Source organism: Paraflavitalea pollutisoli (assembly GCF_029360705.1).
Classification (GTDB): domain Bacteria; phylum Bacteroidota; class Bacteroidia; order Chitinophagales; family Chitinophagaceae; genus Paraflavitalea; species Paraflavitalea pollutisoli.
In genome coordinates this window covers 3,940,849-3,998,519 of the sequence record NZ_JARKMX010000008.1, presented here as the reverse complement: position 1 = coordinate 3,998,519, position 57,671 = coordinate 3,940,849, and the positions used below count along the sequence as shown (strand labels likewise).

The window sequence follows — 57,671 nt, the reverse complement described above, 5'->3', positions numbered from 1 at the left end:
CTGGTGAGGGTTTTGCTGGAAAAATTTACTACCTTTGCCGTCCTTAAAAGCGAAGTGAAAACCAACCCGGTACGTTACTTCGTCTGATCTGGCCAAAGCAATTTGGAGAACTTATCTGCAAATAAAAAAACCATAAAGCATATATGGCTAACGTAAAAGAGTATTCTGTTGAGGAAAAATTATCCTCATTGGTTACCCTCCAAAAGATCGAGTCGAAGATCGATGAGATCCAGATTTTAAAAGGTGAGCTGCCGATGGAAGTGAGCGATCTGGAAGATGAGATCCAGGGCTTACATGCCCGTCAGACACGTATTGAAGAGGAGATCAACGGCATTCAGGAGTTCATCAACACCAAGAAGAACCTGATCAAGGATGCAGAAGCTCTGATCAAGAAATACGAAAAGCAAAGCGAGAACGTAAAGAACAGCCGCGAGTTCGAAGCGATCAACAAAGAGATCGAAATGCAGCAACTGGAAATGAAGCTGGCTGAAAAACACATCCGCGATGCCAACGAAGAGATCGCCGAAAAAGTAGTGGTACTCGACAAAGCCAAAAAGAACATTGGCGGCAAAGAAGGTGTACTCGGTACCAAGAAAGGCGAACTCGAAAAGATCATCGCCGGTACGGAGAAAGAAGAGACACACTTCAATAAACTCTCTTCTGATGCACGCGAAAAAGTAGAAGAGCGCCTGCTGAATTCTTACGATCGTATTCGTAAGAACTACCGCAACGGTCTGTCTGTAGTACCTGTAGAGCGTGATGCTTGTGGTGGATGCTTCAACGCGATCCCTCCTCAACGTCAGAGCGAGATCCGTCAGCGTAAGAAGATCATCGTTTGCGAAAACTGTGGTCGTATCCTCGTAGACCGCGACCTGTTCGACAGCATCGAGATCAAGTAAGTGTCGACCGCAAGTCGGTATCATTTACCGGAACGTTATCCGATCCGGGCACAACAACTCAAATCGTAAAGATCATAAAGGGCCTTCAGCAATGAATGGCCCTTTTTTTGTTGTCTTCGCTGGCAGGTAACTGGTTGTTTACGGGCGTACCACGGCCCCGCTATTATTTAGTATTATATTGCAGCAGCTATGATCCACCGGTCGTGTAGTTATTTTTTATTGTTTCTGCTGGTTGCCGTGTTGCCCGTTGCAGCACAAAAAAACTTTGATTTCAATACTACCTGCCGGCAGGCTTACAAAGAGATCATACAGTTGCGGCTGGCCAATGGCCAGCGCCTGCTCGATGCCGAAAAGGCACAGCATCCCGATAACCTGATCCCGCAATTCCTGGAGAACTATATCGACTTCTTCACCATCTTCTTCAACGAAGATCCCGCCGAATACAAAGTACGCATTACCAAAGTAGCCGAACGGCTTGAGGCTATGGACGAAGGACCTAAGAACTCTCCTTTCTTCCTGTTTACGAAAATGGTCCTGCATTTTCAGGGAGCAGCCATGCGCGTCAAGTTTGGTGAACGCTGGGATGCCGGCTGGGAGTTTCGCCGGTCCTTCCTGCAGGCCAAAGAGAATTTGAAAAGCCATCCGGGCTTTTCGCCTACCCAGCTATATTATGGTTCTATGCAGATGGTGATCGCCACCATCCCCGACGGGTATAAATGGCTCAGCAATCTGATGGGCATGAAGGGAAGTATGAAGGGGGGCATGGAAAAAGTAAACCAGTTCCTGAATGGGAAGGATGAGTGGTGTCAGCTGTTCAGGGAGGAAGCCATCTTTTTTTACTGCTACCTGCAGTTCTACATGAACAACGATAAAAAAGAAGTGGCTGCCTTCATCGCCCGTCAGCAACTGGACGTTGTCAACAACAACCTGTTTGCCTACCTGGCGGCCAACCTCAGCCTCAATAGCCAACAGGCAGAAAAAGCCTTGCAGCTGCTCAAGGCCAGGAATAGCGGACCCGAATACCTGGCGTCGCCGGTCTGGGATATGGAAATGGGATTTGCCAAGCTATACCACCTCGAACCCGATGCCAACGTCTATTTTGAGAACTTCATTCGCAATTTCAAGGGTAAGTTCTATGTGAAAGAAGTGCTGTTGAAATTGAGCTATCATTATTACCTGCAAAAAGACCAGGCAAAGGCCGACTGGTACCGCAAAGAGATCGCGAAACGTGGCAATACAGAAACCGATGCCGATAAGCTGGCCCAAAAAGAAAGCAAATCGACCCGCTGGCCCAACCGCCTGCTGCTGCAGGCCAGGTTGCTCAACGACGGGGGCTATCACCGCGATGCGTTGCGATTGCTGCATGGGAAGACGGTGGGCGATTTTACCCTGCCCGAAGACCGGCTGGAGTTTTCTTACCGGGTGGGTCGTATCTACGACGATCTGGGGGCCGATACACAAGCCATTGCCTATTATAAAGAAGCGATCGCCCTGGGCGAGAACCGCAAAGAATATTTCGCTGCCCGGGCAGCCCTCCACATCGGCTATATCTGGGAGAATCGGGGTGATAAGCAAACGGCCATCACCTGGTTCGAAAAATGCATCAGCATGAAAGACCACGATTTCAAGAACTCCCTCGATCAACGCGCCAAAGCCGGCATCGGCCGGTGCAAAGAGTAAAGACCAGGATGGCCCGCGCTGTAACCATACGACACCTCTATGAAGATTTTCCCCATGAGGATAACAACTTTACTGAAATAGGACCGGATTAGCTAATTTGCCCCATCGTTGAATTCCTATGCTTAGAAAACTTTTTATTCAGAATTACGCCATCATCGACGAGATAGAGATCGACTTCTCGGGTAGGTTGAACATCATTACCGGTGAAACGGGCGCGGGTAAATCCATCCTGATGGGTGCGCTGTCGCTGATCCTGGGCGACCGGGCCGACTCTTCCGTGTTGCTCGACCGTACCAAGAAAAGCGTGGCGGAAGGCACTTTCGATACCCATGGTCAGAAAGCGATCAAATCTTTCCTCAAGGAAAATGACCTCGATGCCGAAGAGGAACTGGTGATCCGCCGTGAGATTGCCGCCAACGGCAAATCGAGGGCATTTGTGAACGATACCCCCGTCAACCTCGAGCAACTGCGTCAACTCAGTTCGCTGTTGGTCGACCTGCACCGCCAGTTCGATACACTCGACCTGGGCGCTGCCAACTTTCAACGCGATGTGCTCGATGCGCTGGCCGGTCATGCCAGCCTGCTGCAACAATACCGCACCGTATACACGCAGTGGCAACAGGCACGACACGAACTCGATAGCCTCCTCGGGCAGAAGAACCAGTTTACCAAAGAATACGACTATAATAAGTTCCAGTTTGCCGAGCTGGAAGAGGCCGGCCTCAAAGAAAATGAGCTGGAAGAAACCGACACTACGCTCAAGTTGCTGAGCAACTCGGAAGGGATCAAGACGGCCCTCACCAAGGTCAACTATGAGTTGAATGAAGGCGAACAGCCGATGGTGCAGCAGCTCAAATCCATGTGCAACCAGCTGTCGGGCTATACCGGCTTGCATGCGGACCTGCCTGCTCTGGTGCAACGCCTGTTGTCGGCGCAGATCGAACTGCAGGATATCGCCGATGAGGTAGAGCGCATCAATGATCATGTGCAATACGATCCCCAGCGTATAGAACAACTCAACGACCGCATGGCCGTTGGCTATAAATTGTTGAAGAAACATGGCGTGAAAACCACGGCAGAGTTACTTGCTATCAAAGCGACGCTGGAAGAAAAACTGCAAGCAGTATTGAATATCGACGAGGCCATCCTGAGCCAGGAGAAAAACGTGGCGAAGTTCCAGCAGGAAGCCCTGGCATTGGCCGGCACCCTGTCCGAAAACCGCGCTAAACAAATCAAACCCTTGCAAGATAAGGTCAACAAACTGCTGGCGCAGGTGGGGATGCCCAATGCACGCCTGCAGGTAGACCTGCAGAAAACCGATACATTGCAGGCGCATGGCCTCGATGCCATCGAGTTCCTGTTCGATGCCAACAAGAGCAATCGCTTCGAACCCATCCGCAAGGTGGCTTCGGGTGGTGAGTTGAGCCGCCTGATGTTGTGCATCAAATCACTGGTAGCCCAGTCGCTCGACCTGGGTACCCTGATCTTCGATGAGATCGATACCGGTATTTCGGGCGAGGCAGCGAAGCAGGTAGGGGTGATCATGAAAGACCTGGCCAAAAAACGGCAGGTGATCGCCATTACCCACCAGCCGCAAATTGCTGGCAAGGCCGATGCCCACTACTTCGTATACAAACAGATCAAGGGCGATACGATCAAAACCAGCATCCGCCTGTTGTCGCAGGAGGAGCGTATTACCGCCATCGCCAAGATGCTCAGTGGGGAGAAGCCTACTGCGGCCGCCTTGGAGAATGCACGGGAAATGGTGATGAACTAAGCCCATGCCTGCGATCTTCAACAATCCCTTGCTGTTGATCACCTGCCTGCTGTTGGGGTTGATACCGGCTGTTTACATGAATAAATACCTGTTAAAACTGACCCGCCCCCGCGAATCGGCGTGGCGGTTTCTGGCATATTGTATAATTTTCCTTGCCTTTACAGTCGTTTACACCACGTTGGTGGTATTCGTCCTCAAGTGGACGGTATTCAAAGTCGAGGCAGAATAAGCATGTTGCCCCTCCTCAAAATATTCCTGTTCCCCGTGCTTGGCGCAGCCGTCATACTGCTGGGTGTACACGTGTATCACTTCTTCAATGAAAAGATCATCGGTAGCCGCACCCTGGGTGCGCTGGTAGGTTATACCTTGTTGATGATCGCCGCCAATATCGGGCTGGTGGCCCTGGGCGTGCTGATGTTGATGAAGGTCTATGCGCTGCTGTCCTCAAATATTCCTATTTTTACGCCTTCACCAGCGTAAAAACAATAAACTATAAACCTGTTATGTCGTACAACCTGCTAAAAGGAAAAAAAGGGATCATTTTTGGTGCCCTGGATGAAAAGTCCATAGCCTGGAAAACCGCACTGCGCTGCCACGAGGAAGGCGCACAACTCGTATTGACCAATGCACCCGTAGCCATGCGTATGGGGGAGATCAATAAACTGGCCGAAACTACACAGGCTCCGGTAATCCCGGCCGATGTAACCAATATGGACGATCTGAAGAAGCTGTTCGAAGAGTCCATGAAGCATTTTGGTGGTGGCATCGACTTCGTGCTGCACTCAGTGGCCATGGGCATGAACGTGCGCAAGGGTAAACATTACACCGGTATCGACTACGGTTTCAATCAAAAGACACTCGATATTTCTTCTATGTCCCTGCACCGCGTATTGCGTACGGCCTGGGATATGGACGCACTCAATGAGCACGCCAGCGTAGTAGGGCTTACCTATATCGCTGCCCAGCGTGTGTTCCCCGATTACAATGAAATGGCCGATGCCAAGGCGCTGCTGGAAGCGGTTGCCCGCAACTTCGGATACCATTATGGTGTACGCAAAAAGGTACGCGTAAATACCGTGTCGCAATCTCCTGTAAGAACCACTGCGGGTAGTGGCGTAAAAGGATTCGACGGTTTCATCAGCTATGCGGAGAAGATGAGCCCGCTGGGCAATGCTACTGCCGATGATTGTGCCGATTATTGTGTGACCCTGTTCAGCGACCTCACCAAAATGGTGACCATGCAGAACCTTTTCCACGATGGTGGTTTCTCCTTCACCGGCGTAACCCAGGCCGTGATCGATCAAATGGAAAAATAACAAAGCTTCAGGTTGTGGAAAGATAACCACAGCCTGATGTGAAAGAATAAGAAAAAGATAAGGGCAGATGACCGGCAACGGTGATCTGCCCTTTGTCTTGGTGGCTACCCGCTGATGCTGCAATAGGGAGCATAAAAAAAGCGGGCTGCCAGAGCCCGCTCCTATCAAATAAAGTGGGAGGGTAAATCAATATTCGTCTTCGTTGAAGAAGAAGTCGTCCTGGCTGGGGTAATCGGGCCAGATATCTTCAATCCCTTCATAGATCTCACCTTCATCTTCGAGTTCCTGTAGGTTCTCTACTACTTCGATGGGGGCGCCGCTACGGATCGCGTAGTCAATCAATTCATCCTTGGTTGCAGGCCAGGGTGCGTCTTCAAGATATGATGCAAGTTCAAGTGTCCAAAACATGAGGTGCCTGTTTTAAATTTATCAGGAAAACCTGTTGTGTGTCCTGACAACAGGTAGCAAAAACTAACAATAATTTCCCGGATTGTGTTGTGCCATGCTGGATTTCTTTTTCCGGCTGGTAAAAACGATACCCGGCAATTTTCCGCAAAAGTAACTTTCTTAAGGAAAAAACCAAATCTATCTTTGAAATCCGGCAACAACTATTTCTTAAATCATGCGCTTTGCGCGAAGACCGGGCGCGAAGCCAATGGTTTGTAGTATCTTGACGCTTTGTTTCTTAATGCATATTTCATGTTAACGGCCACCAACATACAAAAATATTACGACCAGCTTTGGGTACTGAAAGGGGTGGATCTTACGATCCAGCAGGGAGAAATTGCCAGTATTGTGGGGCCTTCGGGATCGGGAAAAAGTACCTTGTTACACATTTTAGGGACACTCGATCACCCTTCCAAGGGCACGGTCGCCATCAATAACCAGGCTATTAATTTTCTCAACGATAAGCAGGTAGCGGCATTCCGCAACCGCCACATCGGGTTCGTATTCCAGTTTCACCACCTGTTGCCCGAATTCACGGCCCTGGAAAATGTCTGCATTCCGGGCTGGATGGCAGGTCACAAAAAAAAGGAGGTGGCCGACCGGGCCGTCGAGTTACTGAATATGCTGGGATTGGCGGGCCGGCTCGAAAACAAGCCGCAGGCCTTGTCGGGTGGCGAGCAGCAACGGGTAGCGGTAGCCCGGGCGCTGATCAATAACCCGGACATCGTCTTTGCCGACGAACCTACCGGCAACCTCGATTCGGCCAATGCGCGGGAACTGCACCAGCTATTCTTCGACCTGCGCAAGCAGTTCAATCAAACCTTCCTGATCGTTACCCACAACGAGGAACTCGCCCAAATGAGCGACAGGATCCTGCACATGAAAGATGGTTATCTGGTGGCTTAAACCCGGGGTTTCCAGGGAATTTCCGGCGTCTGCAGCTGCTGGCCTACAAAGCGGGCCAGTACGAAGAGGTAATCACTCAACCGGTTTACATATTGTAGAATAACAGGCTCCACCGACTGACCTTCCAGTTCCAATCTTACACAACAGCGTTCGGCACGGCGGCATACGCAGCGGGCTACATGCAGTTGCGATACGGTCGGATGTCCGCCCGGCAGGATAAAATACTTCATGGGCGGCAGGGCCTCCGTCATCCGGTCTATTTCTTTTTCGAGATATTGTATATCGGACTCCTTGAGGTCGGGGATGGCCATTTTCGTCTCCTTTTCCGGGTCGCAGGCAAGGGCTGCTCCTACCGTAAAAAGGCGGTCCTGCACTTCCTGCAATACGTCACGGCCATCCTTGTCAGTGATGAGGTCGCGGCACAGGCCGATAAAAGAATTCAGCTCATCGATGGTGCCATAGGCTTCGATGCGCAGGTGCGATTTCGGCACCTTGGTGCCGCCAATCAGCGAGGTAGTTCCTTTATCGCCGGTTTTGGTATAGATCCTGAATGCCATTATCAATAGTTGCTTGGATGAATGATCGGTAAGCCCGCCAAAGGCAGGGGCTGGGGTGAGGGCTTCGGGATGCATTAAACAGTTGCCAGCTGATCGGCGCGGCGCTTGTCGCTTTCGATCACCCCGTCGCGTAAGCGTACGATCCGGTGGGCATGGTTGGCAATATCTTCTTCGTGGGTAACAAGTACAACGGTGTTGCCGGCGGACTGGATCCTGCCAAAGATCTCCATGATCTCGATGGAGGTTTTGGTGTCCAGGTTACCGGTAGGCTCATCGGCGAGTATCAGCGAGGGGTTGTTGACCAGGGCACGGGCAATGGCCACACGCTGGTTTTGTCCACCCGACATTTCATTGGGTTTGTGGTGCATCCGCTCTTCAAGGCCTACCTGCCTGATCACCTCTACGGCCATTTCCGTACGCTGCTTCTTGGGCACGCCTGCATAGACCAGGGGCAGGGCCACATTCTCCAGTGCGGTAAGACGGGGCAGCAGGTTGAACTGCTGGAAAACGAAACCAATCTCTGAGCCACGCACGTCGGCCAGGGCGTCGTCGCCCATCTTGCTGACGTCTTGCCCGTTCAGTATATATTGACCCGCCGTAGGCGTATCGAGGCACCCGAGAATGTTCATCAGGGTACTTTTACCCGATCCGGAAGGACCCATCAGGGCCACATATTCGTTCTTCAGGATATCGAGGTCGATACCCTTCAGTACGCGGATCTCCTGTTTGCCCATAAAATAGCTCTTGCGGATCTGTTCAAGGTGGATGATAGACTTGCTCATGGTTTGGTTTCGTTTGGTTTACCGGACGGGGTGGAGTGATCCTCCCGACGGCTGGCTGATTCAGGCTTCCGTTTTACGGATTACTTTGGGCACCTTGAAGAATACGCCATCCGTTGCCGGAGCGTTCCTGACGCCTTCTTCCCGGCTGACCGAACCCTTGACGACATCTTCGCGCAACATATTGTCATTGTCGCTCATGTGCAGCAGGGGTTCTACGCCGGTGGTATCCAGTTCATTGAGTTTGTCGACGAAATGGATCATTCGTTGCAGGTCATGCTTGATAATTTCTTTTTCGCCCTCACTGAACTGCAGGCGTGCCAGGTTGGCCAGTTTTTCCACTAATACGTCATTGACTTCCATACCAAACAAAAATAGCTCAAAAAACATTGCAGGGGATGCTAAAATCGGCTGGAAAGACACAGGATTTCCGGTACGCGGATTCGGTAACTACCTTATCTTCGCGCCCTATGGAAAAGCGTGATCAGCAACAGATTGTTATGAGTGGCATACGCCCCACCGGCTATTTGCACCTGGGCAACTATTTCGGTGCGTTGAGGAATTTTGTGAAGATGCAGGAGGAGTTCACCTGTTATTTCATGGTGGCCGACCTGCACGCGCTGACTACCCATCCCGACACGAAAGAACTGAAGGCAAATATTCACCGCGTACTGGCCGAGCACATCGCCTGCGGCATCGATACCGATAAAGTGGCGCTCTATTGCCAGAGCCATGTATTCGAAACTTCCGAACTGTATCTCTACCTGAATATGCTGGCCTATATGGGTGAGCTCGAAAAGACGACCACCTTCAAAGACAAGGTGCGTTTGCAACCCGAGAACATCAATGCCGGTTTGTTGACCTATCCCGTACTGCAGGCGGCAGATATCATGCTGCACCGCGCAACCAAAGTACCCGTGGGCAAAGACCAGGAGCAACACCTGGAAATGGCGCGTACCTATGCCAACCGTTTCAACCACCGTTACGGCGAGGTATTTCCGGAACCCTTTGCCTTCAACTATGGACAGCAACTGGTGAAAGTACCCAGCCTCGATGGCGCCGGTAAGATGAGCAAAAGCGAAAACCAGAACGCGACCCTGTATCTTTCTGACAGTGATAAGCAGATCATGGACAAGGTTAAGAAAGCCAAGACCGACAGTGGTCCCACCGAGCCTAATACGCCCAAACCAGACTACATCGAGAATATATTCCTGCTGATGCAATTGGTGAGCAGTGAAGACGTCATCCAGAAGTTCAATGATGACTACAACAACTGCAACATCCGTTATGGCGATCTTAAGAAACAACTCGGAGAAGACATGGTGAAGTTCATTGCACCGATCCGGGAGAAAGCAGAAGCCATCCGCAATGATGAAACATACCTGAAGGCAGTTATGGAGAAAGGTGCCGATAAAGCACGTGCCAGCGCGAAGGCTACCATGGCCGAAGTGCGGCAAGCCATGGGACTTAATTATTATTAAAAACTCCGACCCGTTTAAACCGGAAACCAAAAAGAATTAATTACCTTAAATTTTTGGTCCATTTTTCCCGTGCCTATACCCCCGGGAAGCTGGGACATTCTATGAACTAATTACGATGGCAAAAAGTAAAAAACCCAAGCATATAGCTGTAGCAGGAAATATTGGTGCTGGAAAAACGACCCTTACAGAACTGCTGAGCAAACATTATCGTTGGATACCGCAGTTTGAAGATGTGGACCACAATCCTTACCTGTTCGATTTCTATGAGGATATGCCCCGCTGGAGCTTCAACCTGCAGATTTACTTTCTCAACAGCCGTCTCAATCAACTGCTCGATATACACCGGGGCACCGAAACGGTGATCCAGGACAGAACCATCTATGAAGATGCGCACATCTTTGCACCCAACCTGCACGAGATGGGCCTGATGAGCAAACGCGACTTCGACAACTACTTCCTCTTCTTCGAAACGCTGAAGTCGATGGTGCAGCCTCCCGATATGCTGATCTACCTCAAGGCTTCTGTACCTACCCTGGTAGCACAGATCCAAAAGCGCGGCCGTGAATACGAAGAAAATATCCGCCTCGACTACCTCAAGCGACTCAATGATTACTACAACAAATGGATCGATAGCTACAAAGAAGGTCCGTTGCTGGTGATCGATATCGATAAAAACAAATTCCCTGAAAACGATGAACACCTGGGCGATATCATCAGCAAGATCGATTCCCAGTTGTATGGACTGTTTTAATTCGCTCGCAACCCCATGGCACGTCTCAAAGCGCTACTGACTACCAACTGGCACTTCGTAGGAGTGGTGATCTTTTTCCTCGTGCATGGTTACAGCGAGCACCGTGGTTTGATTCCCTTTTCTGATGGACTGGTAACATGCGCGCAACTGACTGCGGTGGGCCTGTTGATCTTTGGGATCTCCCGGTGGGTATTGCGCGGGTCACAGAAGGCAGGACTCTTCACGTCCTTTGTATTGGTGCTGATCCTGTTTTTCGGGGCCTGGCAAGATGCGTTCGCCTCCCTGCATTTTCTGGCGGGCCTCAGCCGGCTGCAATATTTTGTGCCCCTGGTAGTGCTGACCATGGTGCTCTTTGGGCTATGGTTGAAACGAACCAACGCCAAACTAGATCGGACCATACGGTTCATCAACCTGCTGCTGATCATTTACCTGGCAATAGATCTTTTCTTTTTGATAGCTACCGCACCTCATAAAGACAAGGCGGATAGCAGTCTGGCCGCCTCTCACATCACCCCTTGCGATACGTGTGCGAAGCCTTCCGTATACCTGGTAGTACTCGATGCTTATTTCGGACGGGAGGGGATGAAGGAGTTCTTTCAATATGACAACACGGCCTTTGAAGATACACTGCGTCAAAAAGGATTTCATGTGGTGGGGCATTCGAGAAGCAATTATGCTGCCACCATCTATTCAATGGGGTCGATGCTCAATATGGATTACCTGAACCTGGATGGCCGGCCCGTCATCGATAATCATTTCGGTTATGCTGCCGGTATGGCCGCCATCCGTGACAACAGGGTGTGCCAATATTTTGGACAGCTGGGATATACCATAGTTAATCATTCCATTTTCGACTTCAGGCATGTTCCGGCGGGTTATGAAGAAGGGCTGCTGCCTGAAAATATACGGCTGATCACACAACAGACCATGTACAGCCGCATCAGCAAAAACCTGCCGGTATTCATGATCCGGCAGGGATGGGCACCAGGTTGGCAACGGGAGTTGGACGACAATTTCGTCAAGAACAACGAATCGATGATGGCACGTACCCTGGAAGTAAGTGCCAGAAAGCAGGAAAGGCCGGTGTTCACTTATTTGCACCTGATGATGCCGCACGAGCCCTTTGCCTTTGATAGTATGGGCGTGCGCCGCACGGCAACAACCCGCGATAAGAAAAACTATGCTAAGCAGCGGGATGCGGAGTTTTTGCAATACCAGGTATACGCCAACAAGCGGATCAATGCTTTCATTACCCAACTGCAAGCCAATACGCAGGGTAAGGCGGTGATCATACTGATGAGCGATCATGGTTATATCCAGGCTGCGGGTCCCTATCCGGATATGTCTTTCATCAACTTCAATTCGGTGTACCTGCCCAACGGGCAATATGAGGGCTGGCACGATAGTCTGTCGAACGTCAACCAGTTTCGCGTGCTGTTCAATACGCTCTATGGTCAGCAACTACCGCTGTTAAAAGATTCAATAGTTCGGTAACCCCCTCCCGCAGTATAACTTTAATAGGTTTCCGCCGTTTTATAGAATTACCCGTGTGTTGCCTCCCATCGGTAAATAACCACTTGCCGTATGATCACAATATGCCCCTGCTATTTATTTAATTAAGCGCGTGCTGTCTCCCATTGGTTCCCCTGCCGCATGACCGCAATTCGTTTCCGCTGTTTATGGAATTACCCGTGTGTTGCATCTCATCGGTAACCAACCACTCGCCGTATGACCACAATACGTTCCCTTTTTTCCTGCTTATTGATGACCTGTTTTACGATCACAGCCAGCGCCCAACTGGTAAAGAAGGCACCAAAAGAAGAAGAAGACTTCGTGAAGATCTTTACGAAGGTCGAGATCGAGTCGGGACCGGGCAAGGATTGGGATGCCTATCAGCGCAATGCAGCTGTGCTGCCCGATTCGGTAGCCAGGAATATTCCTCCGGCTACTTACAAAGCTCTGATCAGTTTTGAGGTGTCGAGTGTGGGGGTACTGGAGCGCCTGAAAATAGACCAGGACCCCGGGTATGGGTTAGGACAACGCGCGTTGGAGATCTTTAAACGCTATACCGGAAAATGGCGACCTGCCAACCAATGTGGCCGGTTTGTCAGGAGCTACAAGAAAGACGCGGTCGTGTTTGTGGTGCCAGCAGGGAATGGTGCCCGGCCAACAGGCTTGTAAGTGGCTATAGATGGCCACAGCTGGGATGGATTGATCACTGCATCAACTACGCGTTGTAGGAGTAATCCTGTTGGAGACATGATTGTGGGTTGCGATCAGACAAAGAACCTGCCTGGCATACGCGCGGGTGTGTTTTCTCCGTGAGGTTTACTTCTGGGTGGTCTTGGTACCGTAGCTGCCAAAGGCCTTGAGGTCTTGCAGGTTGTCGGAGATCTTCTTTTGCCAGATCAGCTGTTTGTCTTTTTTGCGGGAGAAATCAGTTTCTTTATCATATTCATTCTGGGCAGCGTGGTGGAGTACCATGACACTGTCGTAGATCCTGTTCACATCATCGCTCACCGTTTTGGCGTTGAAACGATAGCCTTTCAATGCCTGGTTGAGCTTGCGGGCATGCAATTCTGCAATATCGAAATGCCCCTGTTCATGCAAAAGAATATCATTGGTCTTGACCTTCACCCACGACTTTGTTTTATCGAAGCGGCAATTGATGGTGAAGGACAGCTCTTCATCGTCGTACCCAAACTCAACATTGATAGAACTGCTGGTGAGGGCAGCGTTGGTAGAGGCGGCGTCGGGGGCGGCCTTAAAATCTTCCCAGTTCAGCCTCCTGGCAGGTGACCAATCGATAAGACTGGCCTGTCCTACTCCGGTCAGGGCTGCCAATACGAAAGTAAAAATATGTGTGATCATATCGCTGGCTGTGTGATACGACGGCAAAGTTTGATGAAATTCTTCAAATCTCTCAAAGCCTGTCTGGATTTAACGAAATCTATGCAAAGCTACTTTCTTTTAGTCGAAAGAGACCCTGCCGAAGGTTGTCTGTTGGGCATAAAAAATAAAGCCCCCTTTCATAAACTACCTTAAAGGCATAGGGGGCAAACAAAGAAAAAGGGTGCATCGTATCTGATACACCCCTTACTATGGCAATTGAATCGTTTGAGGCCAGGCCGGTACCCGAAAGCGACCGGCTGAAAATAGACAAAGAAAGACAGCATTTATACTACAGGTGCTGCTTCTATTATTTCGGGCTGCACGCCGGCAGCGTATTTTTCAAAGTTTTTGATGAACTGCTGCGCCAGGTTACGGGCTGCGGCATCATAAGCTGCCTGATCGGCCCAGGTATTGCGTGGATTGAGCAGTTCAGCAGGTACTTCGGGGCAACTTTGTGGAATGGCCATCCCGAACACCGGATGATTGGCATATTCCACAAGATCCAGTTTGCCTTCCAGGGCTGCAGTGATCATAGCGCGGGTGTACGACAGCTTCATCCGGCTGCCGGTACCATAACCACCGCCCGACCAACCTGTGTTGATCATCCACACCTTCACGTTGTGTTTTCTCATCTTTTCGCCCAGCATAGCGGCATATTTGCCGGGATGCAGCGGGAGGAAAGGAGCGCCAAAACAAGCGCTGAACGTGGCTTTGGGCTCGGTAACACCTGCTTCGGTTCCAGCTACCTTGGCCGTATAGCCAGAAATGAACTGGTACATGGCCTGGGCCGGGGTAAGCCGGGAAATGGGGGGCAATACACCAGTGGCATCGCAGGTCAGGAAGAATATATTGGCAGGGGTATTACCGATCGAGGGTTCCTGGGCGTTGCTGATAAAATCGAGCGGGTAAGATACCCGCGTATTCTCCGTAATGGTCTTATCGGCGAAATTGATCTGGTTGGTACCGGGGTGAAAACGTGTGTTCTCTACCAGTGCTCCCGGACGGATCGCATGGAAGATCTCGGGTTCCTTTTCTTCACTCAGGTCGATGCACTTGGCGTAGCAACCACCTTCAAAGTTGAAGATGCCGTTGTTGGTCCAGCCATGCTCATCATCGCCGATCAGTTTACGTTGCGGATCGGCGCTGAGGGTCGTTTTGCCGGTACCACTCAGGCCAAAGAAGAGGGCTGTATCGCCTTTCTTACCCATATTGGCCGAGCAGTGCATGCTCAGTACACCTTTATCCTGCGGTAGTATATAATTAAGTACAGAGAAAATACCTTTCTTGGTTTCGCCGGTGTAGCCCGTACCGGCGATCAGGATGGTGCGGTGCTTAAAACTGATCACCGAGGCATTGTGCTGACGGGTACCACATTCCTGGGGGTCAAGCTTCAGACCCGGCGCCGACAGGATCAGCCAGTCTGCGGTGAAGTGTTCCAGCTGCTCTTCTGTTGGGCGCAGGAACATATTGTAGGCAAACAGGTTGATGGCGGGGTTTTCGTTCACCACACGGATGCCAATGCGGTAGCGCGGATCGGCACACGCAAAAGCATCACGTACCCACAATTCGTTGCGGCTGTTGAGGTAATCGGTGATCTTTTGGTGAATAATATGGAAGTACTTTTCGTCGAGGGCAATGTTGAAATCGTTCCAGTGAACGGTGTCGGCAGTCAGTTCGTCCTTGATGGTGAACTTGTCTTTGGGACTGCGGCCGGTAAACTCGCCCGTTTGGATAACGAGGGCACCGGTATCATTAAGGACTCCTTCGTTCAGGCGCAGCACGTCCTGCGCGAGTTCTTCGGGGGTTAACTGGTAATGCAGCGTATGGTCCTGTCGAAGCCCCATACGAGTTAGCTGATCCAGTGGAATAGCGATGGTTGGTACTGACATAACAAGCACATTATTGAGTTAGACGGTAAAGGTAGAATTAAATAAAATCTAATACAAAGCGCAAAAACGAGCTAAAATTGAATATCCTCCAATCTAAGTCACTGTTTTTTAATTATTATACCGCTAACAATTGTTAGTTTTCGTAAGCGTTCAACAATAAATGGCTTTCGCTGAATCATTCCTAAAAACAAGTTTTTTTCGTTAAAAATGATACAACGAAAAACTGTCAGGCGGGCTAAACGGGCGGATCCGGCAGTGGGTCGGGTAGCTGCCGGATTGGCGGATTGGCCTGGGGCTCAAAGGGACCAGGCTGGATGTTGGATTGGCGGAGGGGTCAAATTTACTGCCGAGCTGGTGCCGAGCTCATCCCGAGCTGCTGCCGAGCTACTGCCGAGGTCCAGATCCGGTTCACATAGGCTGGCGATAGTAGCTATATGTTCTAAATATTGCCTGAAACCTGTCAAGACACCCTCTAAACACCGCCCTTAGGAAATGGCCATTTAGGCAATAGGTAGAGAATCAATCGACCTACTGTAGGCTATGTGAATACAGTGTGCCGACCTGGTGCAGACAAGTATTGGTGATTGGTGGAAACCCAACCAGTGCCCCTGGGCAGCTTATCCCGGGCCGCCTAAGCCGTTAGCCACCCCGGTAGCCAAAAAAACGCTGAATTTCATCTGCTTAACTGTCCAAGCATTATTTTTACCGCATGAAATACCTGCCGCTTGATCCAAACATCTTCGTGCAAAACCGGAAACGCTTCACCGGCCGGATGGAAAAGAACAGCATTGCCATTTTCAACAGCAATGACGAATTGCCCACCAATGGCGACGCCACCCACCGCTTTAAACAAAATGCCGACCTATACTGGCTCTGCGGCATCGACCAGGAAGATACCATGGTTATCCTCTTTCCCAACAATCCCGACCCCCGTTTCCGGGAAGTGCTGGTGCTGGTACGTCCCAATGAAATGAAAGAGAAATGGGATGGTAAAAGATTGCGGGCTGAAGAGGCTCGTAAGATCTCGGGTATGCAAACCATTATCTGGCTCGACAGTCTCGAAGCGTTGCTGCAGCCCTGGATACACCTGGCCGACAACATCTACCTCAATACCAACGAAAACGACCGCAAGGCCAACCTCGTTCCCGTTCGCGATTACCGCTATGCAGCGGAGCTGCACGAACGCTATCCCTTGCACAACTATAGGCGCAGCGCCCGGATCATGAAGGGGCTGCGGGCCGTGAAAACACCGCAGGAAGTAGCCGTCATGCAACAGGCCATCGACATCACCCACAACACGTTTGTGCGTGTCATGAAATTCGTAAAACCCGGCGTGATGGAGTATGAGATCGAAGCAGAGATCCTCCACAGCTTTTTGACGCAGCGGGCTACCGGACCTGCTTACAACAGCATTGTGGCCAGCGGCGACCGCGCACGTACCCTGCACTATATAGAAAACAACCAGGCATGCAAGGATGGCGAGCTCATCCTGATGGACTTCGGCGCGGAATATGGTGGCTACTGTGCCGACCTGACCCGTACGATACCCGTGAACGGGAAGTTCAGCAAACGGCAGAAGGACGTTTATAACGGCTGCCTGCACCTGCACAATTATGCCAAAAGCATCCTGAAGCCGGGCATTACCCTGGCCACCTATACCGATAAAGTAGGGGCCGAGGCCAGCAAGGTGTTTGTAAAACTGGGGTTGCTCAACAAGCAGGACCTCAAAAATGAAGACAAGACCAATCCCGCCTACCGCAAATACCTGTACCATGGCATTTCTCATCACCTGGGTATCGATGTCCATGACCTGGGCAGCAGAACCGAGCCGGTAGAAGCGGGTATGGTATTTACCATCGAACCGGGCATTTATATCGAAGAAGAGCAGATAGGTATACGTATCGAAAACAATGTCTGGCTCACCAAAACCGGCAACAAAGACCTGATGGCCAAAATACCTATCACCGTAGAGGAAATAGAAGCTGCGATGAAACGTTAATAGTAAAGTGTAACCTGAAAGCCCAACTGATCAAATTGTACTATGAAGCAAATCCCTAACTTATTTACATTACTGAATCTTTTCTTCGGTTGCTGTGCGATCGTATACATTACACAGAATGGTATTGCCCATACATTCGACCAGGATGGTGAGTATTTTGTCACCTTCCCCGAGCGCCTGGCCATGGCTTCGTTGTTTATTGGTCTCAGTGCCGTGGTGGATTTTCTCGATGGTTTTGTAGCCCGCCTGTTCAAAGCCTCCTCGGAAATGGGTAAGCAACTCGATTCGCTGGCAGATGCGGTGAGCTTTGGTGTAGCGCCGGGCCTCATTCTCTACCAGTTCCTGCGCCTCAGTTTTGCCCAGCAACCCGATGGCCTCGATGTCAGCATGGCCTGGCTGCTGCCAGCCTTTATCTTTCCGTGTGCGGCCGCCTGGCGTCTGGCCAAGTTCAACATCGACAATACCCAGCAATATGGCTTTAAAGGCGTGCCCACCCCTGCGGCAGGACTGTTGATCGCCTCCTTACCGCTCATCTATTTCTACGGATCGCAAACAGCTGTCAACAACCTGCTGGTCAACCATTGGGTACTGTACGCCATCATTGCTATCGTCAGCTACCTGATGGTGAGCAACCTGCCCCTGCTGGCCCTTAAGTTCAAAGACTTCTCCCTGAAGAATAATTTGCCCAAGATCATCCTGCTGGTGGTAGCGGTGGCGAGTGCCCTGCTGCTCGGCTGGCTGGCTGTTCCGGTCGTCTTTATTCTCTATATCATTGTATCTTTGGCCTTCAAAAATAAAACGACCTGATGCGTATGGGCAGGGATCTTGTGTTGACATGGCCTGTGTCATCAGTTTTATAGTGCATGTTATACATTGTTCCCACACCTATCGGCAACCTGCAGGACATTACCCTTCGTGCGCTGGAGGTATTGAAAAAGGTTGACCTGATCCTCGCGGAAGACACGCGAACCACGATTAAATTACTGAACCATTACCAGGTGATCAGGCCCTTGTCGCCTTTTCACCAGCACAACGAGCACCAGGTGTTGCAACACCTGGTGAACCAGTTGCTGGAGGGCAAGACGATCGCGCTGGTTTCGGATGCTGGTACACCGGCTATTTCTGACCCAGGCTTTTTGCTGGTCCGGGAATGTATCAAAGTAGGGGTAAAAGTAGAATGCCTGCCGGGCGCTACGGCTTTTGTACCTGCCCTGGTCAATAGCGGCTTGCCGGCCAACCGGTTTGTGTTTGAAGGTTTCCTGCCCCAGAAGAAAGGCCGCCAAACCATGTTCAAAAAACTGGCAGATGAAGACCGTACCATGATCTTCTACGAATCGCCTCACCGGCTGGTGCGAACGCTGGAAGATATGATCCAGTATTTTGGCGCTGAACGTGCCTGTTGCGTAAGCCGTGAGCTCACGAAATTGTATGAAGAGAATGCGCGTGGTAGCTTGCAGGAAGTACGGGATCATTTCAAGAAAAAAGAAGTGAAAGGGGAGATTGTGCTGGTGGTCGCTGGTCGCGAGGGTAAACCGGGCCGGCAGGTGGAAGATAGACAGGAGGAAGGCGAAGAAGCGTAAAGGATTTAAGATTTCCTTTTAACGGATAGGTTTGATATTTGCATAGTCTGGAATTAAAATCAGCAGTATGAAAAGAATAATCCCCGCTTTGTTATTGGTATTGTCTTTGGCATTGACCAATAGCTTGTTAGCCCAGGTGCGCAGCGTGCCTGCCACCGTTACCGAAGCCTTCAAGGGCAAATATCCCAGTGCTTCGAATGTAGAATGGAAGGACAAACTTTCCGGTTTCGTTGCCGAATTTGACCACAATGGTGGCCACTATTCAGCCCGCTTTACCAATAAAGCCGTATGGCAATACACCGAGCAGGTGATCAGCGAATCTTCATTGCCTGCCGCCGTAAAAGACGGTCTGGCCAAGAGCAAATGGGCCGATTGGGGTAAAACCGAGACTGTTACCAAGATCGAATTGCCCGCTGAAAAAGAACAATACCGTCTGCACGTGGTAAAGAGCGATCTGCAGAAGAAAAATTTGTTGTTTAACAGCGAAGGACGCTTACTGAAAGACAATGTGACCCTGTAATGGGGTTAGGAGCAGATTAAAAAGTATCAGAAATAGGAAGCCCGGACAACTGCGATGATGCGTAGTTTCCGGGCTTCACTGTTTTTACCTACCTTCCGGCATCCGACTTGGGTACAACTGATCTACGAATAAAAACTCAGCATTTCAATGAGAAAACAGACGCTCTTACTGGCTGGCCTGTTTGCTGCAACAGCAGCGATGGCTCAGCCTGACAGATGGCAGCAACGGGTGAAGTATGCGATGGACATCAATATGGATGTGAACACCAATCGCTTCACCGGCAAGCAAAAACTCGAGTATACCAACAATTCACCCGACACCCTCAGCCGGGTATTCTATCACCTGTACTGGAATGCGTTTCAGCCCAACAGTATGATGGATGCCCGCAGCCAGGCATTGGGTCAGATCAAAGTGCAGAACCGCCCTGATTGGGACGGCCGTGTACGGGATCGTATTGCCAACCTGACGCCAGAAGAGATCGGTTATCAAAAGATACAGTCGTTGAAGATGAACGGCGTGGCGCAGCAATACAAGGTGCACGAAACCATTCTGGAAGTGGTGTTGAGCAAACCCATCCTGCCCAAGAGTACCGTGACTTTCGATATGGACTTCGAAGCGCAGGTACCTTTGCAGGTAAGACGTGCGGGCCGTGACAACCCGACTACCGGCGTGCGTTTATCGATGAGCCAGTGGTACCCCAAACTGTGTGAATACGATTATGAAGGCTGGCACCCGACCCCTTATATAGCCCGTGAGTTTTACGGTGTATGGGGTGATTTCGACGTGAAGATCACGATCGATAAGAGCTACCTGATCGGCGGTACCGGTTACCTGCAAAACCCACAGCAGATCGGTCATGGTTATGAGGCAGCTGGCAGCAAGGTAACAAGACCTGCCGGCGATAAACTCACCTGGCATTTTGTGGCGCCCAATGTACACGACTTCATGTGGGCAGCCGACCCGGAGTATGCACACATTACCCGTCAGGTGGCTGGCGGTCCTACGATCCACGTGATCTACAACCGCGATGCGGCGCAACAACAAAAGGCTTTCGATGCGATGAATGAAACGCAGAAGCGCCGGTATGATAACGATGCGCAGAAATACATGAAGAGCCTGGACGATCAGTGGACCCGTGTGGCGGATGCTGCTGTAACGGTGCTTCCCTTCATCGAGAAGAAATTTGGCGCCTATCCTTATAAGCAGTACACCTTTATCCATGGTGGTGATGGTGGTATGGAATATCCCATGGGTACCCTCATCGTAGGTCCCAGCCTGGGAACCGCTTTTCACGAGTGGATGCACACCTGGTACCAGATGCTGCTGGGCACCAATGAATCGGAATATGCGTGGATGGACGAAGGATTCACCAGCTATGCTGAAACACTGGTGACTGAATACTATCAGGCCGTGACAAAAAACCAGGTGACGAGCTCCGAAGTAGGAACTGGTCCCCGGAAGGTAACCGTTGTCGATTCGCTCACGAAGAGCAGCAGCTTTATTGGTAGAGCCAACCCACATGCCAGTGCTTATCAGGGTTATTTTGCACTGGTGAAGAGCGGGCTGGAAGAGCCGCTGACTACGCATGCCGATCACTTCGAAACTAACTTTGGATACAGCATTGCCGCTTATTCAAAAGGGGAGATATTCATGGAGCAACTGGGTTATATCGTGGGTGCCGATGTGCGCGATAGGATCCTGCTCGAGTACTACCGCCAGTGGAGATTCAAACATCCCAATGTCAATGACCTGGTCGTGATTGCGCAGAAAGTAAGTGGTATGCAACTGGATTGGTACCGCGAGTATTTTGTGAATACGACCAAGACGATCGATTATGGTATCGATAGCCTGTGGGAAGAAGCGGGCAAGACGAAGATCCGCATCAAGCGCATCGGTAAGTTCCCGATGCCTGTGGATATCCTGCTCGGCTACAAGGACGGTAGCAAAGAGATCGTAAACATTCCCCAGTACTTCATGTTTGGTGCGAAGAAAGCAGAAGATCCTACTATTCCTTTCTCTACCCGGGAGCCTTGGAGATGGACGCACCCCACGTATGTATTCGAAGTAAACCGCAAACTGGCCGACCTGAAGCTGATGGAGATCGATCCGTCGCAGCGAATGGCAGATGTGGAACGGTTGAACAATAAACTGGAGTTGCCGTAATGCAAACGGTAGCATCGTAGATATAAATGAGGGGCTAACCAGTTGGTTAGCCCCTTTGCTTTAAGGGTAAAGCCAAAAAGGGCCGCTCTGGAAAGACCGGCCCGGGATGCGTTGCCGCGCATCGACCATTTGCTCTTGGTGATTTCCACCTGTTCCTGTATTTGTCTGATAGTTTGATATTTGCCAGGCTGACGGATTAGTTGTAGCTTATTGAAATTTCTTGCCATGCCGAAAAATCAAAACAAGACCACAGCCACTTCCGACCCTGTTGCTACTTTCCTGAAAGCAGTAACCGATGATGCCAAACGTGCCGACGGAATTCAACTGGCCGAGATCATGGAGGAGGAAACGGGTTTCGCTCCAACCATGTGGGGGCCTTCGATCGTCGGTTTTGGCACTTACCATTATGTGTACGACAGCGGGCGCGAGGGTGATGCGCCGCTTGCCGGATACTCGCCCAGAAAAGATGCTATTTCCCTATACCTGATGTTGGACCCCGACAAGCGGGATGCCTGGCTGGAAAAGCTTGGCAAACACAAATCAGGTAAAGGCTGTATTTATGTCAAAAAGCTGTCGGACGTTGACCTGACGGTACTCCGGAAAATGATCCGGGAGTCGGTCAAATACCTGCGCAAACTGTATCCTTCCAAATAATACTGCTACTATTTACGGTCGTCGTCATCCTTTCCTTTCCGGGGCGCTTTGTAAAAGAGCGTGTCTGGATCGGAGCCTCCTGTATCGGAAGACATTTTCGCATACCGCACGAGTCGGGTCGTATTGGGGTTGAATTCCCGTGAAATGTCCAGCAGGTAACTGCCTTTGGGCGGCGGTGGCGCGGGAATGGCTACCTGCAACCGGAGCACCCCATCGGTGACCTTGCCGGTGGTGGTAAGGGTGGTATCGCGGGATGAGCCACCGGTACCGGTTCCTCCACCTCCCGATCCTGTCAGGGAGAGCTGTAATTCTACCTGTACTTCCTTGTTTTCCTGGCTTTGCTGGCAGGCGGCGGCACCCAGCAGGAAGGCGCCAAGCGCCAGTAACCGAAATCCTCTTTTTGCGTTGCTGTTGTACATATTGGGTTGTTTTTGATGCTGATGCCAATAGCTGGCCGCCTGATACAAAATTATCGCCTGCACCAGGGGGCAGCCAAAACGGATGTAGGAACAGACCTGAATAATACACGAATGTCACCCGGCTACGGCCGAAGGTTTCCGGACGGCTTTTACCGGCAGGCTAACCGTAAACAGGGCGCCCTGCCCATTAGCAGAGCTGACAGATAGTTGTCCTGCCAGTCGTTCGGTAAATTCCCGCGCCAGTTTCAGACCCAGGCCTGAGGAGTCACTGCGGATGCTGTTCCATTCAAAGATGTTCTGTTGATCGGCTACGCTGATCCCGGGACCGGTGTCGCTCACCAGGAGCCGGATCATCTGTCCTTCGCGGGTAGCCGACAGGGTAACGGTGCCAGAGGGTGGGGTGAATTTGATCGCATTACCTACCAGGTTGCGTAGGATGATCTTGACAAAATTGGGGTCGGTATAGAGTTGCGGCAGGGGATTGCCCTGCCGTTGAAGGGTGATCTGTTTATTGGCGGCAGCGGGGCCATGCAATTCGATGATCTCATCATACAACTCGGCTATATCCAGCATTTCCATCACCGGCTCAAACTGCTCCATTTGTGATTTGGACCAGATAAGCAGGTCTTCCATGGCTTCGAGCAGGTTCTCGGCCGAGTGACTGATCTTCCTGTCGAAGTTTTCCTGCTCTTGCACATTGGCATATCCGGCGCGAATCTTCTTGAGTTGCAGGAAATGGAACAGGCTGCTGACGGGGCCGCGCAGGTCGTGGCTGATGATGCTGAGCAGTTTTATCTTGGAACTGTTGGCCTCGGTAAGTTGCTGGTTGAGCAGGTTGAGCTGTGAGTTGGTTTTCTTGCGTGCCCGGTAGCCACGGTATACCAATACCGCTACGGCAAGTATGAGGGCGCTTGCGATGAGAAACAAGTATTTGCCGCGGCGTTGCGATTCTACTTCGATATTGGCAATTTTGTTATCGCGCTCCAGCAATTGTATCTGGGCCTGCTTTTTCTCCGTTTCGTAGCGCGTATTCATCTCGGCATAGGCTTTCTGGCTTTCTTCCTGGTATATGGTGTCTTTTAGGCTGGCGCCAAGTGCCTGGTATTCGAACGCTTTGCGGTAATCTCCCTGCTGGCTGTACAACCGCGCAAAATCATCGTAGAGGCTACGCAGCAGTTCACTGGTATTGATAGAGCGGGCGATCGCATAGCTGTCATCGTAGTATTTACGGGCCTGACGATATTCGCGACGCGCGAGCCAGGTATCACCGATATTATCCAGTATCAGGGCTATGCCGTATTGCTTATCCAGTTGACGCATCAGCTCAAGGCCGGCCTGGTAATATTCCAGTGCCTGCCGGTATTGATTCGCTCCGGCAGCGATAATGCCGAGGTTGTTGTATACATAGGCTTTGGTCTCCTTACTGACCTTGCCGCCATAAATGTTGATGACCTGTTCGAAGTAGCCCCGCGCGGTAAGGATACTATCCTGATCCATGTACACCAGACCAATATCGTTGAGCACGTTACCGATGCGGGTAGAGTCTTTTTGGGCGATCTGCGTGGCCAGGGCCTGTTGCAGGTATTCTGTGGCCTTGTCATAGTGCTTCAGTACACGGTATACATTGCCAATATTCTTGAGTGTGCCTCCTGTTTTGATGGGGTTGTGGATGTTGCGATAAATGGTGAGAGCGTGGAAGTAATAACGCAGGGCAGAGTCGAGGCTTCCCTGCTCGTCGTTCACGATGCCAATGCCGATGAGCGAGTTGCCCATGTGTAGTGAATCTTTGTCGGCCACTGCCCGCTGGTAACAATCCCGAAAGGCCGTGAGGGCGTTGGCATAATCTCCTTTGGTGCGGTATTCGTTGGCCTGTCGATACAATACCGTATCCCATTGAGCGCGCTGCGCAGCAACCTGTTGCAGGCAGGCTACTATCAGCAGCAAACTGTAAACGATATAGCGTACCGGATGCTTCATCCTATTTGTTCCTTGGCTCAACCGGCGCTTAGCCGTTTTCCTGTAACCTCCTCTTGACTTCCTGCCGGAAGGTTTTGCCCAGTGGCAGGCGCTGGCCGGCGATCAGCAGATCATTCTTGTCCATGCCTTCTATCTTATCGAGGGCCACGGCATAACTGCGGTGGATACGGATGAACCGGGTAGTGGGCAGGTAATCGAGAAAGTTCTTCAGGTTGTTGAGTGTAATGTATTTTCTTTTGGCGGTGATGACTTTGGTATAATTGGTCAAGGCTTCCAGGTATTCGATATCTCCGATGTTGACCTTGCTGATGCTGGTGCCTTCCTTGATCATCAGGTAATCGCTCTCGATAAAAAGACTGTATTGGATGGCCTTGGACCTGATCTCCAACAGTTCCAGTGTACGCTGTACCGCCCTGTCGAGGCGGTCTTCTTTGATGGGCTTCAGAATATAATCTACCGCCTGCACATCGAAAGCATCGGCAGCATACTCGGGGTGGGCGGTCACAAAAATACAATTGAGGGCGGGTTGCTGTACGGACTTCATGAAGTCGATGCCGTTGATGACCGGCATGTCTATATCCACAAAAAGGAGTTCGGTATTGGCTTGTTGTAGATGATCGAGGCTTTCTACAGGATTGGAAAAGCTGCCCGTTACGCGGATGAACGGGTATTTCGACAGATAAGCTTCCAGGAGGCTTCTATCCACTTCGTTGTCGTCGATGACCACACAATTCAGGATTTTCATATCTGGGTATATAGCAGCTAAGTGTTTGTGTAAGAAATATGTAACAGGCGATTGACTATAAGGTAGGATGGAGTTAAAGTTAAGCAATAATCGACACTCAGGGCTCTTGTCTGCCAACTAGTTTGGCGGCAACAGTACTTCTCCCCAAAAACTACCGGAAAGTGGTATCAGTAACACCCGCAATGGGTCGCGAGGCTGTGCAGGTTTTTCCTTCATACATTTTTTCCGTTCCCCCATACACTATATTTCTTTCTGCCTGGTCCGTACCGATAGCTTTGGTATAGACCATCCGGCGCTATCCGTGCTTACCTGGTTTTTCAGTAGGATAGCGCTGTTGATGGGATCAACGGATCAGGAGTCTTGCTGAAAATCCTTTAACAGAGTAAGCCCCCGGTTGCTGAAAAGGGGAACCAAGAGTAAGCGTTTTAACATTAATTATCATGGATAAGAGAACGAATGTACCGGTACGGGTGCGCTTGTCGAAAGAGGCCGGTATTGCCTATCCCGAAAAACTCCGGGTATATGTTGTCGACACCAATGGTCAGGTGATTGAAGAAGCTCCTTTTAAAGGCAATGAAGCTTTCCTCAATACTTCGAAGCAGGTCCTTCATTCAGGAGGTAAACTGTATGTGGGTGCTTCCTTTTCGAAAGAGGCGGGTATCCGTCAACTGACCGAGCGGCACCTGCTCAAGAGCAAAGCTTTTGAGGTGGGCCTTAAATTCAACCGGGAAAATATAGTCGACCTGCAGCGACTGCCTTCTGGTCTCGACCTCGATTTCTTTCCTTTCCGTTTCTGTCATATTACCGGCCACCTCAGCAAATACTTCAATATCGATGGTCAGAACAAAAAGCATCCCGTGTGTCATGCCCGCGTGAGCATTTACGAAGTAGACCGGTTTCATTTTGTACTGCCCGATATTCCTGAATATGTGGTAGTGGATATCCGCGATTGGTTCCGGAAGACTTTGCGGGAAAAAGTACAACTCGATATTATTCCCCCGATACCTGCCCGGCCCATCGTACGGGCAACGGCACCGCGGGTGAAAGATAGCTTACCGCTGCGCTTGCTGAAACCTGATCAGAAGTTGACCAATGAGCTGAAGTTAAAGGCGCTGCCGGCACTCTCCGAAGAATTACAGGCAGGCCTGCAGTCTGATGCGCTGGACGTGGTACAGCAAACCATTGCGGCCAACTACAAGATACTGTATCCGTATTTCTGCCTGTATCCGCTGTACCATCATTGGTTCTATACCAGGCAGCTGATCACTACGGTCGAGTCGGATTGCAACGGCAAGTTCGACGCCTGGTACCTGATCCTCGACAACGATCAACCGGATGTGTATGTGAAAGTGGAAGTGTTGTATGAGGGCAACTGGGTGACAGTATATGATCCGGGCTTGCCTTGCGGTACCCGGTGGAACTATGCCTGCGGCAGCGATATCAATATTACGCTGACCGATACGCGGGTAGCTCCCTGTTCCTGCACACCGCTGGAAGGTGAGATCGTTTTTGTGCGCAGGGTGGGTAATGGCACTTCGATCCGCAAGATCGCGATGCATGCTGCTTCCGCACAAACGCCGAGTCCTTTTGTTGATGTGCGCGGCTTGACCAACAATACGGGCGTGGAAGGAAATAATTATGTGAGCCCCTTTACGCAGGCTTTTGATTTTGTCGTGAAGTTTGGCGATGGCTTCCCGGGTGCAACGGTTACGCATTATCGCTGGAAGTACCGTCGTATCACCAACCAGGATCTGGGCGCATTGCCGCTGGGTGATTTTGATTACCAACAGGGACCACTCTCGAAAGCTTATACCTATCCCGGTGACTTTATGGGTACGGAGGTGTTCTATACCGGTTTGTATGAGATGGACCAAACGGTAGGTTCGGGTAAGATCTACAAAATACCGAATGTCGATGCGGTCGCAGCGACTGGTGTAGCGGGTGCCCGTTGGGAAACGGATGATACGGCTTCTATCCGGGTGAATGCTGCTGGTATGGCAGGTGGTGTCTATGAGTTTGTGCTGGAGTTGTGCGACAATGCCGGTAATACACAGGTCGTGAGTGATACGGTATTCCAGGTAGATTCTTTGCTGGCTTCTCCCCCTTATCCATTGTCTACGCCGGCGGGTGGTGTCGATTCTGATTACCTGGTACGCAATGGGGTAGGGAATGTTACTGGTTTCCGCTTCCTGCTGCGTGTCGATAATGAAGCTACTACTTGTGAGATCTTCGATGCGGTGGTACGCAGTGACTCGGGTGCGGGTACTACAACGGATACGATCTGTGGTTTTGCTACCTACAATCATTTGTCGCCGGGTCAGGTATTGTTCCGCTTCGATGCTCATCAGCCACGCAACTATGCGAAGTATGGCTTCAATGTCACCAAGGGTAATAGTACACCGGGTGCGGCAGCGAATGTGAGTGGCCAGGTGCCGGAACCTTCGCACAATATACTGGTGAATGGAGCGCTGACCAATTACCAATTGTCGCGCACCGTACCCAACCTGTTGGGATCTTGCACACAGGCGGCATTTGCGGAGAATATCTATGTGACGGCTTATCACACGAATGGCAGTGAGCGTGTATGGCAGTTTGATTCGAGTGATACGGCTGCGTTTGCGATCGAGCCGGATGCATAGGAGTAAACGATAAGAATTGGAAAGGCGCAATACAAAAAGCCGTCCCTTGGGTATCAAGTTGGACGGCTTTTTACTATGAATGCGATAAGGTGGTTAATGTCTGTTACTACTGGCTCCGTGTAACAGTAAAAAGGTAAAAAGATTAGGTTTAATGGCGAATGTTATCAGATAATGCGATCCGGAGCAAAGGTAAAAATGAAGGCCACACTGGCCAATACCACAAAGTGGTAGTTTTCGCTATCTGTTCCGGCGAGGTGGATCTGGTGCAGCACGGGACTAAGACGTGGTGTAAAGATTAAAACGACCCTGGTAATCATGGCTATACACTGATCACCAGGGCCGTTTTAGTATGATCTGTTAACGTCCAAAGAATTTGTTGATGGCTTCCACGCGGTTATTGACGTGGAGTTTTTCGTATATGTGGTATACGTGTTTGCGAACGGTTTCCTGGCTGATGAAGAGGCTGGCAGCAATCTCTTTGTACAGCATGCCTTTGGCCAGCAGCTCGAGGATCTCTTTTTCGCGGTTGGAAAGAACGCTCAGGGAAGCATTTTCTACAGTTGCTTCTTTCCCGGCTGGTTTATTGTGTTGAAAAGCGCTCACTACTTTACGGGCGATCTGGCTGCTCATGGGAGCACCGCCTTCCTGTAATTCGCGAATGGCTTCCAGCAATTTATGGGGAGCTGTTTTCTTCAGAATATAACCGCTGGCGCCTGCTGTCAATGCCTCGAAGATCTTTTCGTCATCTTCATACACGGTACACATCATGAAAAGAATTTCGGGGTATTCAGCTTTCAGGTGTCGCACACAATCTATACCACTTTCTCCTTCACCCAGGTTGATGTCCATCAGCACTATTTCGGGCTTCAGCAAAGGTATCTGTTGCATGGCTTCTTCCGCAGAACCAAAACTTCCCAATAACTGGTACCCGTCCGACATCAGAACAATCTGTTCCAGGGCCGAGCGGATATCCTTATTGTCGTCAACTATGCAAATACTAATATCCATGGCACAAAGTTCTGGGTTTTAAGGAATCGGGGAATACCACTTTGTGGTAGTTTTTATACTCCCTTATACAATGGAGTTATACCCGACCCATTGCATAAATATACCTAAATGTGTATAATCATGCACAACGTGCCTGAATCCTGTAGTGAGTGGTTAATTATAGGGTACGAAAAGGAGATATTTCTCTTTAAAATATTCTTCGGGGAAGATTTCGAACATCTCTAAAACGGTTGGTTTGCAACCGCTTTCAGCTATCTCTGCGGCGAGGTCGCCACCTTTCAAACAGATCAGCCCAGGATTACGGTGTGCTGTAGCTGATGGTTTTTTGAGCAGGGGTTTGCCCCATTGCCAGAGGCTTTGCAGCGGCGCCACAGCTCTTGATATGACATAGTCGAACTTGCGGTTCTTGATGTCTTCAATGCGGCTATGTTGTGTCGTTACATTCTTGAGGCCAAGTGCTTCACTAACGGCTTCCACTACCTTGATCTTTTTGCCAATGCTATCGACGAGGTGAAAACGTACTTCGGGATAATAGATGGCCAGGGGAATACCGGGAAATCCACCACCGGTACCGAGGTCCACTACTTCCAGGCCTGGCGCCCATTCGAAGGCGGCGGCTATGCTGAGGCTATGTAATACGTGTTTTTCGTAGAGGCTGTCCATGTCTTTGCGCGAGATCACATTGATCTTGCTGTTCCATTCATTGTACAGCGCGTCCAGTGCTCCAAACTGTTGCAGTTGGGCAGGTGAGAAGTCACCAAAGTACTTGGTGATCAGTTCCAGTTTTTCTTGGGCTTTTTCCATAATGCCGGCGCAAAGATGCAATAATAAATGAACATCCAGATATCCAGTAGCCACCACCAGGCAAAAAGATCCTTTTCGTTGAGCTTTTCCATGGCCTTTTTATAGATAATAGCCTGTGTAATACTGCGGATCAGGAAGATGCCGAGGGCGATGCGCCAGTCGAAGAAGATGGCGCTGAGGACCAGCAGGGGATAGAACAGGAAATGGGTGAATGCGTACAATCCCAGCAGGAAACGGTGGACGGGTTTATAATACTTACCGGTCGTGAAATGGCGGTTTTTCTGGCGCCACCAGTCGGCAAATGTTTTCTTGGGGGTAGAGAGGGTGATCGCATCTTCATCGATCATGATGGCGGTATTGTGCTTGTTGGCGACCCGGTTGATGAACAGGTCGTCATCGCCGCTCTTTACATGGTTGATGGATGAGAAGCCTTTATTGGCGAAAAACAAGCCTTTTTTATACGACAGGTTGCGGCCCACGCCCATGTAGGGCATGCCTGCCAGCGTGAAGGACAGGTATTGCAGGGCAGCCTGGAAGGTTTCGAAGCGGATAAGCTTATTGAGCAGGCCTGGGGTTTTATGGTAGGCGCCATAACCTAATACGACCTCTGTACCATTGCTGTAGGCGTGTTGCATTTTCTGCATCCAGTTTTCGGAGGCAGGTACACAGTCGGCATCGGTTAGCAGCAGGATCTCATGGTGTGCTTCCTTAATACCGATGGAGAGGGGGTATTTTTTGCCGGGAATGCCTTTGGCTTCTTGTTCCAGGTTCACAATGTGCAGGTTCTTGAAAGTCTTCCTGAACTCTTCGAGCAGGTATCGGGTTTCATCCTGGCTGTTGTGGTTCACCACGATCACTTCATGGGTGGTGGGGTATTTTTGGACCAGTACACCTGGCAGGTTCTTGGCGAGATTGGCGGCTTCATCGCGGGCGCAAATGATGACGCTGACCGCATGTGTTTGGGAAGTCGCCTTTTCACCTGGCTTGTACCAGGCCAATCGTTGAAAGACGATCCAATAATAGAGCAGTTGAATTAAGGCTACGAGGCAAAAGACAGCAAATACTACATGCCACCAGTTAACCAATGACAAAAAGGCCATACATACAATTTAGGGTCAAACGCGAACAAAGTACAAAAATACAGCACTAACTGGTAAGAACCGGACATAATCATTTCACAGGCTGTTAATTACGTATTTTAATAATATGGAAAAGATGGGCTGGTTACATCTGGGCGCGGATGCAGTGGTTTGATAGTAAGTGAGTTGCGGGCCGTTGAACGGGGCTGTGGGGCCGGATTGATTAATTTCGGATGCCTGTTACCGGTCAAAATAAAAAAGGTAGGGGGCGAAGCGGAAGGGCCTTGGGGAATTCACGGCGTTGTTGGCAAGTGGCGGGCGCAGGTATAGCAGGCATAATGCACGCGGAGTGTACGTGGCATGTATGTGGACTACTCCGCAATAGCTCCGGGATAGTACCGGTATTATAACAGGACTATATAGGGATTTAGTGCTTTCCCCGAGCATTCCCAGTGCTATCGCCGGGCATTACCGGTGTATGACCTGTACAGCCGGCACCCATTTGTCCCAAAACCGGTTTATCTTGCGCCCCATTATGGCGGTTTTACAATTTGAACTGGAAGTGACCGATCAGCGGTCGAAGGCGCGGGCCGGTACCATCACCACCGATCACGGGCAAATACAGACCCCTATCTTCATGCCGGTGGGCACGGTAGGTAGTGTGAAGGCGGTATCGCAACAGCAACTGAAGCAGGATGTACAGGCCCAGATCATCCTGGGCAACACCTATCACCTGTACCTGCGTCCCGGACTCGATGTGCTGGAAGGGGCGGGTGGTTTGCATCGTTTCAATGGCTGGGATCGCCCCATCCTGACGGACAGTGGCGGCTACCAGGTTTTTTCGCTGGCGTCGAGCCGTAAGATCACCGAAGAAGGGGTGTTGTTTCAATCGCATATCGATGGCTCCCGGCACCTGTTCACCCCGGAGAACGTGATGGATATTCAACGTACCATTGGTGCCGATATCATCATGGCTTTTGATGAATGCCCGCCTTATCCCAGTGAGTACGCCTATGCTAAAAAATCGATGGAGCTTACGCATCGCTGGCTAGAGCGTTGCTTCAAACAATTCAACAATACCCCCGACAAATACGGCTATACGCAAAACCTGTTTCCTATTATACAGGGTAGCACCTTTGCCGATCTGCGTAAAGCATCGAGCCAGTTTGTGGCTGCACAGAATGCACCCGGCAATGCCATTGGTGGTTTGAGTGTGGGTGAGCCAGACAATATGATGTATGAGTTTACCGAGTTGTGCTGCGATGAACTGCCGGTGCACAAGCCCCGGTACCTGATGGGGGTGGGCACTCCCTGGAATATCCTGGAATGTATTGCCCTGGGGGTAGATATGTTTGACTGTGTGATGCCGACGCGCAACGGCCGTAATGCCATGCTGTTTACGTCTAAAGGGGTGATCAATATCGACAACAAGAAATGGGAGAAAGACTTTTCACCATTGGATGACGGCATCGACTGTGAAGTGAGCAACTATTACTCAAAAGCTTATCTGCGGCACCTGATGAAGGCAAAAGAGATACTGGGTCTTACGATTGCCAGTGTACACAACCTTGCTTTCTATCTGTGGCTGGTGAAGGAAGCGCGCAAGCATATTCAGGCGGGTGATTTCCTGAGCTGGAAGAATGAGTTTGTGCCCATACTGCAGCAACGGTTGTAGGAAAGGCAACAAGGCAGCCAGGCAACGAGGCAGCAAGGATTGTGAAGTGGAAGTTTGACTAGAAGCAAATAAAATTGAAAAGTGCTGATGGAGCGATCCTTCAGCACTTTTTCTTTATTGGGATAGCACTTCGTTTATTTCTTTTGACCGAACAGCCATTTCAGCAGGTCGGGTTCTTTAAAAGCATTGTCCCAGCTGTTGTGGCCTACGCCAGGATATTCCGTGTACTTGACTTTTGCCTTAGCTGCCTGGAGGGCAGCTACCATACGGCGGGAGTGGGCAGGAACAACGGTATTGTCCTTATCCCCATGGAAAACCCAGATGGGGAATTTGCGGGCGTATTCTTTTACTTTCTCCGGATCGCCCCCGCCGCAGATGGGGAAGGCGGCCGCAAAGAAACGGGGCTTGCGCCATAGTATTTCGAAGGTGCCCATGCCGCCCATCGACAGGCCGCCTACATAGATCTTGCGGTTGTTGACGGTGCCGGAAGCCGCCATGGAATCGAGTAGTTCGCTGACGAGCCCGAGGCTTTTACCGATAGGCCGGTCGGAAGGATAGTAAAGGCCATTCAGCGAATCCTTGCGATTGGGATCGCGGTCTATGCGGGCCCAGAAGTCGTTTTTAGGACATTGCGGAAAGATGACGATGGCTGGGTATTGTTGCCCGTTGGCGGGGTCGAGAAACAGGTAGGATCCGTGCACGAGCTGCGCTTCATTGTCGCTACCGCGTTCTCCGGCGCCATGCAGCACCAGGATCAGTGGATATTTCTTGGAAGCATCGTATTGTTCAGGATACAGTATCCGGTAGCGCAGGGTATCCTGGTGGCGAATCAGCTCTTTTTTCTCATACAGGCTTTTATCCTGGGCAATTGCAGAGGCTGTTACATACAGCAATAGCAAGGTTAAGGTAGTTCTTAGCATGTAGCTAAGATACAAATTCCGGCCCCAGTCTGAGGCATTCTTAATTAAGTGATAAGATTGCCTTTTTTAGCCCTTGGGGGGCCACCTGCTCACTATTTTTACGCTACATTTGCCAGCGCCCGGCCCGGCCGGTAGGCTTAGTTATGAAAATACTCGACTGGTACATATTAAAGAAATTTCTTACCACTACATTGTTCATTGCTTTGATCTTTACCCTGATCTCTGTGGTGATCGATACGAGTGAGAAGGCGGATGATTTTGTGAAGTCGGGGTTGTCGACCTACGACATCATCATGAAGTACTACATAGGGTTTGTGCCTTTTATCCTCTCCATGATCTTCCCGTTGATGGTGTTCATTGCGGTGATCTTTTTTACTTCCAAAATGGCCGGCCGGTCGGAGATCATTGCGATCCTCGCGGGGGGAGTACGTTTCAATCGTATGCTGCGTCCCTATTTGATCGGCGCTTTGTTATTGGGTGGCTTTTTCTGGTATGCTTCGCAATACCTGATCCCCAAGGCCAACGTTATCTACGGTAATTTTCAGTCAACCTACATCGATAGTAAGAGCTCTTACGAGCAGGGCGAGTACAGCAAAAGAGGCCGTAACTATTATATCCGTATCGACTCCAATACGTTTGCGGGCTTACGTAATTATGACACGTCTTCCAAGGCTGCGCATGGCGGTTTCTTTATGGATCGTATGCAGGGTACCAAGCTAGTGTACAACCTGCGGGCCGAGTCGGTGAAGTGGGATACCGCCAAGCGGAAATGGATGCTGGAAAATGCGGTGGAGCGTAAGATCGACGGATTGAAGGAAGAGGTGAAAGCCATCCCTTCCATGCCGATCCGGCTGAATGTGCAACCCAATGAGATCAAGTACGATAAATACCTCAAAGACAAGATGACCACGCCCGAGCTGGTCCGTTTTATTAAAGCGGAAGAAGCCCGGGGAACGGAAGGGTTGAATGATTTTAAAGTGGCCCGCTATCGCCGGGATGCTACACCGGTTTCTATTGTCATCCTGACCTTGATCGGGGCTACGGTAGCAGCGCGCAAAACGCGGGGCGGCAGTGGTCTGCACATGGCTACCGGTATCATCACGGCGGCCATCTTCGTGGTGATGGATAAGTTCTCGCTGACGTTCTCCACCAAGGGTAATTTCCCGCCCTTACTGGCTGCGTGGGTACCCAATATGATCTTCGGTACGATAGCCATCTGGTTATACCGTACGGCCCCCAAATGATCGTTGTTCATCCCTTTTATGAACTTCCTCGTGTCCTTTACAAATAAGGCTGGAAAGCTATTGCCTACAGGTGTGGTATTGTACTGTTATGATGGTGATAATGCCAAGCAATTAGGAAAGGATTAGAATAAAATAAATAATTATGAGGTTTATTAAAAGCCTATTAATTTGCCAATATTATCGGTGTTTGCCTCAACTCCATTGAATTAATTTTGTTCTATTGGGCGAGTTTGGTTTAACTTTAGCGGCCAAGAAACAAGCACCTGTAAATTCTTCCTTTTTCATATATAATCTTGTTGCATCATGGGTACTCTGAAAGATAGGTTCAAAGCAAAAGCAGATACGGCAGCAGTAGAAATTAAAGATCTCCTGAAAGAGCATGGCACAAAAGTAATCGGTGAAGTACAGTTATCGCAGGTGTACCAGGGTATGCGCGGTATTACAGGTCTGGTTTCTGAAACTTCTTTACTCGACTCCCAGGAAGGTATCCGTTTCCGTGGTTACTCTATTCCCGAATTACAGGAAAAACTGCCTAAGGCCAAGAACGGCAGTGAGCCCTTGCCCGAAGGTCTTTTCTACCTGATGCTGATCGGTGAATTGCCCACTGAAGCTGATGTTGCCGACCTGAGTGCTATGTGGCAACGCCGCTCTCATGTGCCGAACCATGTCTTTGATGCCATCGATGCTTTGCCCGTGACTGCCCACCCGATGACGATGTTTGTTTCGGCGATCATGGCCCTGCAAACGGAAAGTAATTTCGCCAAGCGTTATGCGGAAGGCATCAACAAGAAAGATTACTGGGAGCCGGTATTCGACGATGCGATGGACCTCATCGCCCGCCTGCCCCGTGTAGCTGCCTATATCTATCGCCGGAAATACAAGAACAACCAGCATATTCAACCCAATGGCTTGCTCGACTGGGCAGGTAACCTGGCGCATATGCTGGGCTTTGAAGATGAAAGCTTCAAAGAACTGATGCGTTTGTACATGACCATCCACGCCGATCATGAAGGTGGTAACGTATCAGCACATACTACGCACCTGGTAGGTTCTGCTTTGAGCGATCCTTACCTGAGCCTGGCTGCCGGTATGAACGGTCTTGCGGGTCCTTTACACGGTCTCGCGAACCAGGAAGTGGTGAAATGGATCTTTGAGATGCGTGAGCAGTTGAAGAACGAAAGCCCTTCCCGCGAAGAGATCGGTGAATACGTAAAACAAACCCTCAACTCTGGTAAAGTAGTGCCTGGTTATGGTCACGCTGTATTGCGCAAGACCGATCCCCGCTTCACTGCGCAAATGGAGTTTGGTAAAAAGCATATGCCCAATGATCCATTGGTACAAACGGTTTGGAACATCTATGAAGAAGTGCCACCGATCCTGCAATCACTGGGTAAGATCAAGAACCCCTGGCCAAACGTAGATGCGCACAGCGGTGCCCTGCTGGTTCACTACGGCATGGTGGAGTATGAGTTTTACACCGTACTGTTTGGTGTAAGCCGTGCACTCGGTGTACTGGCGAGCCTCATCTGGGACCGTGCGCTGGCATTCCCGCTCGAAAGGCCCAAATCTGTAACAACTGAGTTGGTGAAGAAATGGCTGAAAGGGGAAGACAATATCTGGGGCGAATAATTGACCTCCATAACTATATCGAAACGGCTATCGCAGGATAGCCGTTTTTTTGTGCCTTATAGCGGCAGAATGAGCTGTTTTCGGGAGTTTTTCAACCCATATTTAGGCAACGCTTATGCTGCAGCTGCCAGTGTCGTCTCTTAACTTAGTATTCGTTCCAATGCCTGTATTTTTTCAATAGGTGGTTTGTGGGTGAAGATGCCGGTATGGCTGTTGGTGCGGACACCCCGCACAAACAAATAGATCACACCTCCGAACTGCGTGTCATAGTCGAAGGAGGGTAGGCGACTCTCCAGGTATTTCTTGACGGCCACCGTGTAGATCAGGTATTGCAAATGGTAGTTGTGTTCATTCATGGCCCGGGCAATCGATGCCTGCGAGTAATCGGATACACTACCCCCCAGGTAGTTCGATTTCCAGTCAAGGATATAGTATCGCCCCTCATGCTCGAAGAATAGGTCGATCTTACCATTCATCATCCCTTCCAGTACATTGCCCGGCAATCCATATAGGCTTCTAATCAATATAGTCGTTTGTTCATCTCCCAACGCATGTAGTGCTTCCGGCGCAAAGCCCGGTACCGGGAAGTCGAATTCAAACTCCGTCATCTTCTTCTGCCAGGCCGTCTCTGACAAGGAGAATGAAGTAGCCTCCCCCCCGATATTGGTGTACAATACCTGCTTCAGCATTTGTTCCAACATAGGCTTGTACGTTTCTTGCTGACCGGGCGCAAAGCGCCTGATGGCTTCGTCGAGCCACTTCTCCCAACGGCTGTCATCCTCAAACGGAACATTCTCGAAGATGAAGTGCAAGAAATTACCGGTCTTGGCACCACGACGCAACTCCTGGAAGATGAAGTTGTCGTAAGCTTCCGTAGAAGGGAAGGACCTCGGCGGCGACACATGTTCCTGTTGTGCTGCCAGCATCGTATAACTCAGCTTGCGCCAATGTTCTTCCTGTAGGACAAAGTTGATGGGGGCAGGTGCTTTGGTGGGTTGTGTTTCCACTGCCTTCCGGCTACGCACAGCAGCCGGTGCTTCGCCCTCTTCTTCCTTCATGGCCACCAGCCTGGGATCGGCCTGCGTGAGTGCCTGTACAAAGGTGGCCAGTGTAGAGTTCTTGTAATAGAGGTTTCTAAATATAAAGCAAGTGTATACGGCCCTTGTAATGGCAACATACAATAGCCGCCGGTTCTCCTGTTCGGACTGTTGTGCAAACCACAACTGTTGTCGCTCGGTGAGGCGGTTTCTCTCTGCACCTATGTAATCGCCGGTATCTGCGTCGCGGAAGCTGACAAACTCCTGTCGCTTGCTGTCTACAAAGTCCAGGAAGGGGGCCAACACGATGTTGTACTCCAGTCCCTTGCTTTTGTGTATTGTTACAATGCGTACGGCCGCTTCATCGCTTTCCATGCGTTGCAGGTATTCATCTCCCTCGGCCGTCATGCCATCGATACCCCGCTTGAGCCAGGATAGCAATTCTGGTACAGACAGGTTCTTGCGGCTCTCTGCCTGGTGTACCAGCTCGATCAACTGAAACAGGTTGGTAATGATCCGTTCGCCATCTCCCGCCGGTGCCGCTAATAATACCTGCTGCACCCGGAAGTCATGTACAAAATGCATGAGCGCCGTGTAAATACCATCCTGTTGCCAGCGGTTTTTATAGCCGGTAAACAATTCCAGCACCACGCCGTCGTCGAGTTGCAGTACCTGCGCCGTATCAAAGCCTGTAAAGGGTGATAACAAGGCCCGGTTGATCGAAGAACGGTCGGGGCGTGCAATGGCTTCCAGGAGGTACAGCAAATAGCTGGCCTCCTCCGACTGCAATACTTTGGCATCATCGATCGTAACGGCTGGTATGCCCAGGCGGGCGAGTTGTGCTTTTACATCCCTGCCCTGGGCGCCGGTACGTACGAGGATACCAATATCTGCCGGCACGATCTTGCGGCCTTCCCCTTTTTTATCGATGGTGTATTGGTCCGTGTGTAATAGTTGTGCTACCTGTTGGGCTACCCCTTCCAATAGCAAAGCGCTTTTGGGGTAGGCATAGATGGTTACTGCAGGTGCTTCTTCCCCTTGTCGCATCAGGCTGCCCTTGCTGTTGTGCTCAGGACTTTCGACGGGAATATAGTCGATGACGTTCTCCTGCTCACCAAAGTAAAAGGTATCGAACCCGTCCCGGGGTAAAAAGAACTGGTTCATGCCTTCTATCATGCGGCGCGAGGAGCGATAGTTATGGTTCATGCCATAGAGATGGCTTACTGCATCCCTTGCTTTGAAATAGGTAAAGATGTCGGCCTTGCGCCAGGCATAGATGCTTTGCTTGGGATCTCCGATATAGAATAAGATGGTACCGGTACCAAAAGCTTTGTCGAAGATCTCGAACTGCTGACGATCCGTATCCTGAAACTCGTCGATGAAGACGGCCTTGTATTTCTTGCGCAACACCTCTACGAGCTGCTGGTTGTCGCGGACTACGAGCGCCTGGTGCAGGTTGCCGATCAGGTCGTCGTAGCCCAGTATATTGTTGCGCTCTTTGTAAGCTGCTATACCCTTGCTGACTTCCTGTATGGCCACGTAGCTGATGTGCCGGTAGATCGCCTGCAGGGCCGTGGCCTGTCCTTCTTTAACGGCTTCGCGCTGGTTGATCAATTCCACGAGGTCCGGGAATAATTTCACCACATACTGGGTGTCTTTTTTACTGCATACTGCTTCTATAAAGGCTACTGGATTGCTGAGGCTGGGCAACAGACTCTTCTTTGCATTGGCATTGCTTTCGCACAGGTTGCGCAATTCGCCCTGCCGTTGGGCAATGTGTTCCTGCAGATCGTTGTTGATCTTCTCCAACCTTGCCTGCACAACAGTGAGGTCATGCAGCCACTCTTCCTGTAAACCGGGGGTAAGGCTATAGCGCTCGTGGGGCTGGTAGCCGGGATAACGTTTACCCGCCTGGTGGTTGGCCAGTATTTCCGTAATAGAATCCTTGAGTTCTTTATGCCAGATCAACTGCAGTAAAGGGGTGGGTAAGGTGGTGATGTATCGACGCCAGAACTTATTGATCTCTTCTTCTATGACTGGTGTAAAGTCGGGCAACATTTCTGCCCCGAAAAGCTGGAAGGTCTCGAAGGCAAATTCGTTCAGTGCCAGCTGACAAAAGCTATGGATGGTCAACACGGCCGTTTCATCGAGGAAGAGCACGGCATCCTTGAGTTGTTGCAACACGGCTTCATGGCCGTTGGTATCGACTGCCTGTTGTACCAGGGCGGCAATGTTGGTATCAGTAATCTCCTGTCCTTCGGCGAATTTATGCGCCGTACGGATAAAGAGCCGTACGCGCTCTTCCAGTTCTGCGACCGCCGCTTTCGTAAAGGTTACCATGAGTATTTCCTTTACCGAGATCTTTTGTTCCAGCACCAATCGCAATACCAGGATGGCAATGGAATAGGTTTTGCCGGTTCCCGCACTGGCTTCGATCAGGTTGCTATCCTGCAGCGGCACCGTTGTCGCGTTGAAATCACTATATGGGTTGGTCGTACTCATGTATTGCTAGTCGTTGTAATAGCCGGGAAATAATTGTTCCAGTGGAACGATCACCGTGTTGGCAACCGATTTGTATTGGGCCATCGCTTCTTCCGTATCGAAAATGCCTTTCCCGTATTCCGGTTGGATATAAGGATCGGATGTCATATCCAGTTTCTCCTTGACCTGCCGGGTAAACTTCTCAAACGTCAGCTCGCCGATCTGTTTCGGCTTGATGTCGAAGTCGGGATAGAAGGGCAGTAGCTTTTTAAGTCCGGCTGCATAGATGGTCACCAAAGCTGTCAATTGCTGTATGGCGGCATCCTGCGTGATGCGTGTGGCTGGATAGTATTGCTCTTTCTTGATGCCCGAGATGAAAGTGGCACCCGTCAATACGCCGACTGCTACCCCGGCGAGGTAACGGATATAGGTTTCTACCAGGTATTTGGTTTCATGCTTTGACCAGGATACATAGATCAGTTGCTGATCGAAGATGTTTTGAAGGGTGCCCTTCAGCAGGCTGTTTCCCAGGGGCAATACAATGGAGGCTGTAGTCGGCGTGGCCTGTTTGGTGCAAGTCTCATACAAAGCCCTGACGGGGCTTACCTCTTTGGCAGCCAATTCCAGGGTGACCGGCGCCATGTTCTTGAGTGGCAACTCGCCCGTCATGACCAGTTTTTGCTGCAGCTCCTGGTTGGGTTGTTCCAATAACAAGCGGTTGCGCAGGCTCCACTGTTGCAGGTTATCGAGGCTGAATAGTTCGGTATCGTTGAGCAGTACTGGTTCGTCTTCGTAATAAATTCCCAACACTTTATTGTAATAGACCTTGAAGGGATTCTTGAAGAACCGGACCAGGTCTTCCAGGTTGATCTCTTCCAGGTCGGGCGATTCGATGGGTTTGTTGTTCAATATCACCGAACGTACCGGCGCTGTATGATGATCGAGGTAATTGTAGAGTCCCGGCTTTCCGCTGTTGTATTGATGACTGAAGCTTTGCAGGGGATGGTGCGTCACCAATTGCTCACGGACGGGTATATTGGCGCCTGCTTCTATATAGTCCAGTAATTCATCTACCAGTGCCGACGGCGGCAATGTTGTATTGTCCCGGGCATTCATGCCGCGGTAACTGATGTAGAGGTAATCGCGGGCAGACAAAATGGTTTCGAGAAACAGGTGCTTATCGTTGTCTTTGATATTCCGGTCACCCACCTGGCGCTGACGCGTAAGCAGGTTGAAGCTGGCCGGTTGCTCGCGCCGGGGAAACTTGTCATAATCAAGCCCCAGGAGCGCCACCACTTTAAAAGGGATGCTGCGCATGGGCACCATGGAGCAAAAGGTAATGCCACCATTGGCAAATAGACCGGCTCGGGTCGTGTTTTCCAATATCTGCAAAAAGTTGTGTGAGAAGACTTCAAAGCCTACCTCGTCGGTCATGTATTCCTGCAGCAAATTGTAGTCGGCCAGAAATTCCATTAATGCATGGTAGTCTTCGTTGGTGTCTTCGTCGGGCTCCAGTACGAGATTGTGCAGGAGGTATTCGATGTATTGTACCCAGCCGGCTACCGGGCGCGGTGCTTTCCGTTGCCTGACTGCGTCGATCAGCAATTGGGCGAAATGGCAAAAGCGAATGAGTTCCTGGGTTTCGCTGCCTTCCAGCAGATCGAGGGGGATGAACCGGTCTTCACCGTCATCATAGTCCATTTCGCCACTCATGCAAATGCCATACATAATGCGCTTGATACCGTATTCCCAGCTTACCAGGTGGGTGTCGTCGTCCTTTCTGCCAGACAGGCCAAAGCGGATATTGGCGGCGTCGACGATCTGTCGGATGCGCACCACATCGGTGAGGGCGAAGCGATTGCGGATGAGCGACGAGTCGAGTAACTGTAGTACAGTCTCTGCCTTGAAGTTCTCCTCATTCAATTGCAGGATAGATTGCAGGGCGGTGAAGATGTTGTCGGTTTCGTTGAAGCTTTCATCAGCAATGACAAACCTGAATTTGTACGGTGCATTGTTGAATACTGCTTTTATATAAGGTGCATAGCTATCGATATCGCTGACCATGACGACAATATCACGCGGCGACAGCTGTGCCTGTCGCTGATCGACGAGGTGTACGAGGTAGTTGTACAATACTTCCACTTCGCGGGCGATGGTGTAGCAGGCATTGATCTGGAGCGAGCCATCTTGCAGGTCGCCCGCGGTGACCTTGTTGCGGCTGTCGGTGGCTGCGTGGAAAATATCGTGCTGCAATTTGTGGAGCAGGTTATCGGCCCGGGGAGTTTTGATGCCTACGTCCTCATAGGCATTGAGGAATTCATCCTGCTTGAAGAAGAGCGCGAAGGAGTCTTGCACAACGCGTCCCCAGTTGGTGAGGAGGGGATTGCCGGCTGCATTGCCTTCGGTATTTTGGTATCCTTTCTGGCGCCAGCTGGCCAGTTGTTTTTCGCTGCGGTCATCGAACCAATACACCAGCGGGGCGGGGTTGATGAAATAAAAACTGACATCGATGATGGCGGATAGCTTGTGCAGTATTTCTACATGCCAGGCCGTGATGATCGACAATCCAAACAATTGAATTCGGGGTAGCCGACGCTGTAACAGCAATTGGCTGGCAGGATCTTTCAGTTTGTCGAGAATCCAGGTGCCCACCATCGTCTTGTCGGGGAGTTTATCGCCGGCCGCCTGCTTGGCTTTTATCCACAGGTGTTGTTGCCAGGTATGGTCGGCATCGCCGGTGTTGTCGCCTTCATTCCAGCGCTTGATCATGTCGGCCCGGTACACCTGGTATTGGTCAAAGAGATACGCCACTTTTTCGGCGAGGGCCATGCGGCGAGTGTCGGCTTCCTCTCCCGCGTTGCGGTAATAATCGGCAATGGCGGGAAAACGGTGGATGAACTCTTTTTCACCCAGTAGTTTGAAGAGCAACCAGCTGAGGTTGGAGGCCGATAGCATCTCTGCAAAAGGACCACCCAACAGAAAATACAGGTGGTGAATAAAGTCGTTGGGCTTGAGGAACCGACAGTTGGCCATGATACCCTGCTGGTGGGCAATCTGTAGCTTGAGCCAGTTGTTCATACCCTCGGTCTGGGTAACGATATGATGTGGGTCGAATACGCCAGCGCTTGCTGCGGCGAGGTTTTGGACCATCTCTGCAGCAAGGCTATCGAGTGAATTGGAGACCTTTAGATATAATGCCATGTAGATACCTGGTAGTTATTGTTGTTTATTGTGCACCCGATTGAAAACGGGTGGCGATGCCGGACGCTCTTTCCACGACGCGCTGGGTGGCCAGCAGGATGGTGTCGGCTGCACCCTGCAGGTATACTTTCTTTTTGGCCCTGGTTACCCCTGTGTACAGCAACTCCCGGGTGAGCAGGGGTGAGTCGGCCATGGCTGGCAACACCACCAATACTTCATCAAATTCCGATCCCTGGCTTTTGTGGATGGTCATGGCGAATACGGTTTCGGCTTCGCTGAGGTAGCCAGGCATGATGGATTTGAGGGTACCGCTGCTGTCTTCGAACCAGGCCATCAGTATGCCTTGTTCATTGGCGCGGATGAGGCCGGTGTCGCCATTGAAGAGACCGTGTTCGTAATAGTTGCGGGTAAGGATGATGGGGCGGTTCTCATAAAAAGGGTGTGCCTGTTGTATGAGCCTTTTGCTATCCAGGTATTTTTCGATGCGCATATTCAACGCCTTCAGCCCCTGGTCGCCTTCCCGGATGGCGCAAAGTACCCGCAGGTTGTTCATCTTCTTCAGGGCGGTGCGTATATCTTTCTCTGCAATGAAGGCGGTGTAACCGCCGATGAACTGTTCAAACAGCTGCTGGTCGTACGCGGTATCGATATGTACCTGCTCGTCTGTATTGGTTTGCAGGAAACGTTCCAGTACCGGCGTATCGTTTTTGATCACCGCTTTGCTGAAGGAGCCGATGCCGCCAGACCCGGTGAACCGGTGGCTACGCCGGAGCTCTACGAGGTGCTGGAATAGGGGATGGCTATCGTTTTCAGTGGCCTGTTGTTGCGGCAGGCGTGTCAGTGGGTCTGCTATAAAGGCGTTGATGAGGTCGAGCCGTTCGGGGGTAAACCCGTTGAGGGAGTTTTGTGCCAGGCAAAGATCGCCAAACAAACTACCTGCTTCTACCGAAGCGAGCTGGTCTTTATCACCCAGCATGATCAGTCGTGTGCCCGGTGTAATGGCGTCGAGTAATTTGGCAAACAGGGCGACATCGATCATCGAGCATTCGTCGACGATCACCACGTCGTAGTTGAGTGGGTTTTGCCCGTTGTGCCTGAAATAAGGTGTACCGGGTATGGGTTTCAACAAACGGTGCAGGGTTGCTGGCTGCAGGGTTTGGAATTTTTCTAGGATCTCGGCTTCCAGCGGCAGTTTGGTGGTGCGCAAACTTTCGGCCATGCGCGCTGCCGCTTTGCCGGTAGGGGCTGCCAGGGCCACTTTCAATGCCGGATTGGTGGCGTAGAGGATCGATAATATTTTTGCTACGGTAGTGGTCTTTCCGGTACCGGGTCCCCCTGTGATGATCGTAAAATTGTTGAGCAGCCCGGTGATGGCAGCTGCGAGTGGCCAGTCGGCCAGGTCGTCTTGCGTGTCGGCAGCTACCGGTGCCGCCTGGGCAAAAAGCCGGGTGATAAAAGGACGGTGTTGTTCCAGCAACTGCAGGCGGTGAGGCAGGGTCGTAGTTTCCGAGGCCAGGAATTGCCGGATGCGATCGAGGAAGGCTGTCTCGTACCGGAAATAGCGTTGCAGGTAAAGCCTGTTCTGGAAAAGCACGAAGGGGTGTTGATCGTTACCATCTTTGCCCACCAATGGAATGTGTTCGAGTTGCCTGCTGCCTGGTGTAATGAAGTAGGCAGGAGGTAATTCGGCTGCACTGGCCGGCAGCTGGTCGAGGTGCAGGCATATATGGCCTTCGCTGAGCTTTTTGGAGAGCAGCCATGCGTAAGGTTTCAATGCCGGTATACCAAAATACTCGGCAAATTGCTGGTGAACATCATTGAGCGCATGCATTGGCGCAAGTTAACGTATTGGACGAACAAGCGCGTGTTTGCGCTGGGCGGGGCGGTTGACGGTGCGGGGGGCTTTGCCGTAGTACAGGATGACGACGCCCGAGCTGAAGGCTTTCGTGCGGAGCAGTTGCAGGGCGGGCATGTGGCGGATATTCTGGAAGAGAGGTACGCCCCTTCCCAGTGTGATGGGGTGTACCCATAAAACATATTCGTCGACGAGGTCCAGTTGCGTGAGTTTGGATACGATGCTGCCGCTGCCGAATACGATCATGTTGTGGCCTGGTTGTTGTTTCAGGGCCAGGACCTCCTTACCGATGTCTTTTTTAACGAGGCGGGCATTGCGCCATTCGACGGTACGCAGGGTGCGGGAGAAAACGATCTTGGCATAATTGTTCATCATGCTGGCATAGTTGCCCTCCTTCAGCCCGTGTGCTGTATTGTTGGCTTCGTAAGGCCAATAACTGGCCATGGCCTGGTAAGTGACCCGGCCCAGCAGGATACTGTCCATCATGCAAAGCTGTTCATAAGCGAAGTTGGCCATTTCCTCGTTCCAGTGGGGGAAATGCCAGTCGAGTTCGCCGGCAGGGCCGGCCATGAATCCATCGAGTGTCACATTGATTGAGACGATCAGCTTACGCATCTGCAAAGTATTACAGCTACAAATCTAGTCTGCACGGGTATGTGGGGACCTGTGTGGTTGCGACTAAATACGGGGTTGTTGCGACTTGTGACTGGTTGGTTATACGTTAGTTGCAGGCGGGTGCTGCATTAGGGATAGGTTGATGTTGCGACATATATTGATATCCAAAGGGATAGCTTTGAAGAATACTCGTTTCTGTATTAATTTACTACCCGTCTGTCGCAAAAAGGGTTTGAATCTATCCGGGTAATGTGCTAAATTTGGTAGTACGAACGACAAATTACTCCCCTTTTTATTTTCCAAACGGCAATCTGAACACTGCCTGCATCCAGGTATTGGATGAATTTTATTCGGATGTATCATAAAATATATCCGGCTAACTAAACGATTATTTACGGATGAAACACGTATCGATCCTTGTTCCGGAAGAAGCGGTAATGACCAGCATTTCAGATCCCCGGATGATGTTTGCCGCTGTCAATGATTTTCTGCAAAGGGCGGGTAAGGCCCCCTTGTTCAAAGTGGAACTGGTAGGGCTAAGTAAAGAAGTGCAGCTTTACCAGGGCTGTTTTTCCGTGCACGTCGATACCCTGGTCAAAGACGTGCCCAGGACCGACCTGATACTGGTGCCGGCTATCAGTGGTGATCTTTCCAAAGCCTTGGAGAAGAACAAAGACTTCATTCCCTGGATTGTGACGCAACATGCCAAGGGGGCGGAAGTCGCGAGCCTGTGTATCGGCGCCTTCCTGCTGGCGGCTACGGGGTTGCTGGACGGTAAGCGCTGTTCTACCCACTGGATCTATGCCAATGAGTTCAGGGATATGTTCCCTTCCATTACCCTGGTCGATGACCGGATCATCACGGAGGAAGAGGGATTGTATTCCAGTGGTGGTGCCAATTCGTATTGGAACCTGCTGATTTACCTCGTCGAGAAATATGTAGGTCGTGAAATGGCGATCCTGGTGTCGAAGTTCTTTGCCATCGAGATTGATCGGAAGAGTCAGTCGCCCTTTATCATGTTCAACGGACAGAAGAAACATGAAGATGAATCGATCCGGGCGGCGCAGGAATTTATCGAGAAGAATGTTACGGAAAAGATCTCGGTGGAAGAGTTGGCGGTACGTTTTGCGATCGGCCGGCGTCATTTCGAAAGACGTTTTAAGAAGGCTACCAATAATACACCGGTGGAGTATATTCAACGGGTAAAGATCGAGGCTGCCAAAAAGCACCTGGAAAACAGTCGCAAGAATGTGAATGAGGTGATGTACGAAGTGGGCTACAGCGATACCAAGGCTTTCAGAACGGTGTTTAAAAAGATCACGGGTCTTTCGCCCATCGATTACAAGAACAAGTACAATAAAGAAGCAGTGGTGGCTTAGGCTGCCGCTGCTACGCATAACTAGTTCCAGGTCCCGGTTGGTAACTGCTAGCCGGGCACCGGCTTCACGGCCACCAGCATCACTTCTTTTTCTTTTCCTTTCAACCGTATAGCCCCCAGCGAACGGGTTATGTAATTCCGCACGGAATAGAGTTCCGAGAGCAGATCGGAGGAGGCAATCACTTCCTCCTGTAATTCACCGCATTTCTGCAAAATGCGCGAGGTGGTGTTGAGCACATCGCCCGAATAAGTAATATCCCTTTTGATGATGCCTACTTCGCCGGCAATGACCCGGCCACAATGTATGCCTGCTTTAAAGGTAGGTACGAGGCCGTAGCGATGCAGGTATTTTTCCTGCAAACGCTGGATGTACAATTTCATGTCGAAGAAGCAGCGCAGGCATTGCAGGTTTTCCTTCCCATCTTCATAATTCCAGGCGATGACCACTTCATCGCCTACATACTGGTAAATACTTCCTTTGTTTTCGAGAATAGGTGTGGTGATATCGGCAAAGAAATCTTTGAGCAGGGCATGGTAGGTTTCATCACCCAATTGCTCGGCGATGGTGGTGGAGGAGTTGATGTCGAGGAACATGAAGATCCTGTTTTGTTCGCGTGGCGTATTGTACCGCCCCATGATGATGTTCCAGAAATCGCCCTGACCAAATTTCCTGTTTACCTGTAGTAGTAGTTGCGTGATGCCGACTACAAAACCCCAGAAGATGGTGGCCTTGATGTGGGAGCTGTCTTTCAGGAAAGTTTTGAAAGCAGCCCAACTGACGGGATCGGAGAGTGGCTTGCCGGTTCGCATGGGGATGATGATGATGCCCATCAGTACCGAAAGGAATGCAACGATCAGTAATAAAGTGACGCAAACAATGAGGATGGTATAGCCATACGGTTTATCCTGGTATTTAACGTTGACATAAAAGATCAACAACGCGCCACCGGTGATGGCCCCGAAAAAGCCAGCCCCTACGTTGCGGGCTGCGGATACGAGAAAAGAATATTTATCCGACAAGCCGGTGGTATTGTCGGTCAGCAACACCAGCAGGTCGTATACGCTCATGAACAATCCCATCAGCATCCACGCGATGGTGACAACAGCCAGTTGCTTGCATTTAAGTTGGGTAGCCCTGTTCAATGCGTTTGTTTTAGGCTATGAAGGTACTATGGAAGTCAGACTTGGCAGTGTGGTAAAAAGGACCGGGAGCGGTATTGTTGCGACATTAAATCGCCCATAAAAACAGCCACCGGCATGGCTGCCGATGGCTTGTATTGTATTGAGAAGGGAGTATGGGTGTTGTTATTGCTTTGCCAACCGGGCGCTCCACGCCGTAACGCCAATGGCGGCTACAACGAGCAGGGCGCCGACCCAGGGCGTGGCTCCCAGGCCGAGTGGCGAGGCAACGATCAGCCCACCGGCATAAGCACCGATGGCGATACCGATATTGAAAGAGGCTATGTTGAAGGCAGAAGCTACATCGGCGGTGCCAGGCAATTCTTTAGTGGCAGTTTGTACTACGTACAACTGTAGACCCGGTACGTTCATGAACGAGAGGGCGCCCAGCACAAACAAGGTGATTAATGCGGGTATGGTGTAATGCACGGTGAAAGTAAACAGGAACAGCACGGCGGCCTGCAACACAAACATCCAGAGCAAGGCTTTCAACGGTTGTTTATTGGCGGCCTTACCACCTGCGATATTGCCGATAGCGATGGCTACTCCATATAAGAGCAAGACCATATTGACAATCGACTCCGATAAACCGGTGATCTGTTGCAGGATCGGCGACAGGTAGGTGAAGGCTACAAACGTACCTCCATAACCCAGTGCTGTCATGGCGAAGGCCAGCAACAGGCGTTTGTTGGTGATGACCTTCAATTGAGTTTTGAAGGAAGCTGCCTTTTCATTGGCCAGCTGGCCTGGTAGCAATATCCAGCTGGCGACGAGTGATATGATGCCGAGTACAGCTACACCGATGAAGGTGGCCCGCCAGCCGAATTGCTGGCCAATATAAGTACCGAAAGGAACTCCGGTAACGATGGCGACTGTTAGTCCGGAAAACATGATGGCGATGGCGGTAGCTCGTTTTTCGGCAGGCACCAGGGCTGCTGCGATGGTTGCGCCAATGGAGAAGAACACGCCATGGGCAAATCCGGTCACGATGCGCGCGATCACCAGCGACGCAAACCCAGGCGCAAGGGATGCCAACCCGTTTCCAACAGTAAATAAAACCATGAGCAGGATCAGCAATCGCTTGCGGGGTACGCGACTGGTAAGTGCAGTCAGGATGGGCGCGCCGATGGCCACGCCTATGGCGTAGAGGCTGACGAGCAGGCCGGCGGAGGGCAGGGATATGTTAAGGTCCTGCGCCATGGTGGGCAACAGGCCTACGATCACAAACTCGGTAGTGCCGATGCCAAAGGCGCTGATCGTGAGGGCCCAAAGAGCGGCTGGCAGCCGTTTGCTGCCGGTAACGGGTGCTGCGGCTGGTGCCGGCACGGCTATCGTGTTGGTACTAATGTCCATGTTTTATGTTTTTTCCAGTGTGAGATGGCGGCAATCGTGGGCGCTAGCGGTTAATAGGATAGCAAATGTCCAAAGAAAATAACTATTATCATAATAGCTTAAATTATACATTTGCATCAGAAAAATGATTGAATATGATACTTAACCTGGAATGGCTGCGCACCTTCAAAGCGATCTATGAGCACGAAACCTTAACGGGCGCCGCGCAAGCATTGTATATTTCGCAACCGGGAGTGAGTCTACACCTTAATTCGCTGGAGGCCTATACGGGGTATAAATTATTTGACCGCTCGGCCAAGAAAATGGTGCCGACCGAACGGGGAAAGGTCCTGTACAATTTTGTGTTGGAGCCGATCAGTAAGCTGGAAACGGCTGAGCAGCTTTTTCACAAGAGTACCAAGGCTGACCGCCCTACCATCAGCATCGGGCTTTGTTTCGAAACCTTTCAGTTTACGCTGGAGAAGTATATATCGTCGTTGCCCTTCAATGTGATCATCAAGTTTGGTCATCATCCCCAAACCACGCAAGACCTGGACAAAGGTGTGCTGGACCTGATCATCACTCCCTATAAAGAGGAATATAAAAATCTTGAGTTCAAGGCTTTTTCGAAGGAAAAGATCGTACTGGTTTGTGGCTCCAAGACCAATGTCAAAGGACTGGCTTCTTTGCTGGAGAAAAAGAAGATGCCCGAGGCGGAAGCTTTGTTGAAGGAACAATTGTGGTACAGTACGGCTGCCGATATGGATCATCTGAAGCGGTTTTGGCAAATGAACTTTAAGCACAATATCGACTTCAAGCCCAATTACATTGTACCCAATATCAGTTCCATTGTACGGTGCCTGAGTGGCAATCATGGGTTTTCGGTCATTCCCGATTTTTTGTGCCGGGAGGAGATCAGTTCAGGTAAGCTGAAGTTGGTATGGGAGGGCAGTCCCTGCATCGAGAACACCCTATATTTTGGTACACGTAAGAAAACGATGTATGAAAAGGAGATCAGTAAGGTGAAGGAGATCTTTGAAGAGCAAATGGTATAAATCGAAGAGGGCGGGACATGTATTGACTTTCCACTTTCCCTGATCCCTGGTGCCCGGCAGGAGACAGACCATAGTCGGGATACTACCCGATCAGGAGCCGATAAGCGGCCGGGTCTCTATAAGGTCTCTATAAGGTCTCTATAAGGTCCCTGTAAGGTCTCTATAAGGTCTCGATAAGGGTGCGAAATGCATGGAGCGAAAGTTTGCGGAAAGACCGAAAATGTGGAGTATGAGTGGTGAGAATCCAAATAACAGCTCAATTAAGGCACGAGACCAACCTACAATGTACGATGCCGGCCAGGCCATTTCCTACGAGAGCGGCATTTTTCTTTTTGCAACCTGCTTGAAAATGTCAGCAATCTATTGGCTGTCCTGTAGCTGTTTCAGCCCCTTTGCGGTTAGGTAGGGGTAAAACATATTCCAGAAGATCTTGTTGTAATAATCGAGGGCTTTTTTTCCGCTGAGTTGCAGCGTGATCTCATTGCTGGATAACCAGAAGTCGGATACGATGAATACCTGGTGGATGAAGAGTTCCAGTACTTCTTCCGGTATATCTTTCCGAAAGATGCCCTTTTGTTGCATGATGGTAAAGAGCTGCATGAACTGCGGCTTTCTTTTTTTCAGGTTGTCTTTATAGTGTTTGGTGATCGCTGGCAGGCGTCGGCCGATCTCCACAAAATATAAAAAGATAAAACGGAAGGAGTAGATCAATTGATAGCTGGCTTCCACGCCTTTTCTGAAGGCCTCCAATTCATCCGATAGTTGTGCCGGTGCGGCTTGCAGCAACTCATCGAAGCGGGCAGCGAGGCGATCGTACAGGGCCTGTATGATCAGGTCGGTATTGGCGTAGTGATATTGCAGGTTGCCATGGCTGATGCCCATCGACTGGGCGATGTGGCGCACCGTGATGGCGTTGATTCCCTGTTCGTTGAACAATTCGAGGGCAGTATCCAGTATCTTTTCCTTGGTAGCAGACATAAAATAATATTTAGGCCATGTGGCCTAATATCGAAATGATTAGTACATTTGACCTAAAATTACGACAATTTTATGAAAGTCATCATTGTAGGCGCCGGCATCGGCGGTCTGACGACTGCTATTGCCCTGCAATTACGGGGTATTGCTTACGAAATATATGATGGGGCGCCGGGTAACCGTCCATTGGGAGCTGGTATTACACTAGGGGTGAATGCGATGCGGGTATATGAAAGGTTGGGCGTAGCGACAGCCATCCAACAAGTGGCGATGTTGCCCACCTACCTCAACATCTGTACAAATTCCGGTACGGTGTTGCAAAGCATTCGCAATGCTGCGATGGAAGGGCATTACGGAACGGGTACTTACGGCATCCACCGGGCAACCTTGCAGCAGATTCTATTGGATCATGTTGACCAGCCCGTGCAATGGGGTAAGCGTTGTTTGTCTATTATTGAGGGAACTGATCATGTTGCGGTGCATTTCAGTGATGGCAGTGAAGCCAAGGCTAATATCGTCATTGGGGCGGATGGTATCCGCTCGGCTGTACGGGAATCGCATATCGAAACGGGGCGTTACCGGTATTCGGGGCAAACCTGCTGGCGGGCGATCGTGCCGATCGATTTGCCGGCGAAGGAATTGGTGACCGCCTCCGAAGTGTGGAGCAATAAAGGGGGCGGTTTGCGGGCCATGTATATGCAGGTAGGGCCTAAGCAGGTATATTGGTGGATGACCGTTGGCCGGCCCGAAGGTTCTCAATGGGTACCCGATCAAGCGTTGGCTTTTATCCGGGAGCAACTCCGTGACTTCCACGATTATATGCCGCAGGTTTTGGAAGCGTTAAGGCCAGAATATTTGATCCATGGCGATCTGCATGACCTTGCTCCCTTACGGAGCTGGTATCGGGGGCGTGTTGTTTTGGTGGGCGATGCGGCGCATGCTACCACGCCGAATATCGGGCAGGGGGCAGGGCAGGCGATCGAAGATGCCTGGGTGCTGGCACATAGCCTTGCGATCACTGAAAACTACAGCTCCGCTTTTGAGCGCTATCAACAGGTACGCATCAAGCGGGCGCAAAAGATAGTGGATGTATCCTGGCAACTCGGCCAACTGACCAACTGGAAAGGCCGCTTGCTGACCAGTTTGCGGAATGGGTTGATGCGCAGCGTGCCGGAGCGTATGATGGAGCGGCAGCTGAAATACATGTTTGGCGTAACACTGGAAGGCTAGCTTTTCTTTGCCTTACCCAGCTTTACTTTATATTCTTCTGGTGTACCACTAATGGCAACATTGAGGAAACGTACTTTCTTGTCTTTATCGCGGTATTCGATGGCGTCGACCTGGTCGGTATCTACTTCTTCCTGTTTTTTTCCAAACAACATACGCCAGCCTACCTGGGTGACCATTTTCAGCGGAATGCGCACGAAGTATTCCATGTTCATGTTCAGCGACTGCTTGCCGGATATTTCCAGGAAGCCGAGCGACGAATTGATGTTCATGGAAGGAATGGTCAGCGCACCGTCTTTGAAGGTGAGCTTATTGCGCAGGGTGTCGAACCGAACGAGGTTCAGGTTTTTGTCTTTGAAATAAGAAGACATGGCCTGCATAGGAGCGAAGTTGACAAGTACTCCATCGTGAATGTCTACATCGAGATGGGCTTCCGTGTGTTCCAGTACCGGGGTAAGATCGGGATGCAATTGTACGTAACTCCGGATCTGTCCGGTGAGTTTACCGCGGATGTTTTTATTGATCACATAGTCCTGGCCGAGGTAGTCGAGCTTCAGGAGCATTTTTTCGAGGTTCACATCCCTTACTGTAATCCGGCTGCGCAGGTTGATCTTTTCTGCGTTGCTTCCGTTGAAATGTGCCCGGGCGGCAATATTACCTTCTGCCATGTCCATGCGCAGGGTGTCGAGGTACAGCTGCTGGTTTTCCTGCATGCGGGCATTGGTGAACAGGTTCTTGATCCAAAGACGTTGGTATTTGATCTTGTCGATTGCTACGGTTGCGCGGAAATTGATGAAGGGTATGTTGAAGATGTTGAAATTGGCCGCGTGCGACGTATTGGATACGGTAGTGGCCTTCACGGGTGCCTGCGCTACCAGCAAGCTATCCGGTAGGGGAGCATCCGCATCGGTGAACTTGTAGTTGGACAATTGGTCTACATCGAGAAAGCGGGAATGGAACTGCAGGTAATTCTCTTTGGCTTTACGGGCCGAATCTTTGCCGGTATACAGACGCATGCTGATGTCGAAATCGCTGCGACCGATCTTGCCGCGCAGGGTGTCGATGCGTACAAAATGGTCGGCGCCCATTTTGATGTTGCCGCTCAGGCTATCGATACGGAACGGATGTTTGGTGAGCTCTCCGGATATATTGGCAATCCTGATATTGGCAAAGCGGAAGGTGGAGTCGTATTTGAGTTCGGTTTTGGAGCGCAGCCAAAGGTTGTTGGCTACTTCTTCATGATAGCCTTTGGGGACGTATTCGCGGCTGTAGCGGCCCAACAGGTCGCGCATGGCCAGCCGGGTCGACTTCAGGTCGAAAGCAATCACTGTTTTACCTCGTTTCACCTTATTGAACCATAGCGCGTAATTGTTGACGCGACCACTGAAGCGCAGGTCACTGCTGTCGATCTTGCCGTTAAAATTGCGGAGCAACAGTGCGGTGTCGTTGATGGTGAGTTCTGCACCAAAGTCCTGGAAGGCGTGTGGATAGTGTTTGAACGACGCGTACAATTCTTTGATGTTGAACTTGCCTTTGGGCAATGGTTGGGGGTGCCTCAGTTCCTGTACCGAGGTTTCCAGTGCCAGCGCTATGTTGAAATGATTGATCTCTTCTTTGGCCTTGTTGCTTTTGGCCGTATCGAAGGCCAGCAATTCTTTCATCACCATCTTATTACTGTGGGCGCTGAAGGTAAGCTGCACAGGTTTATCCTGGTGGTGAAACAAGGCCGGCAGATCGCTCAGGGAGCCTTTAGCAAAGAAATCGGAGTTGGCAATATGGAAGGCGAGTGAATCGAGGGTGACGAACCCATTCTTCATACTTGCGTGCAGGTTCAGGTCTTCCACATGGTGGGGATAGTTGGGGATGCGGAAGGTCAGGTCGCGCACCGACAGTTCGCTCTGAATGCCTTTAGTGAGTTTCCCGATCGATTGTTCGGGTTCACTCATGTCTACCAGTTCTTTAAAATCCATTTTGAGGCGCACCTGTCCGGTAATGCGTTGAAGGTCTTTTATGCCGAGGAACTTGCCGATGAACTCCAGTTCGAGGTCGGAGTCGACTTGCATCAGGATATGCGGATCGGTAAAATCGCGCAATACGAAATTAGCCTGGAAGATGCCAGTGCCCGGACGTGCGTGCACGTTGAGCAGGCGCAACTCAGCCGTCTTGAGGTTATGTCCGGCACCGTTGGTAAAGTATCCCTTAAAGGCCAGGGAGTCGAGCTTCTTATCGGCTTCTGTATTGTGTACCCAGGCATCGGCGCAGGAGAAATTGAGCTCTATAAAGGGTAATTGTCCTGCCTGTAATTTCCCCTTTACGGTACCATCGAAACTAAGCCGGCCATCGTAGTTGAAATGCTTCAGGTCTTTTTTGATACCATCCGGGTCAAAGGAGAAAAGTTGGTTGAAGTCGGGGCGGTCGCCGGTGATCTTGAGGTCGATCATATTTCCGTTGAGCCGATCGATCGTGCCGGCGATGTTGAACTGAGCGGCCTCGAGTTTCAGTTTGGCTACTGGCAGATCGAGTACCTGTGTCAGCTTGTTGTAGGTGGCATCGATCTCCGTTTCCAGGTGTTTGTTACGGAAGAGTGTGGTATCCCCCGGCCGGGTATAATCGAGTACTGCTTTGCCGGACAGGTGTGCTTTGAGTAGCACACTGTCGGCTTTTATGGCCGATTGGATCCTGTCTATCCGGGCAACAATGTGTTGCTGGCTGGCCTGGTCGAGGTAGGACACGCGCATGTTGCGCAGTACTACTTTTTTCAGGTCGAGGTCCAGCGGGGGTGCCGAGGTGGTATCGACGGTACTGGTGTCGGCTTTCATGGTCAGCGCCTCTACGACGTTGATGCGGCCAACCGTGTCTTGCACGATGTCGGCATGTCCATTCTTCAGCACAATGATCTTTGCCCGGTATTGTTGTTTGAGGATGTCTGTCAGCGTGAATCCTACCAGCATGCGTTCTGCTTCGTACGCTGCCGGTGTCGTTTTTCTTTTACTCGTGTATAGCTGAACGTCGTTGAGGCGTATGGAGATGTAGGGGAAGTTTTCGAAGGCGGCAATATCGCTGCTGCCAATGACCAGTTCCCCGGGTAATTCTTTGTTTAGCTGTTCCAGTGCCATCCTGACGAGGCGCTGTTGCTGGTTATAGAGTATGGCGACGGCGATCAGTACCAATACGATCAGGGCTATTGGGAAAAGCAAGAGGAGGCGGATGAGTCTTTTGCGTGTTTTCCTGGTCATAGGTTCGGACGTTTTGTTGCGCAGCGGGTTTGCGCCCGAAAATAGCTTGCAAATCGCAGATATCAAACGTTTTAAGAGAATTCTAACATTGGTCGTCGTGCACAGTTACCCGCCAAATCGACACAGTTTTCGCTCAAAACTGCACGAATATCGGTTTGCCCGATGCGGAAAAGGTTTGTATTATTTCTTTGCGGCCGGTAGACCCGTTATTAAAAATTGTAATGGAAGACTTCCAGGCTGGTATATTTGTAATGTGATGATGATCAGGGAAGTATTGGGGGATATTGTGTGGGTGATACTGGTTTTGAAATACAGGCATCTTCCTTTAAAGTATATGCGAAGTAGCCGGGTTTTTTTACAATAAACAAAATCAAGGATACGTTTTTAACGCGATGGATAACCATTTCCGTCAAATATTATAGCAACGCTCTAAACCCGAACTAATGATCATGCCCGCTCTTTCCGCCGACAGGCCCTGCGTGCCTGGGCGTTTCCTTTCGCCTCCTCTTCAAGCTGCCCGTTTTATGCTAATGACTGTATTGTTGTGTTGTACGACAGTATGGTTGCAAGCGCAGCAGATAGCGGTCGATGATGCGGCCGATGCCGACCGGCTGGCCAAATTGTATAAGGACGACAATGTGATCTGCAAGTCGTCTTACCATTACTACACCTTCGATAAGGGAGTCAATGCCCTGAATGACAAGGTCGTGGTGGTGCAGGAGGATGCAGAGTTGGAGTTTATGGCTTTGAAAAAGTTTGCGGGTATTACCTACCCGGAGTTCTACAATAGATTCATCCGGCTGAAAACCTTTAAGAAGGCGGTAAAGGTAAACACCAAGTTTATTACCTCCGAGCGGTCGGGCATTGACCGGGCTGTTACTGACGAGAACATCTTTTTCGATGATAGTCGCGTGCAATATTATCCGATCCGGTTTTCGGATAAAGGCAATATCGCCCGCGTAACGGTGAAAAAAGAGTATACCGATGCCAAATACCTTACCCGCCTTTTCTTTTCGGCGCCTTACCCCGTTTCTGAACAGGTGTTTGAGTTTCGCGTACCAACCTGGCTAACGATTGATTTTAAGACCTTCAATTTTGAGGGTAGTAAGGTGGAAAGGAAGGAAACAAAAAAGGGTGGCTATACCAACTATGTATTTATCCTGAAAGACATCCCGGCCAGTAAAGGCGAGTACAAACAAATGGGTAAGGCCTACACGGAGCCGCACATCGTTATCCAGGTAAAGTCTTTCGAAAGCAAAGGCGATGTACTGAAAGGTTTTGACCAGACGGCGGACGTGTACAACTGGAACAACCGCTTGTACAAGATGGCTGAAAATGATCCTGCCAAATTGAAAGCTACCCTTGCCAGGATCACGGCCAACGCTCCCACGGAAGTGGATAAGATCAAAGCCATTTATTATTGGGTACAGGATAAGGTGCGGTACATTGCTTATGAAGATGGCTATTCTGGTTATATCCCCTCTTCTGCCCAGGATGTATTGACGAATAAGTATGGTGATTGTAAGGGTATGGCCAACTTGCTGACGGAATTTTTGAAGCTGGCTGGTTTCGATGCGCATTTTACCTGGATCGGCACCCGGGCACTGCCTTATTCACAGTCACTGCCGGCTTTGTGCGTCAATAACCACGCTATCACGACGCTCTACTATA

At 50.6% G+C, this 57,671-nt stretch carries 47 protein-coding genes (2 of these 47 only partly in view); 26 read left to right on the top strand and 21 right to left on the bottom strand.

What is annotated here, in order from left to right; translation table 11 throughout:
• From P2W70_RS29550 to P2W70_RS29520, 7 genes are all read left to right on the top strand, one after another.
• Positions 1-87, top strand: partial view of a Nif3-like dinuclear metal center hexameric protein gene (locus P2W70_RS29550; protein ID WP_276485183.1) — the 3' portion only. It extends 1,011 nt beyond the left edge of the window; 87 of the gene's 1,098 nt are visible here — the last part of the coding sequence; its start codon lies off the left edge, out of view; it ends in the stop codon at positions 85-87.
• A gap of 56 nt (positions 88-143) precedes the next feature.
• The gene (locus tag P2W70_RS29545; RefSeq protein ID WP_276485182.1) at positions 144-899 is read left to right on the top strand and encodes a zinc ribbon domain-containing protein; all 756 of its coding nucleotides are present in this window, start codon (positions 144-146) and stop codon (positions 897-899) included.
• Positions 900-1,088: 189 nt separating this feature from the next.
• Entirely contained in the window at positions 1,089-2,579 is a 1,491-nt protein-coding gene (locus P2W70_RS29540; protein ID WP_276485181.1) for a tetratricopeptide repeat protein, read from the top strand.
• Positions 2,580-2,697: 118 nt separating this feature from the next.
• The gene (gene recN / locus P2W70_RS29535) at positions 2,698-4,356 is read left to right on the top strand and encodes a DNA repair protein RecN (protein WP_276485180.1); all 1,659 of its coding nucleotides are present in this window, start codon (positions 2,698-2,700) and stop codon (positions 4,354-4,356) included.
• A gap of 4 nt (positions 4,357-4,360) precedes the next feature.
• Positions 4,361-4,585: a hypothetical protein gene (locus P2W70_RS29530; protein ID WP_276485179.1), complete on the top strand. Its 225-nt coding sequence runs from the start codon at positions 4,361-4,363 to the stop codon at positions 4,583-4,585.
• 2 nt (positions 4,586-4,587) lie between these two features.
• Positions 4,588-4,836: a hypothetical protein gene (locus tag P2W70_RS29525; RefSeq protein WP_276485178.1), complete on the top strand. Its 249-nt coding sequence runs from the start codon at positions 4,588-4,590 to the stop codon at positions 4,834-4,836.
• A 23-nt stretch (positions 4,837-4,859) separates the two neighbouring features.
• Positions 4,860-5,672, top strand: a complete 813-nt coding sequence (locus P2W70_RS29520; RefSeq protein WP_276485177.1) for an enoyl-ACP reductase FabI — start codon at positions 4,860-4,862, stop codon at positions 5,670-5,672.
• Positions 5,673-5,858: 186 nt separating this feature from the next.
• On the opposite strand, the gene P2W70_RS29515 is transcribed toward P2W70_RS29520, so the two are convergent.
• Positions 5,859-6,080: a DUF2795 domain-containing protein gene (locus tag P2W70_RS29515; RefSeq protein WP_014221625.1), complete on the bottom strand. Its 222-nt coding sequence runs from the start codon at positions 6,078-6,080 to the stop codon at positions 5,859-5,861.
• A 291-nt stretch (positions 6,081-6,371) separates the two neighbouring features.
• Here P2W70_RS29515 and P2W70_RS29510 point away from each other — a divergent pair, with 291 nt between their 5' ends.
• On the top strand, positions 6,372-7,025 hold the full coding sequence (locus P2W70_RS29510; RefSeq protein ID WP_276485176.1) for an ABC transporter ATP-binding protein: 654 nt from the start codon (positions 6,372-6,374) through the stop codon (positions 7,023-7,025).
• Here the strand turns inward: P2W70_RS29510 and P2W70_RS29505 are convergent.
• From P2W70_RS29505 to gatC, 3 genes are all read right to left on the bottom strand, one after another.
• Complete coding sequence (locus P2W70_RS29505) at positions 7,022-7,582, bottom strand: cob(I)yrinic acid a,c-diamide adenosyltransferase (protein WP_276485175.1); 561 nt, start codon at positions 7,580-7,582, stop codon at positions 7,022-7,024. The two genes, P2W70_RS29510 and P2W70_RS29505, sit on opposite strands and share 4 nt — an antisense overlap.
• Before the next feature lie 74 nt (positions 7,583-7,656).
• A complete protein-coding gene (locus P2W70_RS29500) occupies positions 7,657-8,364 on the bottom strand; it encodes an ABC transporter ATP-binding protein (protein WP_276485174.1) in 708 nt (235 codons plus the stop codon).
• A 60-nt stretch (positions 8,365-8,424) separates the two neighbouring features.
• A complete protein-coding gene (gene gatC, locus P2W70_RS29495) occupies positions 8,425-8,724 on the bottom strand; it encodes an Asp-tRNA(Asn)/Glu-tRNA(Gln) amidotransferase subunit GatC (RefSeq protein ID WP_276485173.1) in 300 nt (99 codons plus the stop codon).
• 107 nt (positions 8,725-8,831) lie between these two features.
• On the opposite strand from gatC, the gene trpS reads away from it, so the two are divergent.
• The 4 genes from trpS (at position 8,832) to P2W70_RS29475 (ending at position 12,774) form a co-directional block, all read left to right on the top strand.
• On the top strand, positions 8,832-9,842 hold the full coding sequence (gene trpS / locus P2W70_RS29490) for a tryptophan--tRNA ligase (protein ID WP_276485172.1): 1,011 nt from the start codon (positions 8,832-8,834) through the stop codon (positions 9,840-9,842).
• Positions 9,843-9,957: 115 nt separating this feature from the next.
• A complete protein-coding gene (locus P2W70_RS29485; protein WP_276485171.1) occupies positions 9,958-10,593 on the top strand; it encodes a deoxynucleoside kinase in 636 nt (211 codons plus the stop codon).
• A 15-nt stretch (positions 10,594-10,608) separates the two neighbouring features.
• Positions 10,609-12,087, top strand: coding sequence for a sulfatase-like hydrolase/transferase (locus tag P2W70_RS29480; RefSeq protein ID WP_276485170.1), 1,479 nt, complete (start codon positions 10,609-10,611; stop codon positions 12,085-12,087).
• A 234-nt stretch (positions 12,088-12,321) separates the two neighbouring features.
• On the top strand, positions 12,322-12,774 hold the full coding sequence (locus P2W70_RS29475) for a hypothetical protein (protein ID WP_276485169.1): 453 nt from the start codon (positions 12,322-12,324) through the stop codon (positions 12,772-12,774).
• Positions 12,775-12,921: 147 nt separating this feature from the next.
• Here P2W70_RS29475 and P2W70_RS29470 read toward each other — a convergent pair whose 3' ends face one another.
• Entirely contained in the window at positions 12,922-13,464 is a 543-nt protein-coding gene (locus P2W70_RS29470) for a DUF922 domain-containing protein (RefSeq protein WP_276485168.1), read from the bottom strand.
• 305 nt (positions 13,465-13,769) lie between these two features.
• Positions 13,770-15,374 carry a phosphoenolpyruvate carboxykinase (ATP) gene (gene pckA / locus P2W70_RS29465; protein ID WP_276485167.1) on the bottom strand — a complete coding sequence of 535 codons (1,605 nt, stop codon included), beginning with the start codon at positions 15,372-15,374 and terminating at the stop codon, positions 13,770-13,772.
• Between the two features lie 709 nt (positions 15,375-16,083).
• On the opposite strand from pckA, the gene P2W70_RS29460 reads away from it, so the two are divergent.
• From P2W70_RS29460 to P2W70_RS29435, 6 genes are all read left to right on the top strand, one after another.
• Positions 16,084-17,373: an aminopeptidase P family protein gene (locus P2W70_RS29460; RefSeq protein WP_276485166.1), complete on the top strand. Its 1,290-nt coding sequence runs from the start codon at positions 16,084-16,086 to the stop codon at positions 17,371-17,373.
• 42 nt (positions 17,374-17,415) lie between these two features.
• Positions 17,416-18,180 carry a CDP-diacylglycerol--serine O-phosphatidyltransferase gene (gene pssA / locus P2W70_RS29455; protein WP_276485165.1) on the top strand — a complete coding sequence of 255 codons (765 nt, stop codon included), beginning with the start codon at positions 17,416-17,418 and terminating at the stop codon, positions 18,178-18,180.
• Positions 18,181-18,236: 56 nt separating this feature from the next.
• On the top strand, positions 18,237-18,953 hold the full coding sequence (gene rsmI, locus P2W70_RS29450) for a 16S rRNA (cytidine(1402)-2'-O)-methyltransferase (RefSeq protein WP_276485164.1): 717 nt from the start codon (positions 18,237-18,239) through the stop codon (positions 18,951-18,953).
• Positions 18,954-19,020: 67 nt separating this feature from the next.
• Positions 19,021-19,473, top strand: a complete 453-nt coding sequence (locus tag P2W70_RS29445; RefSeq protein WP_276485163.1) for a PepSY-like domain-containing protein — start codon at positions 19,021-19,023, stop codon at positions 19,471-19,473.
• 147 nt (positions 19,474-19,620) lie between these two features.
• Positions 19,621-21,636, top strand: coding sequence for a M1 family metallopeptidase (locus P2W70_RS29440; protein WP_276485162.1), 2,016 nt, complete (start codon positions 19,621-19,623; stop codon positions 21,634-21,636).
• 225 nt (positions 21,637-21,861) lie between these two features.
• Positions 21,862-22,290: a DUF1801 domain-containing protein gene (locus P2W70_RS29435; protein ID WP_276485161.1), complete on the top strand. Its 429-nt coding sequence runs from the start codon at positions 21,862-21,864 to the stop codon at positions 22,288-22,290.
• An 8-nt stretch (positions 22,291-22,298) separates the two neighbouring features.
• Here P2W70_RS29435 and P2W70_RS29430 read toward each other — a convergent pair whose 3' ends face one another.
• From P2W70_RS29430 to P2W70_RS29420, 3 genes are all read right to left on the bottom strand, one after another.
• Entirely contained in the window at positions 22,299-22,709 is a 411-nt protein-coding gene (locus P2W70_RS29430) for a hypothetical protein (protein ID WP_276485160.1), read from the bottom strand.
• 114 nt (positions 22,710-22,823) lie between these two features.
• Positions 22,824-24,686 (bottom strand): tetratricopeptide repeat-containing sensor histidine kinase, encoded by a 1,863-nt coding sequence (locus P2W70_RS29425; protein WP_276485159.1) that lies wholly within the window; start codon positions 24,684-24,686, stop codon positions 22,824-22,826.
• A gap of 28 nt (positions 24,687-24,714) precedes the next feature.
• Positions 24,715-25,431 carry a LytR/AlgR family response regulator transcription factor gene (locus P2W70_RS29420; protein ID WP_276485158.1) on the bottom strand — a complete coding sequence of 239 codons (717 nt, stop codon included), beginning with the start codon at positions 25,429-25,431 and terminating at the stop codon, positions 24,715-24,717.
• Positions 25,432-25,871: 440 nt separating this feature from the next.
• Here P2W70_RS29420 and P2W70_RS29415 point away from each other — a divergent pair, with 440 nt between their 5' ends.
• Positions 25,872-28,070 carry a hypothetical protein gene (locus tag P2W70_RS29415; RefSeq protein ID WP_276485157.1) on the top strand — a complete coding sequence of 733 codons (2,199 nt, stop codon included), beginning with the start codon at positions 25,872-25,874 and terminating at the stop codon, positions 28,068-28,070.
• Positions 28,071-28,427: 357 nt separating this feature from the next.
• Here P2W70_RS29415 and P2W70_RS29410 read toward each other — a convergent pair whose 3' ends face one another.
• The 3 genes from P2W70_RS29410 to P2W70_RS29400 form a co-directional block, all read right to left on the bottom strand.
• Positions 28,428-29,078, bottom strand: a complete 651-nt coding sequence (locus P2W70_RS29410; protein ID WP_276485156.1) for a response regulator — start codon at positions 29,076-29,078, stop codon at positions 28,428-28,430.
• A gap of 153 nt (positions 29,079-29,231) precedes the next feature.
• Positions 29,232-29,882 (bottom strand): 16S rRNA (guanine(527)-N(7))-methyltransferase RsmG, encoded by a 651-nt coding sequence (gene rsmG / locus P2W70_RS29405; RefSeq protein ID WP_276485155.1) that lies wholly within the window; start codon positions 29,880-29,882, stop codon positions 29,232-29,234.
• Positions 29,852-30,982, bottom strand: coding sequence for a glycosyltransferase (locus P2W70_RS29400; protein WP_276485154.1), 1,131 nt, complete (start codon positions 30,980-30,982; stop codon positions 29,852-29,854). Before P2W70_RS29400 ends, rsmG begins: the two co-directional genes overlap by 31 nt.
• A 514-nt stretch (positions 30,983-31,496) precedes the next feature.
• Here P2W70_RS29400 and tgt point away from each other — a divergent pair.
• The gene (tgt, locus tag P2W70_RS29395; RefSeq protein WP_276485153.1) at positions 31,497-32,636 is read left to right on the top strand and encodes a tRNA guanosine(34) transglycosylase Tgt; all 1,140 of its coding nucleotides are present in this window, start codon (positions 31,497-31,499) and stop codon (positions 32,634-32,636) included.
• Between the two features lie 134 nt (positions 32,637-32,770).
• Here tgt and P2W70_RS29390 read toward each other — a convergent pair whose 3' ends face one another.
• On the bottom strand, positions 32,771-33,556 hold the full coding sequence (locus P2W70_RS29390; protein WP_276485152.1) for a carboxylesterase family protein: 786 nt from the start codon (positions 33,554-33,556) through the stop codon (positions 32,771-32,773).
• A 143-nt stretch (positions 33,557-33,699) separates the two neighbouring features.
• Between P2W70_RS29390 and P2W70_RS29385 the strand changes: the two genes are divergently transcribed.
• Both P2W70_RS29385 and P2W70_RS29380 read left to right on the top strand, forming a co-directional pair.
• Positions 33,700-34,800, top strand: coding sequence for an LptF/LptG family permease (locus P2W70_RS29385; RefSeq protein WP_276485151.1), 1,101 nt, complete (start codon positions 33,700-33,702; stop codon positions 34,798-34,800).
• A 303-nt stretch (positions 34,801-35,103) separates the two neighbouring features.
• Positions 35,104-36,429, top strand: a complete 1,326-nt coding sequence (locus tag P2W70_RS29380; protein ID WP_276485150.1) for a citrate (Si)-synthase, eukaryotic — start codon at positions 35,104-35,106, stop codon at positions 36,427-36,429.
• A 140-nt stretch (positions 36,430-36,569) separates the two neighbouring features.
• Here P2W70_RS29380 and recB read toward each other — a convergent pair whose 3' ends face one another.
• From recB to P2W70_RS29360, 4 genes are read right to left on the bottom strand one after another with little or no spacing between them, the layout of a single operon-like run.
• Complete coding sequence (gene recB / locus P2W70_RS29375; protein ID WP_276485149.1) at positions 36,570-39,968, bottom strand: exodeoxyribonuclease V subunit beta; 3,399 nt, start codon at positions 39,966-39,968, stop codon at positions 36,570-36,572.
• A gap of 6 nt (positions 39,969-39,974) precedes the next feature.
• Positions 39,975-43,148 (bottom strand): exodeoxyribonuclease V subunit gamma, encoded by a 3,174-nt coding sequence (recC, locus tag P2W70_RS29370; protein ID WP_276485148.1) that lies wholly within the window; start codon positions 43,146-43,148, stop codon positions 39,975-39,977.
• A gap of 25 nt (positions 43,149-43,173) precedes the next feature.
• Positions 43,174-44,979: an exodeoxyribonuclease V subunit alpha gene (gene recD / locus P2W70_RS29365; protein ID WP_276485147.1), complete on the bottom strand. Its 1,806-nt coding sequence runs from the start codon at positions 44,977-44,979 to the stop codon at positions 43,174-43,176.
• Between the two features lie 9 nt (positions 44,980-44,988).
• The gene (locus tag P2W70_RS29360; protein ID WP_276485146.1) at positions 44,989-45,618 is read right to left on the bottom strand and encodes a dihydrofolate reductase family protein; all 630 of its coding nucleotides are present in this window, start codon (positions 45,616-45,618) and stop codon (positions 44,989-44,991) included.
• A gap of 398 nt (positions 45,619-46,016) precedes the next feature.
• Between P2W70_RS29360 and P2W70_RS29355 the strand changes: the two genes are divergently transcribed.
• Entirely contained in the window at positions 46,017-46,997 is a 981-nt protein-coding gene (locus tag P2W70_RS29355) for a GlxA family transcriptional regulator (protein ID WP_276485145.1), read from the top strand.
• 47 nt (positions 46,998-47,044) lie between these two features.
• On the opposite strand, the gene P2W70_RS29350 is transcribed toward P2W70_RS29355, so the two are convergent.
• Both P2W70_RS29350 and P2W70_RS29345 read right to left on the bottom strand, forming a co-directional pair.
• Entirely contained in the window at positions 47,045-48,139 is a 1,095-nt protein-coding gene (locus P2W70_RS29350; protein ID WP_276485144.1) for an adenylate/guanylate cyclase domain-containing protein, read from the bottom strand.
• Between the two features lie 162 nt (positions 48,140-48,301).
• The gene (locus P2W70_RS29345) at positions 48,302-49,528 is read right to left on the bottom strand and encodes an MFS transporter (protein WP_276485143.1); all 1,227 of its coding nucleotides are present in this window, start codon (positions 49,526-49,528) and stop codon (positions 48,302-48,304) included.
• 134 nt (positions 49,529-49,662) lie between these two features.
• On the opposite strand from P2W70_RS29345, the gene P2W70_RS29340 reads away from it, so the two are divergent.
• On the top strand, positions 49,663-50,562 hold the full coding sequence (locus P2W70_RS29340; protein ID WP_276485142.1) for a LysR family transcriptional regulator: 900 nt from the start codon (positions 49,663-49,665) through the stop codon (positions 50,560-50,562).
• Positions 50,563-50,922: 360 nt separating this feature from the next.
• Here P2W70_RS29340 and P2W70_RS29335 read toward each other — a convergent pair whose 3' ends face one another.
• Complete coding sequence (locus tag P2W70_RS29335; RefSeq protein WP_276485140.1) at positions 50,923-51,540, bottom strand: TetR/AcrR family transcriptional regulator; 618 nt, start codon at positions 51,538-51,540, stop codon at positions 50,923-50,925.
• 72 nt (positions 51,541-51,612) lie between these two features.
• Between P2W70_RS29335 and P2W70_RS29330 the strand changes: the two genes are divergently transcribed.
• Positions 51,613-52,767 (top strand): FAD-dependent monooxygenase, encoded by a 1,155-nt coding sequence (locus tag P2W70_RS29330; RefSeq protein ID WP_276485139.1) that lies wholly within the window; start codon positions 51,613-51,615, stop codon positions 52,765-52,767.
• Here the strand turns inward: P2W70_RS29330 and P2W70_RS29325 are convergent.
• On the bottom strand, positions 52,764-56,000 hold the full coding sequence (locus P2W70_RS29325; protein WP_276485138.1) for an AsmA family protein: 3,237 nt from the start codon (positions 55,998-56,000) through the stop codon (positions 52,764-52,766). The two genes, P2W70_RS29330 and P2W70_RS29325, sit on opposite strands and share 4 nt — an antisense overlap.
• A gap of 524 nt (positions 56,001-56,524) precedes the next feature.
• Between P2W70_RS29325 and P2W70_RS29320 the strand changes: the two genes are divergently transcribed.
• A protein-coding gene (locus P2W70_RS29320; RefSeq protein ID WP_276485137.1) for a transglutaminase-like domain-containing protein crosses the window boundary here: on the top strand, positions 56,525-57,671 show its 5' portion. It continues 770 nt past the right edge of the window; the window shows 1,147 of its 1,917 coding nt (coding positions 1-1,147); it begins with the start codon at positions 56,525-56,527; the stop codon falls past the right edge of the window.

What these genes read in the sequence shown, in the direction of transcription:
- rsmG (WP_276485155.1), bottom strand. Translation starts at nt 29,882, where the DNA reads ATGGAAAAAGCCCAAGAAAAACTGGAACTGATCACCAAGTACTTTGGT.
- P2W70_RS29380 (WP_276485150.1), top strand. Translation starts at nt 35,104, where the DNA reads ATGGGTACTCTGAAAGATAGGTTCAAAGCAAAAGCAGATACGGCAGCA.
- P2W70_RS29360 (WP_276485146.1), bottom strand. Translation starts at nt 45,618, where the DNA reads ATGCGTAAGCTGATCGTCTCAATCAATGTGACACTCGATGGATTCATG.
- gatC (WP_276485173.1), bottom strand. Translation starts at nt 8,724, where the DNA reads ATGGAAGTCAATGACGTATTAGTGGAAAAACTGGCCAACCTGGCACGC.
- P2W70_RS29445 (WP_276485163.1), top strand. Translation starts at nt 19,021, where the DNA reads ATGAAAAGAATAATCCCCGCTTTGTTATTGGTATTGTCTTTGGCATTG.
- P2W70_RS29420 (WP_276485158.1), bottom strand. Translation starts at nt 25,431, where the DNA reads ATGAAAATCCTGAATTGTGTGGTCATCGACGACAACGAAGTGGATAGA.
- P2W70_RS29500 (WP_276485174.1), bottom strand. Translation starts at nt 8,364, where the DNA reads ATGAGCAAGTCTATCATCCACCTTGAACAGATCCGCAAGAGCTATTTT.
- trpS (WP_276485172.1), top strand. Translation starts at nt 8,832, where the DNA reads ATGGAAAAGCGTGATCAGCAACAGATTGTTATGAGTGGCATACGCCCC.
- P2W70_RS29425 (WP_276485159.1), bottom strand. Translation starts at nt 24,686, where the DNA reads ATGAAGCATCCGGTACGCTATATCGTTTACAGTTTGCTGCTGATAGTA.
- recD (WP_276485147.1), bottom strand. Translation starts at nt 44,979, where the DNA reads ATGCATGCGCTCAATGATGTTCACCAGCAATTTGCCGAGTATTTTGGT.
- P2W70_RS29510 (WP_276485176.1), top strand. Translation starts at nt 6,372, where the DNA reads ATGTTAACGGCCACCAACATACAAAAATATTACGACCAGCTTTGGGTA.
- P2W70_RS29480 (WP_276485170.1), top strand. Translation starts at nt 10,609, where the DNA reads ATGGCACGTCTCAAAGCGCTACTGACTACCAACTGGCACTTCGTAGGA.
- P2W70_RS29540 (WP_276485181.1), top strand. Translation starts at nt 1,089, where the DNA reads ATGATCCACCGGTCGTGTAGTTATTTTTTATTGTTTCTGCTGGTTGCC.
- P2W70_RS29470 (WP_276485168.1), bottom strand. Translation starts at nt 13,464, where the DNA reads ATGATCACACATATTTTTACTTTCGTATTGGCAGCCCTGACCGGAGTA.
- pssA (WP_276485165.1), top strand. Translation starts at nt 17,416, where the DNA reads ATGAAGCAAATCCCTAACTTATTTACATTACTGAATCTTTTCTTCGGT.
- P2W70_RS29390 (WP_276485152.1), bottom strand. Translation starts at nt 33,556, where the DNA reads ATGCTAAGAACTACCTTAACCTTGCTATTGCTGTATGTAACAGCCTCT.
- P2W70_RS29430 (WP_276485160.1), bottom strand. Translation starts at nt 22,709, where the DNA reads ATGTACAACAGCAACGCAAAAAGAGGATTTCGGTTACTGGCGCTTGGC.
- P2W70_RS29530 (WP_276485179.1), top strand. Translation starts at nt 4,361, where the DNA reads ATGCCTGCGATCTTCAACAATCCCTTGCTGTTGATCACCTGCCTGCTG.
- recB (WP_276485149.1), bottom strand. Translation starts at nt 39,968, where the DNA reads ATGAGTACGACCAACCCATATAGTGATTTCAACGCGACAACGGTGCCG.
- P2W70_RS29460 (WP_276485166.1), top strand. Translation starts at nt 16,084, where the DNA reads ATGAAATACCTGCCGCTTGATCCAAACATCTTCGTGCAAAACCGGAAA.
- P2W70_RS29435 (WP_276485161.1), top strand. Translation starts at nt 21,862, where the DNA reads ATGCCGAAAAATCAAAACAAGACCACAGCCACTTCCGACCCTGTTGCT.
- P2W70_RS29340 (WP_276485142.1), top strand. Translation starts at nt 49,663, where the DNA reads ATGATACTTAACCTGGAATGGCTGCGCACCTTCAAAGCGATCTATGAG.
- P2W70_RS29545 (WP_276485182.1), top strand. Translation starts at nt 144, where the DNA reads ATGGCTAACGTAAAAGAGTATTCTGTTGAGGAAAAATTATCCTCATTG.
- P2W70_RS29330 (WP_276485139.1), top strand. Translation starts at nt 51,613, where the DNA reads ATGAAAGTCATCATTGTAGGCGCCGGCATCGGCGGTCTGACGACTGCT.
- pckA (WP_276485167.1), bottom strand. Translation starts at nt 15,374, where the DNA reads ATGTCAGTACCAACCATCGCTATTCCACTGGATCAGCTAACTCGTATG.
- P2W70_RS29325 (WP_276485138.1), bottom strand. Translation starts at nt 56,000, where the DNA reads ATGACCAGGAAAACACGCAAAAGACTCATCCGCCTCCTCTTGCTTTTC.
- P2W70_RS29345 (WP_276485143.1), bottom strand. Translation starts at nt 49,528, where the DNA reads ATGGACATTAGTACCAACACGATAGCCGTGCCGGCACCAGCCGCAGCA.
- P2W70_RS29385 (WP_276485151.1), top strand. Translation starts at nt 33,700, where the DNA reads ATGAAAATACTCGACTGGTACATATTAAAGAAATTTCTTACCACTACA.
- P2W70_RS29525 (WP_276485178.1), top strand. Translation starts at nt 4,588, where the DNA reads ATGTTGCCCCTCCTCAAAATATTCCTGTTCCCCGTGCTTGGCGCAGCC.
- P2W70_RS29415 (WP_276485157.1), top strand. Translation starts at nt 25,872, where the DNA reads ATGGATAAGAGAACGAATGTACCGGTACGGGTGCGCTTGTCGAAAGAG.
- P2W70_RS29520 (WP_276485177.1), top strand. Translation starts at nt 4,860, where the DNA reads ATGTCGTACAACCTGCTAAAAGGAAAAAAAGGGATCATTTTTGGTGCC.
- rsmI (WP_276485164.1), top strand. Translation starts at nt 18,237, where the DNA reads ATGTTATACATTGTTCCCACACCTATCGGCAACCTGCAGGACATTACC.
- P2W70_RS29410 (WP_276485156.1), bottom strand. Translation starts at nt 29,078, where the DNA reads ATGGATATTAGTATTTGCATAGTTGACGACAATAAGGATATCCGCTCG.
- P2W70_RS29505 (WP_276485175.1), bottom strand. Translation starts at nt 7,582, where the DNA reads ATGGCATTCAGGATCTATACCAAAACCGGCGATAAAGGAACTACCTCG.
- recC (WP_276485148.1), bottom strand. Translation starts at nt 43,148, where the DNA reads ATGGCATTATATCTAAAGGTCTCCAATTCACTCGATAGCCTTGCTGCA.
- P2W70_RS29400 (WP_276485154.1), bottom strand. Translation starts at nt 30,982, where the DNA reads ATGGCCTTTTTGTCATTGGTTAACTGGTGGCATGTAGTATTTGCTGTC.
- P2W70_RS29355 (WP_276485145.1), top strand. Translation starts at nt 46,017, where the DNA reads ATGAAACACGTATCGATCCTTGTTCCGGAAGAAGCGGTAATGACCAGC.
- P2W70_RS29335 (WP_276485140.1), bottom strand. Translation starts at nt 51,540, where the DNA reads ATGTCTGCTACCAAGGAAAAGATACTGGATACTGCCCTCGAATTGTTC.
- P2W70_RS29440 (WP_276485162.1), top strand. Translation starts at nt 19,621, where the DNA reads ATGAGAAAACAGACGCTCTTACTGGCTGGCCTGTTTGCTGCAACAGCA.
- tgt (WP_276485153.1), top strand. Translation starts at nt 31,497, where the DNA reads ATGGCGGTTTTACAATTTGAACTGGAAGTGACCGATCAGCGGTCGAAG.
- P2W70_RS29515 (WP_014221625.1), bottom strand. Translation starts at nt 6,080, where the DNA reads ATGTTTTGGACACTTGAACTTGCATCATATCTTGAAGACGCACCCTGG.
- recN (WP_276485180.1), top strand. Translation starts at nt 2,698, where the DNA reads ATGCTTAGAAAACTTTTTATTCAGAATTACGCCATCATCGACGAGATA.
- P2W70_RS29475 (WP_276485169.1), top strand. Translation starts at nt 12,322, where the DNA reads ATGACCACAATACGTTCCCTTTTTTCCTGCTTATTGATGACCTGTTTT.
- P2W70_RS29485 (WP_276485171.1), top strand. Translation starts at nt 9,958, where the DNA reads ATGGCAAAAAGTAAAAAACCCAAGCATATAGCTGTAGCAGGAAATATT.